Origin of the sequence: Sphingomonas sp. NPDC092440 (assembly GCF_044754985.1) — a bacterium.
Classification (GTDB): domain Bacteria; phylum Pseudomonadota; class Alphaproteobacteria; order Sphingomonadales; family Sphingomonadaceae; genus Sphingomonas.
Window position 1 is genome coordinate 228060 of the sequence record NZ_JBIVQA010000007.1, and the last position, 54897, is coordinate 282956.

General features: G+C 68.7%; 56 protein-coding genes. 33 read left to right on the top strand and 23 right to left on the bottom strand.

Features of this window, described 5'->3' with window-relative positions; genetic code table 11:
- Positions 1-19: 19 nt before the first annotated feature.
- The 4 genes from ACIQCS_RS14000 (at position 20) to ACIQCS_RS14015 (ending at position 2754) form a co-directional block, all read left to right on the top strand.
- The gene (locus ACIQCS_RS14000) at positions 20-250 is read left to right on the top strand and encodes a hypothetical protein (protein WP_280279177.1); all 231 of its coding nucleotides are present in this window, start codon (positions 20-22) and stop codon (positions 248-250) included.
- Positions 251-255: 5 nt separating this feature from the next.
- Positions 256-780 (top strand): gamma carbonic anhydrase family protein, encoded by a 525-nt coding sequence (locus tag ACIQCS_RS14005; protein ID WP_345851565.1) that lies wholly within the window; start codon positions 256-258, stop codon positions 778-780.
- 77 nt (positions 781-857) lie between these two features.
- Entirely contained in the window at positions 858-1283 is a 426-nt protein-coding gene (locus ACIQCS_RS14010; protein WP_345851564.1) for a hypothetical protein, read from the top strand.
- A 526-nt stretch (positions 1284-1809) separates the two neighbouring features.
- Positions 1810-2754: a nitronate monooxygenase family protein gene (locus tag ACIQCS_RS14015; protein WP_280279180.1), complete on the top strand. Its 945-nt coding sequence runs from the start codon at positions 1810-1812 to the stop codon at positions 2752-2754.
- Between the two features lie 51 nt (positions 2755-2805).
- On the opposite strand, the gene ACIQCS_RS14020 is transcribed toward ACIQCS_RS14015, so the two are convergent.
- The gene (locus tag ACIQCS_RS14020; protein ID WP_345851563.1) at positions 2806-3264 is read right to left on the bottom strand and encodes a DUF1465 family protein; all 459 of its coding nucleotides are present in this window, start codon (positions 3262-3264) and stop codon (positions 2806-2808) included.
- Between the two features lie 71 nt (positions 3265-3335).
- Positions 3336-3533, bottom strand: coding sequence for a YdcH family protein (locus tag ACIQCS_RS14025; protein WP_280279182.1), 198 nt, complete (start codon positions 3531-3533; stop codon positions 3336-3338).
- 179 nt (positions 3534-3712) lie between these two features.
- Between ACIQCS_RS14025 and ACIQCS_RS14030 the strand changes: the two genes are divergently transcribed.
- On the top strand, positions 3713-3865 hold the full coding sequence (locus tag ACIQCS_RS14030) for a YdcH family protein (protein WP_078103281.1): 153 nt from the start codon (positions 3713-3715) through the stop codon (positions 3863-3865).
- A 109-nt stretch (positions 3866-3974) separates the two neighbouring features.
- Here ACIQCS_RS14030 and ACIQCS_RS14035 read toward each other — a convergent pair whose 3' ends face one another.
- Positions 3975-4352, bottom strand: a complete 378-nt coding sequence (locus ACIQCS_RS14035) for a PilZ domain-containing protein (protein WP_280279183.1) — start codon at positions 4350-4352, stop codon at positions 3975-3977.
- 135 nt (positions 4353-4487) lie between these two features.
- Positions 4488-4955, bottom strand: coding sequence for an RNA polymerase-binding protein DksA (gene dksA, locus ACIQCS_RS14040; protein WP_345851560.1), 468 nt, complete (start codon positions 4953-4955; stop codon positions 4488-4490).
- Positions 4956-5371: 416 nt separating this feature from the next.
- Here dksA and ACIQCS_RS14045 point away from each other — a divergent pair, with 416 nt between their 5' ends.
- A complete protein-coding gene (locus ACIQCS_RS14045) occupies positions 5372-6313 on the top strand; it encodes a PEP-CTERM sorting domain-containing protein (protein WP_401531162.1) in 942 nt (313 codons plus the stop codon).
- 33 nt (positions 6314-6346) lie between these two features.
- Here ACIQCS_RS14045 and ACIQCS_RS14050 read toward each other — a convergent pair whose 3' ends face one another.
- Positions 6347-6790, bottom strand: coding sequence for a host attachment family protein (locus ACIQCS_RS14050; RefSeq protein ID WP_345851558.1), 444 nt, complete (start codon positions 6788-6790; stop codon positions 6347-6349).
- An 89-nt stretch (positions 6791-6879) separates the two neighbouring features.
- Between ACIQCS_RS14050 and serS the strand changes: the two genes are divergently transcribed.
- The 3 genes from serS to ACIQCS_RS14065 all read left to right on the top strand — a co-directional run bounded on the left by serS (position 6880) and on the right by ACIQCS_RS14065 (position 10392).
- The gene (gene serS / locus ACIQCS_RS14055) at positions 6880-8184 is read left to right on the top strand and encodes a serine--tRNA ligase (RefSeq protein ID WP_345851557.1); all 1305 of its coding nucleotides are present in this window, start codon (positions 6880-6882) and stop codon (positions 8182-8184) included.
- 85 nt (positions 8185-8269) lie between these two features.
- The gene (locus ACIQCS_RS14060) at positions 8270-9385 is read left to right on the top strand and encodes a peptidoglycan DD-metalloendopeptidase family protein (protein WP_345851556.1); all 1116 of its coding nucleotides are present in this window, start codon (positions 8270-8272) and stop codon (positions 9383-9385) included.
- Between the two features lie 20 nt (positions 9386-9405).
- Entirely contained in the window at positions 9406-10392 is a 987-nt protein-coding gene (locus ACIQCS_RS14065) for a potassium channel family protein (RefSeq protein ID WP_345851552.1), read from the top strand.
- A 516-nt stretch (positions 10393-10908) separates the two neighbouring features.
- On the opposite strand, the gene ACIQCS_RS14070 is transcribed toward ACIQCS_RS14065, so the two are convergent.
- On the bottom strand, positions 10909-11670 hold the full coding sequence (locus ACIQCS_RS14070; protein WP_345851551.1) for an AAC(3) family N-acetyltransferase: 762 nt from the start codon (positions 11668-11670) through the stop codon (positions 10909-10911).
- Positions 11671-11705: 35 nt separating this feature from the next.
- On the opposite strand from ACIQCS_RS14070, the gene ACIQCS_RS14075 reads away from it, so the two are divergent.
- Both ACIQCS_RS14075 and rimO read left to right on the top strand, forming a co-directional pair.
- Positions 11706-12062 (top strand): DMT family protein, encoded by a 357-nt coding sequence (locus ACIQCS_RS14075; RefSeq protein WP_345851549.1) that lies wholly within the window; start codon positions 11706-11708, stop codon positions 12060-12062.
- Positions 12063-12142: 80 nt separating this feature from the next.
- The gene (gene rimO / locus ACIQCS_RS14080; RefSeq protein ID WP_345851548.1) at positions 12143-13474 is read left to right on the top strand and encodes a 30S ribosomal protein S12 methylthiotransferase RimO; all 1332 of its coding nucleotides are present in this window, start codon (positions 12143-12145) and stop codon (positions 13472-13474) included.
- A gap of 45 nt (positions 13475-13519) precedes the next feature.
- On the opposite strand, the gene ACIQCS_RS14085 is transcribed toward rimO, so the two are convergent.
- On the bottom strand, positions 13520-13795 hold the full coding sequence (locus ACIQCS_RS14085) for a hypothetical protein (protein ID WP_345851546.1): 276 nt from the start codon (positions 13793-13795) through the stop codon (positions 13520-13522).
- 278 nt (positions 13796-14073) lie between these two features.
- Here ACIQCS_RS14085 and ACIQCS_RS14090 point away from each other — a divergent pair, with 278 nt between their 5' ends.
- A complete protein-coding gene (locus ACIQCS_RS14090) occupies positions 14074-15477 on the top strand; it encodes a serine hydrolase domain-containing protein (protein WP_345851544.1) in 1404 nt (467 codons plus the stop codon).
- Positions 15477-16385 carry a hypothetical protein gene (locus tag ACIQCS_RS14095; protein WP_345851543.1) on the top strand — a complete coding sequence of 303 codons (909 nt, stop codon included), beginning with the start codon at positions 15477-15479 and terminating at the stop codon, positions 16383-16385. Before ACIQCS_RS14090 ends, ACIQCS_RS14095 begins: the two co-directional genes overlap by 1 nt.
- Before the next feature lie 13 nt (positions 16386-16398).
- Here ACIQCS_RS14095 and ACIQCS_RS14100 read toward each other — a convergent pair whose 3' ends face one another.
- Both ACIQCS_RS14100 and ACIQCS_RS14105 read right to left on the bottom strand, forming a co-directional pair.
- Positions 16399-16605, bottom strand: coding sequence for a hypothetical protein (locus ACIQCS_RS14100; RefSeq protein WP_345851542.1), 207 nt, complete (start codon positions 16603-16605; stop codon positions 16399-16401).
- Positions 16606-16726: 121 nt separating this feature from the next.
- Positions 16727-19075, bottom strand: a complete 2349-nt coding sequence (locus tag ACIQCS_RS14105; RefSeq protein ID WP_401531206.1) for a membrane-bound PQQ-dependent dehydrogenase, glucose/quinate/shikimate family — start codon at positions 19073-19075, stop codon at positions 16727-16729.
- 261 nt (positions 19076-19336) lie between these two features.
- On the opposite strand from ACIQCS_RS14105, the gene ACIQCS_RS14110 reads away from it, so the two are divergent.
- Positions 19337-20731: a leucyl aminopeptidase family protein gene (locus tag ACIQCS_RS14110; protein WP_345851541.1), complete on the top strand. Its 1395-nt coding sequence runs from the start codon at positions 19337-19339 to the stop codon at positions 20729-20731.
- 150 nt (positions 20732-20881) lie between these two features.
- On the opposite strand, the gene ACIQCS_RS14115 is transcribed toward ACIQCS_RS14110, so the two are convergent.
- On the bottom strand, positions 20882-21922 hold the full coding sequence (locus ACIQCS_RS14115; protein WP_345851540.1) for an alpha/beta hydrolase-fold protein: 1041 nt from the start codon (positions 21920-21922) through the stop codon (positions 20882-20884).
- Between the two features lie 93 nt (positions 21923-22015).
- Here ACIQCS_RS14115 and ACIQCS_RS14120 point away from each other — a divergent pair, with 93 nt between their 5' ends.
- Entirely contained in the window at positions 22016-23419 is a 1404-nt protein-coding gene (locus ACIQCS_RS14120; RefSeq protein ID WP_401531168.1) for an MFS transporter, read from the top strand.
- On the opposite strand, the gene tpiA is transcribed toward ACIQCS_RS14120, so the two are convergent.
- Complete coding sequence (gene tpiA, locus ACIQCS_RS14125) at positions 23391-24143, bottom strand: triose-phosphate isomerase (RefSeq protein ID WP_345851538.1); 753 nt, start codon at positions 24141-24143, stop codon at positions 23391-23393. The genes ACIQCS_RS14120 and tpiA overlap by 29 nt on opposite strands.
- Before the next feature lie 121 nt (positions 24144-24264).
- On the opposite strand from tpiA, the gene ACIQCS_RS14130 reads away from it, so the two are divergent.
- Positions 24265-26199 (top strand): SurA N-terminal domain-containing protein, encoded by a 1935-nt coding sequence (locus ACIQCS_RS14130; RefSeq protein WP_345851537.1) that lies wholly within the window; start codon positions 24265-24267, stop codon positions 26197-26199.
- Positions 26200-26206: 7 nt separating this feature from the next.
- Positions 26207-27691, top strand: a complete 1485-nt coding sequence (gene trpE / locus ACIQCS_RS14135; protein ID WP_345852096.1) for an anthranilate synthase component I — start codon at positions 26207-26209, stop codon at positions 27689-27691.
- 151 nt (positions 27692-27842) lie between these two features.
- Here trpE and ACIQCS_RS14140 read toward each other — a convergent pair whose 3' ends face one another.
- Complete coding sequence (locus ACIQCS_RS14140) at positions 27843-28262, bottom strand: hypothetical protein (protein ID WP_345851536.1); 420 nt, start codon at positions 28260-28262, stop codon at positions 27843-27845.
- A gap of 114 nt (positions 28263-28376) precedes the next feature.
- Between ACIQCS_RS14140 and ACIQCS_RS14145 the strand changes: the two genes are divergently transcribed.
- The 3 genes from ACIQCS_RS14145 (at position 28377) to ACIQCS_RS14155 (ending at position 30191) form a co-directional block, all read left to right on the top strand.
- The gene (locus ACIQCS_RS14145; RefSeq protein WP_345851535.1) at positions 28377-29123 is read left to right on the top strand and encodes a phosphodiester glycosidase family protein; all 747 of its coding nucleotides are present in this window, start codon (positions 28377-28379) and stop codon (positions 29121-29123) included.
- A 55-nt stretch (positions 29124-29178) separates the two neighbouring features.
- Entirely contained in the window at positions 29179-29763 is a 585-nt protein-coding gene (locus tag ACIQCS_RS14150) for an aminodeoxychorismate/anthranilate synthase component II (protein WP_280279200.1), read from the top strand.
- A 107-nt stretch (positions 29764-29870) separates the two neighbouring features.
- The gene (locus ACIQCS_RS14155) at positions 29871-30191 is read left to right on the top strand and encodes a hypothetical protein (RefSeq protein ID WP_345851533.1); all 321 of its coding nucleotides are present in this window, start codon (positions 29871-29873) and stop codon (positions 30189-30191) included.
- A gap of 15 nt (positions 30192-30206) precedes the next feature.
- Here the strand turns inward: ACIQCS_RS14155 and ACIQCS_RS14160 are convergent, their stop codons facing one another.
- The gene (locus ACIQCS_RS14160) at positions 30207-31388 is read right to left on the bottom strand and encodes a M23 family metallopeptidase (RefSeq protein ID WP_345851532.1); all 1182 of its coding nucleotides are present in this window, start codon (positions 31386-31388) and stop codon (positions 30207-30209) included.
- A 146-nt stretch (positions 31389-31534) separates the two neighbouring features.
- On the opposite strand from ACIQCS_RS14160, the gene trpD reads away from it, so the two are divergent.
- The 7 genes from trpD (at position 31535) to lexA (ending at position 37858) form a co-directional block, all read left to right on the top strand.
- A complete protein-coding gene (gene trpD, locus ACIQCS_RS14165) occupies positions 31535-32527 on the top strand; it encodes an anthranilate phosphoribosyltransferase (protein ID WP_345851531.1) in 993 nt (330 codons plus the stop codon).
- The gene (gene trpC, locus ACIQCS_RS14170; RefSeq protein ID WP_345851530.1) at positions 32527-33315 is read left to right on the top strand and encodes an indole-3-glycerol phosphate synthase TrpC; all 789 of its coding nucleotides are present in this window, start codon (positions 32527-32529) and stop codon (positions 33313-33315) included. The genes trpD and trpC overlap by 1 nt, the downstream gene beginning before the upstream one ends.
- Positions 33316-33352: 37 nt before the next feature.
- Positions 33353-33883 carry a cyclic pyranopterin monophosphate synthase MoaC gene (moaC, locus tag ACIQCS_RS14175; RefSeq protein WP_345851529.1) on the top strand — a complete coding sequence of 177 codons (531 nt, stop codon included), beginning with the start codon at positions 33353-33355 and terminating at the stop codon, positions 33881-33883.
- Positions 33884-34089: 206 nt separating this feature from the next.
- The gene (locus ACIQCS_RS14180) at positions 34090-34743 is read left to right on the top strand and encodes a glutathione S-transferase family protein (protein WP_345851528.1); all 654 of its coding nucleotides are present in this window, start codon (positions 34090-34092) and stop codon (positions 34741-34743) included.
- A gap of 195 nt (positions 34744-34938) precedes the next feature.
- On the top strand, positions 34939-35889 hold the full coding sequence (locus ACIQCS_RS14185) for a PilZ domain-containing protein (RefSeq protein ID WP_345851526.1): 951 nt from the start codon (positions 34939-34941) through the stop codon (positions 35887-35889).
- Positions 35890-35928: 39 nt separating this feature from the next.
- Positions 35929-37113: a gephyrin-like molybdotransferase Glp gene (glp, locus tag ACIQCS_RS14190; RefSeq protein WP_345851524.1), complete on the top strand. Its 1185-nt coding sequence runs from the start codon at positions 35929-35931 to the stop codon at positions 37111-37113.
- A 58-nt stretch (positions 37114-37171) separates the two neighbouring features.
- Entirely contained in the window at positions 37172-37858 is a 687-nt protein-coding gene (gene lexA / locus ACIQCS_RS14195) for a transcriptional repressor LexA (RefSeq protein ID WP_345851523.1), read from the top strand.
- 4 nt (positions 37859-37862) lie between these two features.
- Here the strand turns inward: lexA and ACIQCS_RS14200 are convergent, their stop codons facing one another.
- Together ACIQCS_RS14200 and ACIQCS_RS14205 are read right to left on the bottom strand one after the other, a co-directional pair.
- The gene (locus tag ACIQCS_RS14200) at positions 37863-38558 is read right to left on the bottom strand and encodes an EF-hand domain-containing protein (protein ID WP_345851522.1); all 696 of its coding nucleotides are present in this window, start codon (positions 38556-38558) and stop codon (positions 37863-37865) included.
- Positions 38555-40714, bottom strand: coding sequence for a ComEC/Rec2 family competence protein (locus ACIQCS_RS14205; RefSeq protein ID WP_345851520.1), 2160 nt, complete (start codon positions 40712-40714; stop codon positions 38555-38557). Before ACIQCS_RS14205 ends, ACIQCS_RS14200 begins: the two co-directional genes overlap by 4 nt.
- 82 nt (positions 40715-40796) lie before the next feature.
- Between ACIQCS_RS14205 and gltX the strand changes: the two genes are divergently transcribed.
- The 4 genes from gltX to ACIQCS_RS14225 all read left to right on the top strand — a co-directional run bounded on the left by gltX (position 40797) and on the right by ACIQCS_RS14225 (position 44275).
- The gene (gltX, locus tag ACIQCS_RS14210; RefSeq protein ID WP_345851519.1) at positions 40797-42221 is read left to right on the top strand and encodes a glutamate--tRNA ligase; all 1425 of its coding nucleotides are present in this window, start codon (positions 40797-40799) and stop codon (positions 42219-42221) included.
- A gap of 33 nt (positions 42222-42254) precedes the next feature.
- Positions 42255-43538, top strand: a complete 1284-nt coding sequence (locus ACIQCS_RS14215) for a citrate synthase (RefSeq protein ID WP_275916622.1) — start codon at positions 42255-42257, stop codon at positions 43536-43538.
- Between the two features lie 98 nt (positions 43539-43636).
- Positions 43637-43885, top strand: a complete 249-nt coding sequence (locus ACIQCS_RS14220; RefSeq protein ID WP_345851517.1) for a hypothetical protein — start codon at positions 43637-43639, stop codon at positions 43883-43885.
- A gap of 87 nt (positions 43886-43972) precedes the next feature.
- Complete coding sequence (locus ACIQCS_RS14225; protein ID WP_345851516.1) at positions 43973-44275, top strand: hypothetical protein; 303 nt, start codon at positions 43973-43975, stop codon at positions 44273-44275.
- A 49-nt stretch (positions 44276-44324) separates the two neighbouring features.
- Here the strand turns inward: ACIQCS_RS14225 and ACIQCS_RS14230 are convergent, their stop codons facing one another.
- The 6 genes from ACIQCS_RS14230 to ACIQCS_RS14255 form a co-directional block, all read right to left on the bottom strand.
- The gene (locus tag ACIQCS_RS14230; protein WP_345851515.1) at positions 44325-45722 is read right to left on the bottom strand and encodes an ATP-binding protein; all 1398 of its coding nucleotides are present in this window, start codon (positions 45720-45722) and stop codon (positions 44325-44327) included.
- The gene (locus tag ACIQCS_RS14235) at positions 45719-46798 is read right to left on the bottom strand and encodes a hypothetical protein (RefSeq protein WP_401531177.1); all 1080 of its coding nucleotides are present in this window, start codon (positions 46796-46798) and stop codon (positions 45719-45721) included. The genes ACIQCS_RS14230 and ACIQCS_RS14235 overlap by 4 nt, the downstream gene beginning before the upstream one ends.
- Before the next feature lie 57 nt (positions 46799-46855).
- Positions 46856-47974 carry a hypothetical protein gene (locus ACIQCS_RS14240; RefSeq protein ID WP_401531179.1) on the bottom strand — a complete coding sequence of 373 codons (1119 nt, stop codon included), beginning with the start codon at positions 47972-47974 and terminating at the stop codon, positions 46856-46858.
- A gap of 295 nt (positions 47975-48269) precedes the next feature.
- Positions 48270-49466 carry a DUF1343 domain-containing protein gene (locus ACIQCS_RS14245; RefSeq protein WP_345851510.1) on the bottom strand — a complete coding sequence of 399 codons (1197 nt, stop codon included), beginning with the start codon at positions 49464-49466 and terminating at the stop codon, positions 48270-48272.
- 63 nt (positions 49467-49529) lie between these two features.
- Positions 49530-50045 carry a DOMON-like domain-containing protein gene (locus ACIQCS_RS14250; protein ID WP_345851509.1) on the bottom strand — a complete coding sequence of 172 codons (516 nt, stop codon included), beginning with the start codon at positions 50043-50045 and terminating at the stop codon, positions 49530-49532.
- Positions 50046-50086: 41 nt separating this feature from the next.
- Positions 50087-51547, bottom strand: a complete 1461-nt coding sequence (locus tag ACIQCS_RS14255; RefSeq protein ID WP_345852095.1) for an alginate export family protein — start codon at positions 51545-51547, stop codon at positions 50087-50089.
- A gap of 335 nt (positions 51548-51882) precedes the next feature.
- On the opposite strand from ACIQCS_RS14255, the gene tyrS reads away from it, so the two are divergent.
- Positions 51883-53109: a tyrosine--tRNA ligase gene (gene tyrS, locus ACIQCS_RS14260; RefSeq protein WP_345851508.1), complete on the top strand. Its 1227-nt coding sequence runs from the start codon at positions 51883-51885 to the stop codon at positions 53107-53109.
- A gap of 111 nt (positions 53110-53220) precedes the next feature.
- Positions 53221-53541: a PilZ domain-containing protein gene (locus ACIQCS_RS14265; protein ID WP_280279222.1), complete on the top strand. Its 321-nt coding sequence runs from the start codon at positions 53221-53223 to the stop codon at positions 53539-53541.
- Between the two features lie 25 nt (positions 53542-53566).
- Here the strand turns inward: ACIQCS_RS14265 and ACIQCS_RS14270 are convergent, their stop codons facing one another.
- Positions 53567-53755, bottom strand: a complete 189-nt coding sequence (locus ACIQCS_RS14270; RefSeq protein ID WP_345851505.1) for a hypothetical protein — start codon at positions 53753-53755, stop codon at positions 53567-53569.
- Between the two features lie 208 nt (positions 53756-53963).
- Complete coding sequence (locus ACIQCS_RS14275) at positions 53964-54605, bottom strand: hypothetical protein (RefSeq protein ID WP_345851504.1); 642 nt, start codon at positions 54603-54605, stop codon at positions 53964-53966.
- Between the last annotated feature and the right edge of the window lie 292 nt (positions 54606-54897).

Below are 54897 nucleotides of genomic sequence, written 5' to 3' on the forward strand. Positions count from 1 at the left end.
GGGTTCTCCGGGTGGGTTGATGACCGAGTTTCTCGTCTTCGCTTATGCGATGCTGGCCATGTTCGTGATCCAGTCGCTGCAGCGCAACAAGCGCGAGCAGCGCGCCGATTCGCAGATGGTCACCATGGTCGGCTGGGGGCTGTTCTCGCTCTCGTCGACGCTGGCGGTGCTGCTCGGCTCGGTCGCGCTCGCACTCGCGCTGGGCGCCAATATCCCCCTTCCCCCGGGCTTCGAAGCGCCGCTATTCTGAGCGGCATGCCGCTTTACGAATTCGCGGGGCATCGCCCCCAGATCGCCGAGGATGCCTGGATCGCGCCGAGCGCCGACCTGATCGGTGACGTGCGCCTGGCCGCGCTGGCCTCGATATGGTTCGGTGCGGTCATCCGTGCGGACAATACGCCGATCCTGGTGGGCGCCCGCTCGAACATCCAGGACGGGGCGATGCTCCATTCGGATCCCGGCGCGCCCTGCACCGTGGGCGAGGACGTGACCGTGGGCCATCATGCGATCCTGCACGGCTGCACGATCGGCGACCGCACGCTGATCGGCATGGGCGCGACGATCCTGAATCGCGCGGTGATCGGCGAGGATTGCCTGGTCGGCGCGGGCGCGCTGGTGACCGAGGGCAAGACCTTCCCCGCCGGCCATCTGATCGTCGGCTCGCCCGCCAAGGCGATCCGGCCGCTCGACGACATGCAGAAGGCGCTGCTCAAGGCCAGCGCCGCGCTCTACGCCGCCAAGCAGCGCGAATATGCCGCAGGGCTGAAACGGGTCGACTGATCCGCCGCCCGTCGCTCGGACAACCGTCACAATATCGCCCTAGCCCGGACCTCTTTCGAATCGGGTCGGGGGTTGCGATGGGTTTGTTCGACTGGTGGAAACGCCGCGCCAGGGCGCAGGCGCCCCTGCCCGCGCCGATCGCGCCGCCGCCCGCCGTTCCCCCACCTGAGCCCGAGTCCGAGGGCCGGTGGCAGACCGGCGTGGAAGCCGATCGCCTCTGGGTCCGCGATCCCGAAGGCGGTCGCCGGGCCGTGGCGCTCGACGCGCTCATGGCGGTCGCGATCGAGACCAGCGATAGCGGCCCGGACGAGCGCAGCGCCTGGTGGCTGTTCTACGGGCCGGACGAGGATGTCGCCTTCACCCTGCCGCTGGGCGCGCGGGGCGAAGGCTCGATGGTCGAGCGGATCGCCGCGCTGCCGGATTTCCGCCACGACATGTACGCATCGGCGATCCGCTCCACCGACATCGACACCTTCGTGATCTGGCAGCGGCCGCTGGATTAGGGTGAGAACCCGAACAAGCCGTTGAAACTCCACCCGTCATCCCCGCGCAGGCGGGGATCCAGGTAGTCCGGGATGATCGAAGCAATCACGCGCTTGCTTGCGGGAACCGGCAAGGCGAGCCTCGCGCCCCTTGCCTCTGGCCCTGGATCCCCGCCTGCGCGGGGATGACGAGGAAGGGAAACGGGAGTGACGAGGAAGGGATAGCCGGGGTCCCGCTATCTCGCCAGCGCAAGCAGCAGCGGGATCCCGGCTCAAGGCCGGGATGACGGTAGAAAATCAGATACTTGCTTGGGTTCTCAACCTAGGGTCGAGACCCGATCAAGGCTCTGATTTCGTCACTCCGCATTGCCAACGTCATCCCCGCTGTCTCGGAGATGACGAAGGAGAATATGGGTCCCCAACCCAAGCCGCACCCGGCCGAGTCGGCCCTGCCACCGAAACGATTGCGCCGCGCGCAACCATGGGTGCCGTAGCGTCGCCGGCATCGGGCTGGACGGCCATTCCGGTTTCGCTACAAAACTGGTCCATGGCACTGCCCCCCCTCTTCGATCGCCTGCGCCTTCCCGTCATCGGATCGCCGCTGTTCATCATCTCCGTGCCCGAACTGGTCATCGCCCAGTGCAAGGCGGGGATCGTCGGCTCCTTCCCGGCGCTCAACGCGCGGCCGGACACCAGGCTCGACGAATGGCTTCACCAGGTCACCGAAGAACTGGCCGCCTGGGACCGCGATCATCCGGACACGCCCGCCGCGCCCTTCGCGGTCAACCAGATCGTCCACCGCTCCAATCCGCGCCTCGAGCATGACGTGGCGGCCTGCGCCAAATGGAAGGTGCCGATCGTCATCACCTCGCTCGGCGCGCGGCCCGAGCTCAACGACGCGGTGCATGGCTGGGGCGGCATCACGCTGCATGACGTGATCGACGACCGCTTCGCCCACAAGGCGATCGAAAAGGGCGCGGACGGGCTGATCCTGGTCGCGGCGGGCGCCGGCGGCCATGCCGGGCGTCTCAGCCCCTTCGCGCTCGTCCAGGAAGTGCGCGAATGGTTCGAGGGGCCGGTGGTGCTGTCGGGCGCGATCGCCAATGGCCGCTCGGTGCTGGCCGCCCAGGCGATGGGCGCCGACCTCGCCTATATCGGCTCGCCCTTCATCGCCACCGACGAGGCCAATGCCGCCCCCGCCTACAAGCAGGGCATCGTCGACGGGACGGCGGACGACATCGTCTATTCGAACCTCTTCACCGGGGTGCACGGCAATTATCTGAAGGCGTCGATCGTCAATGCCGGGCTCGATCCGGACAATCTTCCCGAAAGCGACCCCAGCGCGATGAATTTCGGCGGGGCCAAGGCCTGGAAGGACATCTGGGGATCGGGCCAGGGCATCGGCGCGGTGCACGCGATCGAGCCCGCCACGGTGAAGATCGAGCGGATGAAGCGGGAATATGCCGCGGCCAGGGCGGCGCTCTGCGGCTGAGGCGCTGCGGTTGAGCCGGCGCCGCCCCGGCCAGGGGCGGCATGCCAAGGGTCAGAAGGCGGCCGCCAGCCGATCCATCATCGAGCGCGCCGGGCTCTCGATCGTCACCGTCTCCTCGAGCGACTCGTCGAGCCGCGCGACCCGGCGGTACAGATCGATGCTGGTGTTGATGATCGCCACCGCCTGGGGCGGCATCGCGTCGAGCAGCGCTTCCTCGGTCTCGGGCGCATCGCCCAGCCGACGCGAGGAGGAAAGCGCGTCGTGCGGCGTCAGTTCGCCGGCATCGACCGCACGCTGGGTGAGCAGCCAGGCGATGATGTGCATCAGCCGCGTCGTCACCTTGAGCGATTCGCAGGAAAAGGCGACTCGGTTCAGCGCTTCCAGCGCCTCGCGCTCGTCCCGGCCCAGCTCGTCGAAATAGGCGCGGGCCTCGTCGGCCAGCAGCATCGCCTCGACATAGAGCGTGTCGATCAGCTTGCGATGGATCGTCGTCGCGCCCTGTTTCCTCATGAAGATGACGCTGCCACAGCCCGCATGGTAACGAAATGCTTAATTTCGCAGTGATTTCGTCCCGATCCGGATCAGGCGATTATATCGGGGATCAACTGGTCCTCGAGCAGCACGATCTCGTCGCGCAGCATCAGCTTGCGCTTCTTGAGGCGCGCGATCTGAAGCTGGTCGGACGTGCCCGTGGCGAGCAGCGCGTCGATCGCCGCATCCAGGTCGCGATGCTCGGTCCGCACCGCTTCGAGCCGTCGCACAATCTCTTTCTCGTCCATCGCGAAAGCCCCCGTAGCGGGACCTCCCTGCACCAGCCCGCGAGGCTCCGCAACGGATCATCGCGCGATTTCCGCAGGCTGTCGATTAGCCGCCGGTTAGCCGCGTTTCCCCCGCGACAAAGCTGTGGAAAAGTGATCTAGTCATGCGTTCCGGCCACCCGAAGAAGGAGACTGCTTCGATGCAGAACGCGCATTTCTCGGCACTTTCGGCCAAGCACTCAGTGCTCGACCAGCGAATCGCCGCCGAATCGCAAAGGCCCCGCCCCGACCAGATGGTCCTGGCTTCCCTGAAGAAGCAGAAGCTTCGCATCAAGGAAGAAATGGCGCGCTAGCAGCGCCGCGCAACAGGGGTGTGGCCCAAGCCGCACCCCGACTGCGCGAAATCTCCAAAACCTGGTTCCGAAATCACGCGAGCCGATGGATATCCGGCTCGCGAAAGCCTCAGCGGCGCGTGAAGATCGGCTTCACGAAAGTCGGCGTCTGCGTGCCCCCGCCTACCGGCTTGCGGGCGAGCAGCGGATCGATCGGCGTGTCGAAGGCGATGCCGACGCGGCCGTCGGTCGCCCAGGCGATCCGGCCGCTGACCCAACCCACGCCGCGCACTTCCACTTCCACCGGCGCGCCCCGCTCGATCGGCTGGGTATATTCGGCCATCAGCCCGCCCTGCGAGAGATTGCGCACCCGCACCTGCTCGTCCGGGCGCCCCGCCACGCGGAACTGCGCGGCCAGCATCAGGCTGTCGCGCGAACCGTTGCGCTGGCTGGCGGCGAAATCGTCCGCCGAGAGCGCCGTGAGAGGGTCAAAGGAAAACTGGTCCATCGTGTCGCTCGAAACGCAAGGGGTTACGCGCGCAGAATAGAGCAGCAAACCTTGTCGAAACGGTAAACGAAGGCCGAAAATGTGCCCCCGCCGCCGAACGGAGGAGGCACAAAAAAGGAGGCCTTCAGCCCCCTGCTATTCGTCCCGCGATACCTTCTCGTTGCGCTCGTGGCGTTCCTGCGCCTCGACGGTCATCGTCGCGATCGGCCGCGCTTCCAGGCGGCCGAGGCTGATCGGCTCGCCGGTCACCTCGCAATAGCCATATTCGCCGTCCTCGATCCGGCGCAGCGCGGCGTCGATCTTGGAGATCAGCTTGCGCTGACGATCGCGGGTACGCAGCTCGATCGACCAGTCGGTCTCGCTCGAGGCGCGATCGGTGAGATCGGCCTCGCGCAGCGAGTCGGTCTGCAGCTGGTTGAGCGTCCCCGCGGCCTCGCGGTAGATGTCGTCCTTCCACGCGTTCAGCTTGTCGCGGAAATATTCCAGCTGGCGCGGGTTCATGAAGGGTTCGTCGTTGCTCGGCCGATAGCCGTCGTCGCCGTCATTTGCGGCGGGAGGAACGCGTTTACCCGGTTCGTCGAAGCGATCCAAAACAGTAGCCATCCCCACTCTCCACTACGGTCCTCAGTAAGGCCCGAGCCTTACGGAGACCGTTTGCCCTGCGCGGCCCTATACTTACGCGCGGCGGCGTTAACAAGCGCGCCGTCATTTTAATCCACAGGCGTAATACCCCGTAAATGGAGGGAAATTAGCGGCGGCTGAATTGGGGGCCCGTCCACCGGGAATTAACCGATAATGTTCGCGGGCCAGCGGACAGGAAACGCCCGTTCCGTGCCGAAGTAGAACATTAACCATCGCGAGACAAATCCGAGGCCCGAAAAATACGCGTAAATATGGTTAAGCGGCCTTAACGGCATTGCACTTAACAATTTGTTTTGCACTTTCCCCGCATTGAAGAGTGTGAAGCTGCTGACGGTCCCGCGGGGAGCGACACGCCAGCAACGGGAAGAGTGGGAACAATGTCGGTTCGCATGGCCTTGGCTAAACTGTGCGCCTGCACTTGCGGGGGCGCGGTGATCGGCGGCGGTGGCGTCTACGTCACCGAACGCATCCACCAGCCGCGCGTGGTGAAGCACGTCACCGTCACGAAGAAGCGCGTCGTGAAGCGCACCGTGGCGCGCCCGGTTAAGCGAGTCGTCAAGCGCACGGTCACCACCACCACCCAGGGCCAGCCCCAGGTCGTCGTCGTCACCGCGCAGGGCGCCCCCATCCCGGTGCCCCCGCCCTATGGCGAGATGCCGGTGGTTTCGTCGAGCAGCAGCGGCTCCTCCTCGGGCGTGATCGGCGGCTCGGGCGGCGGCGGCTTCATGGGCGGCTTCTTCGCCGGCGGCTTCTTCGGCGGCTCGAGCAGCTCCGGCGGCTCGAGCGGATCCAGCGGCATCAACATCGAGATCTCGTCGTCCAACTCGTCCTCGTCGGGCGGCTCGACCTCCACGTCCACCGGCGGCTCCTCGACCTCGACGGGCGGGTCCTCGACCTCCACCTCCACCGGCGGTTCGTCGACCTCGACCTCCACGGGCGGCTCCTCCACCTCCACTTCGAGCGGCCAGATCAGCTCGACCTCGACCTCATCGTCGAGCGGCGACGTCTCATCCTCTACCTCGACCAGCTCGAGCACCTCGTCGTCCAACAGCTCCTCGACCAGCTCGTCCAACTCGTCGTCGACTTCGTCCTCGTCGAGCGGCCATTGGAGCAATTCGAGCGGCTGGAGCTCGAACGGCGGGCACGGATCGAGCAGCCATGGCGGTTGCCGGCGCGACTGTGGCGGCAGCAGCTCGGGCGGTCCGGCACCGGTGCCGGCCCCGCCGATGATCCTGCTGTTCGGCGGCGCCGCGGCGGCGCTGGTCGCCCGCAAGCGCTTCATGAAGAAGAAGGCGCCGGACGACCAGCCGCAGGACTGAACCCGTCCCGGCCCGGTCGCCGCCGGCCCTACCCTATTCGGCGTTGATCAGCGCCTCCTCGATCTGCGGCACCGTGTGGCGGGTCAGGTCCTTGGCGATCTCGGCCTTCAGGCGATCGCTCACTTCCTTGTGATAATGTTTGCGGAGCTCGCCCAGCGTGCGCGGCGGCGCGACGATGATCAGCGATTCGAACTCGTTGCGCAGCGCCCGCGCCTTGAGCAGGGCCGCGGCGTCGGCCGCGAAGCGATCCTCCTCCAGCTGGTGGAAATCGGTCTCCTCATAGGCGCTGCGCCGCGCGCCGACGCTCTGGAAGGAGCGGCCGGGCGCATCGCTCGCCTGCGCGCCATTGGCCGGGTTCTCCTGCTCCTCCTTGCGCTCCACCTGCAGGTTCGGGCGCAGCCCATCGCCCTCGTTGCGCAGCATCAGCAGCTTGCGACCATCGGCGACCAGAACGATCGCATCATGGGGAACCCGCATATCCTGTCTCCTTCGTTGATCCTGCCACATTGAACGCCGCCACGCGCGCCAGGGTTGCGCCCGGGCGGGAGCCCGGTCATACGCCCGGCATGCACGACATCCGCGCCATCCGAGAGAATCCCGCTGCCTTCGACGCCGGCCTGGCGAAACGCGGACTGGAGCCGCAGGCGGCCGCGCTCGTCGCCCTGGACGAGAAGCGGCGCGCGCTGATCACCGAGGTGCAGGCCGGCCTGGCGCGCCGCAACGAAGCCTCCAAGGCGATCGGCGCGGCCAAGGCGGCGAAGGACGAAGCGGCCGCCACGGCGCTGATGGCCGAAGTGGCCGGCCTCAAGGAGCGGCTGCCCGCGATCGAGGCCGAGGAGAAGGAAGCCGGCGAGGCGCTGGAGGCCCGGCTCGCCGGCCTGCCCAACCTTCCCTATGACGACGTGCCCCAGGGCGCCGACGAGGATGACAATGCCCTGATGGCCACCGTCGGCGCGCCGACCGTCCTCGCCTTCGCGCCGAAGGAGCATGACGCGATCGGCCCGGCGCTCGGCCTGGACTTCGAGACGGGCGCCATGCTCTCCGGCGCGCGCTTCACGCTGGTGCGCGGCGCCGCCGCCAGGCTGCACCGCGCGCTCGGCCAGTTCATGCTCGATACGCTGGAGGCCCAGGGCTATGAGCAGACCGTCCCGCCGCTGCTGGTGCGCGACGAGGCGGTGTTCGGCACCGGCCAGCTGCCCAAGTTCGCCGAGGACCTGTTCCGGACCACCGACGGCCGCTGGCTGATCCCCACTGCCGAGGTCTCGCTGACCAACATCGTCCGCGAGCAGATCCTGGCCGAGGAGGAACTGCCGCTGCGCTTCACTGCGCTCACCGCCTGTTTCCGCTCGGAAGCCGGCGCCGCGGGCCGCGACACGCGCGGCTTCATCCGCCAGCATCAGTTCGAGAAGGTCGAGATGGTCTCGATCACCACGCCCGAGCAGAGCGAGGCCGAGCACGAGCGCATGACCGGATGCGCCGAGGGTATCCTGACCGCGCTCGGCCTGCCGTTCCGCCGCATGAAGCTGTGCACCGGCGACATGGGCTTCACCGCGGCGCGCACCTATGACCTGGAAGTGTGGCTGCCCGGCCAGGGCCGCTATCGCGAGATCTCGTCCTGCTCGACCTGCGGCGATTTCCAGGCGCGCCGGATGAACGCGCGCTACCGGCCGGCGGGCGAGCCGGCCGGCGGCACCGGATCCGCCAGGAACCCGACCCGCTTCGTCCACACGCTCAACGGCTCGGGCCTGGCGGTGGGCCGCACGCTCGTCGCCGTGCTGGAGAACTACCAGCAGGAAGACGGATCGGTGGCGATCCCCGAGGCGCTCAAGCCCTATCTCAAGGGGCTGGACCGGCTCGAACCGGCAAACTGAGCACCTCCGCATTCAGACGTACCTGACGCGCGCGGAAATGCGCGATATGGTATGACCGGATATGGTTAATTTGGGGGTCGGGATGATGGGGGCAAGGCCGATGGCGCCGGTGGCGCTGCTGATGCTGGCCGCCTGCATTCCGCAGACTGGCGGCGGCTATCGCGATCCGGGCTATGATCCGCCGCCCGCGCAGCGCCAGGACCGTCGCCCGCGATCCCAGCCGGAGCAGGACGGATGGGAGCGCCCCGCGCTCGGCAATGAGCAGGACGTCCGCCGCCTCCCCGCGCCGCCGCCCGCCTGGCAGGCGCGCAAGGTACAGGCGGATTCGCGGGTCGTGGCGGGCAGCAGCTACACTGTCCAGCCCGGCGACTCGCTGCGTTCGATCTCGGTGAAGACCGGCGCCGGATCGGAAGCGATCGCCCGCGCCAACAACATCCCCTCGCCCTTCGTGATCCGCGTCGGCCAGAAGCTGACGATCCCGGGCGGCCGCTATCACCTGGTCCGCGATGGTGAGACGGGCATCGCCATCGCCATCGCCTATGGGGTCGACTGGTCGCGAATCATCGCGGTCAACGATCTGGAAGAGCCGTACATCCTGCGCACCGGCCAGCGGCTGCTGATCCCGGACACCGCTTCGCCCTCCGGCCGGCCCGAGACGATCGAGCAGCGCGCCGCACGCTTCCATCTCGATCTGGACGTCGACGACATCGTCACCGGCGGCCAGCCCGCCATCGCCGAGAAGGCCAGGCCGGCCCAGCCCACCGCTTCCTCCGCGCGCGTGCTGGCGCCCACCACCCCGGTGGCGGCGCCGGCGCGGCTCGCGGGCGGCTTCCAATGGCCGCTCCGGGGCAATGTGGTCCGGCACTTCGGCCCGGGCGCGAGCGGGGAGCGCAATGACGGCATCAAGATCGCCGTGCCGCTCGATACGCCCGTGCTCGCCGCGGCGGACGGCGTGGTAGCCTATGTGGGCTCGGACATTCCGGCACTGGGCGGCCTGGTCATCCTTCGCCATGGCGATGGCTGGACGACCGTCTATGGTCATGCCGGCCAGCTGCTCGTGCAGCGCGGCCAGGCAGTGAAGAAGGGCCAGATGATCGCGCTATCCGGCAATTCGGGCTTTGCGGACCGCCCCGAGCTCCATTTCGAGATCCGTCAGGGCCGCAGTCCTGTCGATCCGCTGCCGAGGCTGCCCGCGCGCTGATGGCGCTCAGGCCGTCCTCCATGCTGAAGCGCAAGTCGGGCCTGCCCGTCTGGGCCTCGATCGGATGGCGGGTGCTGGCGGTGCTGGCCCTGCTCGCGCTGGCGGTGGGCGTCCATTGGATCGAGCGCGACGGGCTGAAGGATTCGGCCGACGGGCATGTCAGCTTCCTCGACATCCTCTATTTCACCTCGATCTCGATAACCACGACCGGCTATGGCGACATCGTGCCGGTGAGCAATTCGGCGCGGATGTTCGACGCGTTCGTCGTCACGCCGATCCGCATCTTCGTGGTGCTGCTCTTCCTCGGCACCGCCTATAATTTCGTGCTCAAGCGCACCTGGGAAAAATGGCGTATGGCAGTGATCCAGCGGACCCTTTCGGGGCACATCATCGTGGCGGGATACGGCACCACCGGCTCGGAGACCGTCGACGAGTTGATCGCGCGCGGCCGCCAGCCGGGCAGCATCGTGGTGATCGACCAGAACGAGGCCAATATCGCCCGTGCCGAGGAGCGCGGCTGCATCGTCCTGCAGGCGGACGCGACGCGCGACCAGGTGCTCAAGGACGTGCACCTCGCAAGCGCCCAATCGATGATCGTCTGCGCCGGACGCGACGATACCTCGATCCTGATCACCCTCACTGCGCGGCACCTGGCACCCAGCGTCCCGATCAGCGTGATCGTGCGCAACGAAGACAATGAGCTCCCGGCCCGGGCAGCGGGCGCGACGACGGTGGTGAACCCGGTGAGCTTCGCCGGGCTGCTGCTGGCCAGCTCGTGCCAGGGCCGCCACCTCGCCGACTATCTGACCGACCTCGCCTCGATCCACGGCACGGTCGAGCTCGCCGAGCGCGAGGTGCGGCCGGAGGAAATCGGCAAGCCGCTGTCGGCGATCGCGACCGGCCTGGGCGTGCGCATCTATCGCGGCGGAACAGCGCTCGGCCACAAGACGCCCGAAGCGCAGGCGCTGCAGGCCGGGGACACGATCCTGGAAATCGTGACGGGATAGGAAAGGGAGCCTCAGGCTCGCCGCCGTCACCCCGGCCATTCTCTAGCTCATTCCAGCCATTCTCCACCGTCATCCCCGCGCAGGCGGGGATCCAGGACCACGGGCGGATTGCGCGCGATCAAGTCCTGGGCTCCCCGGAGAGCGGCTCACCCGGTGGCATCGCTGTCCCGCGACTACCCTGGATCCCCGCCTGCGCGGGGATGACGAGAGAGGGATATGAGTCCTCAACCAAAGCCACATGCCCGCCCCCTGGCAGCCACAACTTGCAATGTAGGATTTCGCCTGCTGGGCTCACACAGCCGTGGTCGTGCCTCGGCGGCTCTTTGACCCTGTTGGAAAGATAGGATCGCGCTCGCGCAAGGATGTTACGAGATGGCTGGCATTGCCGGGAAGATAGGGAAAACAAGCCAGCGTCGAAATCGGCCCAGGGTACGACCTTCGGGACCTTTGTCGCGCGGATCCGGCGCAAGATGTAGGGAATCCGGGCCATCTTGCGACGGGCCTCATGCCGAAGCCCTAAAGGCTCTCCCGCGCCTCGTCGCACTCCTCGCAGCCTTCCTCGGCGCCGTGCAGGAACAGCAGCGGATCGGCACGGACCTTCTCGGCCGCGATCCGCACCAGATCCTCGGCGTCCATCAGCCGGGCCTCGGCATGGCCGACCCTGCCCTCGCGCAGCAGGCCCTCCGCGCTCAGCCAGGCATTCGCCAGCTCGAACTTCTCGCAGCAGCTGTCATTCTCGCCGTAATGCACCTCCGCACCACTGGCATCGATATAGTGGAAGTCGCTGCGATAGGGCGCGCCGCCGACCAGCTCGGCCAGGTGCAGCATGGTGTTGGCGTGATGGCCGACGCCGAGCAGCAGCACCTGTCCGCCGGCCTGGCGGATCCGGTCGATCGCGCTGTCCGGCGCGGCGGGCGGCAGCACGAACGGGCCGCCGGTGATCCATTCGGCCCTGGGGCCACGTGCCGAGACCGCGTCGAAATGCCCGCTGCGCAGCACCCCGGGCATGCGCCAGAACAGGTCGGCGACGATGCCCAGATCGTCGCGATTGGGCGTGGCCGCCGGATCGAAGGGCGCATCGTCGTCGCCGGTCGCCGAGGGCATGGCGAGCGTGCCCTCCGGCCCCAGCACCGCGGTGAGCGCTTCGATCAGCCCCTCGGGACCGCCCGCGATCGGCCGGACGGTGCGATAGCTCATATGGACGAGCAGCACGCCGCCTTCGCGCACGCCCAGCGCACGCAGCTGCGTGCGCAGCTTCTCTTGGGAAATAGTCTCCATCTTGACCCTGATGCCATCCCGGCCAAGGTCGCGCCATGCCCGAAATGCTTTTCGCCCGCCTTCTCCCGATTCTGCTGCTGATCGGCTCGAACGTCTTCATGACCTTCGCCTGGTACGGGCATCTGAAGTTCAAGCAGGCGCCGCTGCTGCTCGTCATCCTGGCGAGCTGGAGCATCGCGTTCGTGGAATATTGCCTGGCGGTGCCGGCCAATCGCTGGGGCAGCGCGGTCTATTCGGCGGCGCAGCTCAAGGCGATGCAGGAAGTGATCACCCTCACCGTGTTCGTCGGCTTCTCGATCCTCTATCTCGGCCAGAGGATCACGGTGAATCACCTGATCGGCTTCGCGCTGATCGCGGCGGGCGCCTGGTTCATCTTCCGCGCGCCCGGCTGACCCGGCAGCACCGGCCGAATCGCCCCCGGAAAGCATCGGCCTAGCTTTTTCGGCGAAAATCCCTATGTCGCCCGCCAATCATGGCAACCAAACTTCCCGAGGCGCCCCGCGTGGGCATGGTGTCGCTCGGCTGTCCCAAGAACCTGGTCGACAGCGAGCGGATCCTCACCAAGCTGCGCAGCGACGGCTATGCGATGTCGCCCGACTATGCCGGCGCCGACGTCGTGCTCGTCAACACCTGCGGCTTTCTGGACAGCGCCAAGGAGGAATCGCTCGAGGCGATCGGCGAGGCGATCGCCGAGAATGGCCGGGTGATCGTCACCGGCTGCATGGGCAAGGAAGCCGAGACGATCCGCGCCCGCTTCCCCAATGTGCTCGCCGTCACCGGCGCGCATCAATATGAGGAAGTGGTGGGCGCGGTGCACGAGGCGGCGCCGATGCCGCCCTCGCCCTTCGTCAACCTGGTGCCGGACGCGGGCCTGAAGCTCACGCCGCGCCACTACAGCTATCTGAAGATCTCCGAGGGCTGCAACCATCGCTGCGCCTTCTGCATCATCCCCGCGCTGCGCGGCGACCTGGTGAGCCGGCGCCCCGACGCGATCCTGCGCGAGGCGGAGAAGCTGGTGGAGGCCGGGACGAAGGAGCTGCTGGTCATCAGCCAGGACACGTCCGCCTATGGGGTCGACATCCGCAAGGAGCCGCGGATGTGGAAGGGACAGGAAGTGATCCCCCACATGACCGATCTCGCCCGCGAGCTCGGCAGGATCGCTCCCTGGGTGCGGCTGCACTATGTCTATCCCTATCCCCATGTCGACCAGGTCATCCCGCTGATGGCCGAGGGGCTGATCCTCCCCTATCTCGACATCCCGTTCCAGCATGCCAGCCCGTCGGTGCTCCGTTCGATGAAGCGCCCGGCCAATGAGGCCAAGGTGCTCGAGCGGCTACGCAACTGGCGCGCGATCGCGCCGGACCTGACGATCCGCTCGACCTTCGTCGTCGGCTTTCCCGGCGAGACCGAGGCGGATTTCCAATATCTGCTCGACTGGCTCGACGAGGCCCAGCTCGACCGGGTCGGCGCGTTCCGCTTCGAGCCGGTCGAAGGCGCCGCCGCCAACGACCTGCCCGGCGCCGTGCCCGAGGAGGTCAAGGAAGAGCGCTATGCCCGGATCATGGAGAAGACCGCGGCGATCAGCGCGGCCAAGCTCCAGGCCAGGATCGGCCGCACGCTCGAGGTGATCATCGACGAGGTCGGCGAGGAAGGCGGCGCCACCGGCCGCAGCCAGGCCGATGCGCCGGAGATCGACGGCGAAGTGTTCCTGCGCGACGCGGGGCATCTCCACCAGGGCGATATCGTGCGGGTCGAGATCGAGGACGCGGACGAGCACGACCTCTATGGCGTGCCGCTGGCCTGACGCGAGCAAGGCGGTGCCGCCGGGGCACCGCCCGCCCCCTAGAGCTCAGCGCGCCTTGGCGTTCAGCCCCATCGCCGCCTCGACGACGGTCGCGACGGCAAGGCCGCCGAAGAACGCGGTCAGGCCGGTGGTGATCAACCCCTGATCGCGCAGCATCGGCTCGAACAGGTTGACGGCGATCACGCCGCCCGCCGCGCCGAGAATGCCGTCGACCAGCCGCCACCAGGGCTCGGGATCCGGATGTGGCGGCCGCGGCCAGCGCCACCAGCCCGGCCATTTGGTGCCGCACCACCCCATCATCGCTGCAAATGCAAATAACATGGCAATTCCCCTCTCAATCGAGGTGAGTAAAATGCTTTGTATGTGCTGCAACCCCGCCGCGATCATAACAGATATCTACTTCGATTAGAACATAGTCTATTTTGCAGTACGGGGAGACGATCTCCAATATTACTAACAGGCAATTACACCGTTTCGGCGTATCCTGTGAAGAGACTTCGCCGATTCCATGCCGGGTGCGCATGCCGCGCGCGCCAAACGGAAAGATGACGGAAACGGCAGGCTGGCCTAAGCTTGCGCGACCACGTTCCGGAGGCCCCATGTTCCGACCCGTCCTCGCCGCCGCCCTTCTCATCGCCACGCCCGCCGCCGCCCAGCAGCTCTCCGCCGACGAGACCGCCAGGGTCGACACCATCGTCGCCGATGCGCTCAAATCGTCGGGCGTGCCCTCGGCCTCGGTCGCGATCGTGCGCGACGGCAAGATCGTCTTCGCCAAGGCCTATGGCGATCAAGGACCGGGCATGAAGGCGACCAGCCCGGCGGCGAAATACCAGATCGCCTCGATCTCCAAGCAGTTCACCGCAGCGGCGATCCTGCTGCTCGAGGACGAGGGCAGGCTCGGCCTCGACGACAAGGTGTCGAAATGGGTGCCGGACATCACCGGCGCCGACCGGATCAGCATCCGCCAGCTGCTCAGCCACACCGCCGGCATCCAGGACTATTGGCCGCAGGACTATGACTTCGCCGCGATGGAGAAGCCGGTGACGCCGCGGCAGATCCTCGATCGCTGGGCGAAGAAGCCGCTCGATTTCGAACCGGGCACCGCCTGGCAATATTCGAACACCGGCTATGTCGTCGCCGGCATGATCATCGAGAAGGCGTCGGGCATGAAGTTGCTCGACTATCTCCAGAAGAAGATCTTCAAGCCGCTCGGCATCGACGCGATGGATCAGGACTATGCGGTGGGCAAGGGTTTCCCCCAGGGCAACCACCGCTTCGCGCTCGGCCCCGTCCGCGCGGCCCGGCCGGCGGCGCATGGCTGGCTATGGGCGGCGGGCGAGCTGGCCATGTCGGCCAGCGACCTCGCCAAATGGGACATCGCCCGGATCGACCGCAGGATCCTGAGCCCCGAGGATTGGGCGACGCAGGAAACCGCGATCACGCTCACCAACGGCACCGATACCCATTATGGCCTCGGCGTCTCGGTAGGCAGCCGCGCGGGGGACAAGACCGTCGCGCATGGCGGCGAGGCGGTGGGCTTCCTCTCCGACAATTTCGTGATGCCCGGCAAGCGCTTCGCGGTGGTCGCCTTGGTCAATGCCGACTTCGGCGGCGCGCAGGACGCGATCACCGGCGGGATCACCGATCTCCTCTATCCCGTCCCCCGGCCCGCTCCCGTCCTCTCGGAGGACCTCTATCGCGACCAGCTCGCGCGCAAGCTGTTCGACCAGCTCCGCGCCGGCACGCTCGACCGATCGCAGCTCACCGAGGACGCCAGCTATTATTTCACCGCCCAGGCGACCGGGGACTATCACGCCAGCCTCGCCCCGCTCGGCGATCCGGCGAGCTTCACCGCGCGCGGCAAGCCGCGGCTGCGCGGCGGCTTCGTCAACCGCAACTACGACATCGTCTATGCCGATGGCCGCAAGCTGATCGCCATCACCTATGCCGAGCCGGGCAAGGAAGGGAAGTTCGAGCAGTTCCTGGTCCAGCCGAGGGACTGATGCGCCTTCCCGCCCTGGTTGCCGCCCTATTGTTCACCGCCAGCCCGCCCGACGCTGCAACGGTGCGGCCGGTCGACCCGCTGGGCGTGCAGGACGACGACTTCGCCCGGCACCGCGACCCCGCGGAATGGCGAGGGCTGAACGTCTCGGCCGTGGAATTCCGCGAAGAGCGCGCCCGCTGGCGCCTGTGGCGCATCGCCAATGCGGAGCACCCCAGGGGGCCGCTCTTCTTCGTCCCGCACGACAATGAGAATGCCGGGTTCGAGGCCGGGCTGGTGGCCGTGCGGAAATATGGCGGCGTGCTGATCGCGATCGACTCCGGCATCTCGCCCGGCGACGACGGCAAGCGGCTCAACAACGCGGTGGACTATGGCAGGCCGATCGACCCCAATCGCAATTTCGACACCGCACTCCCCGGCTATGCGCGCAACGTCCTGGCCGACCTTGCGCATGGCGCCTGGCCGATCATCGCGCTCCACACCAATGCCAAGGGCTTCGAAACGGCGGGCTCCCGCTGCAACAAGGGGGATCCGGAGGGCAGCGGGATCATCTCGATCCGCTATTGCGACGACACGCTGATCCCCAGCCCCTCGGTGTCGAAGGCCTGGCCGTTCGACGATGACGACACCGTCGCCTTCGCCACCTACCTTGCCAGGGATCCGCCCGGCGCCGCCTTTTGCCGCGACGCAATGGTCGGCGCGGATTTCAACGTCGTGCAGGAGCGCGTGGTGACCAGCGACGGCTCGCTCTCCAACTATGCCGTGCTGCACGGGCTCGCCTATCTCAATTTCGAGACGCTCGACCGGGGGCTGGATCCGGCCGAGCTCGCCCTGGCGCGCGACCGGCTGAGCTTCATGATCGACCGCGCGATCGCCCTGTGCGCGCCGGGGGTGAAGGCGCTGCGCTGAACCCCGGCGGCGATCAGCCCGGCTCCTGCCCGGGCTCTTCGTCCTGCATCCTTCTGATCTTGTCGAGGGCCGCGGCTCCGCTGGGCTTGCTGTTCATGGCAAGGTGAAGCTGGCAGCGGGGGCAGGTCACGCCGCTCCCGTCCAGGAGTTGGGTGATCTTGACCTCGATATAATGGCCGCACTGGGGGCAATTGAGTCCAGGATTGCGGGATGCGTTCACGAATGCCTCTCCTTCTTGCGCGAAGAAGCGTAGCGGCCGCCCGGAGGCCCGCAAGGCCATGCGTCTTCATCGACCGGGGAAAGGCGCTCCCGGACGATCCAGCCCGCCCGACGATCGCGAGTCACGGCAGCGCATAGGCGATCACCTCGTCGCCGATCGGCGTCTCCATGAAATGATGGCCGCCGGCATAGAGGACGAGATACTGCCTGCCGTTCGCCTCATAGGTGATCGGCGTCGCCTGGCCGCCCGCGGGCAGCACGGCCTTCCACAGCGTCCTGCCGGTCTTCAGGTCGATCGCGCGGATCAGATTGTCCGTCGCCGCCGCCACGAAGATCAGCCCGCCCGCCGTCACCACCGCGCCGCCATTGTTCGGCGTGCCGATGCTGATCGGCAGCATCGAGGGGATGCCGAACGGCCCGTTGGTGCGCGCCTCCCCAAAGGGGCGATCCCAGATCGTCTTGCCGCTGGCCATGTCGATCGCGCGGATCCCGCCATAGGGCGGCTGCTTGCAGAGCAGCCCCGTGAACGGCATCCGCCAGCCGGCATTGACGTTGATCGCATAAGGCGTGTTCGCCTGCGGATCGCCCGCACCCTCGGCACCGCCGATCCTGCCCCGCGCCTGGTCACGCGGCGCCCAGCCCAGCTTGTCGGCCTCGGCGCGCGGAACGAGGCGGACATAGTTGGGCATGTCGTTGTAATTGGCGACGATCACCCCACGCTGCGGGTCGACCGCGATGCCGCCCCAATCGGTGCCGCCATTATAGCCGGGATATTGGATGGAGTGCCGATCGGCCTCGGGCGGCGTGAAGAAGCCCTTGTAGCTCGCCCGGCGGAAGTTGATGCGGCACAGCATCTGGTCGATCGGCGACATGCCCCACATGTCGCGCTCGGTCAGGTCGGGCTTGCGCAGCGTATGCCAGAGCGAGACGCGCTGGGTGGCCGCGCGCTGCTCCGGCTCGACGCCGCCGCCCGGCACCTTCATCTCGCCCACCGGCGTGAGCGGCTGGCCGGTGCGGCGATCGAGGATGTAGATGTCGCCCTGCTTCGAAGGCAGGATCAGCGCGGGCGCGCCCTTATAGTCGACCAGGGTCGCCTGGGCACCGAAATCATAGTCCCACACATCGCCGCGCACTGCCTGGAAGCGCCATTTGGGCTTGCCGGTGGTCACGTCGAGCGCCACCAGCGACGTGGCGTAGAAATTCTCCTCCGGCCGGCGCAGCGACGAGTAATAGTCGGCCGCGGCATTGCCCATCGGGAGATAGACCAGCCCCAGCTGCTCGTCGCCGCTCGCCATCGTCCACATGTTCGGCGTGCCGCGCGCCCATTCCTGCCCGGCGGGCGGAGCGCCGTTCCAGTCCGGATGCATCATGTCCCAGGCCCAGCGCAACTGGCCGGTGACGACGTCGAAGCCCTGGATCACCCCCGACGGCGCCCAGCGATCCTGCCCGTCCAGCACCTGATGGCCGGTGACGAGCACGCCGCGAACCAGCGTCGGCGGCGAGTTGATCGAGACGAAGCCTGCCGGGACCTTGCCCATGCCCTGCTTGGCGTCGACCTGGCCGCCCGTGCCGAAATCGGCGCAGGGCCTGCCGTTCCTCGCATCGACGGCGATCAGCCGCGCGTCGAGCGTGCCCTCGATCACCCGCGTTGCGCAGGCCTGGTTCGCCGGCGCATTGGGAACCGCATAATAGACCACGCCGCGGCACGCCGCCGTATAGGGGATCGCGTCGTCCGGCACCTTGGGATCGTAGCGCCACTTCTCCATGCCGGTGGCAGCGTCGAGCGCGAGCAGGATGTTCTTGGGCGTGCAGATGTACAGGCTGTCGCCCACCTTGAGCGGCGTGTTCTCCGCGCCATAGGTCTTCCGGATCATCGCCGAGGACGGCAGGTCGCCGGTGTGGGTGAGCCAGACCTGCTTGAGCTTCGCGACGTTCGCCGGAGTGATCTGGACGAGCGGCGAATAGCGCCGGGCGCTGGTAGTGCCGCCATAAACGGGCCAGTCGGCCCCGGTCTGCTGTCCCGAGGGATCCAGCATCCCCGCGGTGCCCGGCGCGGGCAGGCCGGCGCGCACCGGATCGGGCTGGCCGGCCGCGGCGGCCCAGAAGTTGATCACGGTGAGCAGCAGCGCCACCGCGACGCCGCCCAGCGCCAGCCGCCACTTGCCCGGCGCCGGCGTCAGCGTCGGCAGCACCAGGATCACTGCGACGGCGAGTACGACCGGCGCGATCACGCGCGGCACCTGCGCCCAGGGATTGGACCCGACTTCCCACCAGGCCCAGAGGATGCTGGCGACGACGATGGCGAGATAGAGCCAGCCCCCGCCCATCCGCCCGCGGATCAGCAGCCAGCCGGACCAGAGCATCAGCGCGCCGGTGAGGAGATAGTAGAGCGAGCCGCCCAGCATCACGAGCCAGGCCCCGCCGATCGCCAGCACCAGCCCGATCAGGCCGATCACCGCGCCGACGATCATCGCGGCGATGCTGCGCCGCCGGGGCGTTTCCTCCACCGGCTCGAGATAGGGGATGCGCTCCCCTTCATAGCGCGTGTCGGTCATCGCTTGCTCCCTGTTGCCCGCGGACGGACTGGAAACCGGGGGCGCAACGATTGGGTTCCCTCGCGCACCAAAATTCATGTTCGATGCGGTCGCCCCGCCGAAAGCCGAAGTGGCGGCCCCCGGGGAAACGCAAAACCCCCCTAGCCCTCGCCGCCGCCATTACCTAGATCAACGCTCATGCCTGATCCCAACACGCTCGTTCAGCCCGACAAGGGCCAGCCCGCCCGCACCATCCACGTGATCGACGCCAAGGGGTTCGACGCGTGGCTCGCCGCCCAGCCGCCGCGCCACCGCACCGCGGCCGCCGCGCAGAAGCTGGCGCCCAGCGCCCATGCCAGCGCGATCCTGCCCGGCGACGGCGCCGAGGACTGGTCGGTGGTGAGCGTCGTCGCCAATGCCGAGCGCCTGTCGGCCTGGTGCCTGGCCAAGCTCGCCGAGACGCTTCCGGAGGGGACCTACCGCGTCGAGGGCGTCGAGCCCGGCAAGGCGATCCATGGCTGGCTGGCCGCCCAGTACAAGTTCGACGCCTATAAGAAGGACGAGAAAGCGCCGGTGGGCCCGCGCGTGCTGCTCACTTCCGAGCCCGCGCGGATCGAGGAGGCGGTGCGCATGGCCAATGCCACCTACAAGCTGCGCGACCGGATCAACACCGGTGCCAACGACATGGGCCCGGCCGATCTCGAGGCCGCCGCCGCCGAGCTGGTCAAGGCCCATGGCGGCCAGCTGACGGTGGTGAAGGGTGATGAGGTCGCGAAGGGCTATGGCCTGCTCTGGGCCGTCGGCAAGGCCGCCGGCAAGGGCCGCGAGCCGCGCCTGATCGAGATCGAATGGGGCAATCCCGAGCATCCGAAGATCGCGATCATCGGCAAGGGCGTGTGCTTCGATTCGGGCGGCCTCGACATCAAGCCGGCCGCCGGCATGCGCCTGATGAAGAAGGACATGGGCGGCGCGGCGCACGCGCTGGCCACCGCCGAGCTGATCATGGCGTCGCGCCTGCCGGTGCGGCTGCACATGCTGGTCCCCGCCGTCGAGAACTCGATCAACGGCGAGGCGACGCGCCCCGGCGACATCATGCGCTCGCGCAAGGGCATCACGGTCGAGAACAGCAACACCGACGCCGAGGGTCGCCTGATCCTCGCCGACGCGCTGACCAAGGCCGAGGAGAAGGGCCCCGAGCTGGTGATCGACTATGCGACGCTCACCGGCGCCGCCCGAGTCGCGCTGGGTGCTGACCTGCAGGCGCTGTTCGCCAATGACGACACGCTGGCGAGCGAGCTGCTGGCCGCGGCGGAGACCGAGTCGGATCCGATGTGGCGCCTGCCGCTCTACGATCCGTACAAGGAGATGCTGAAGTCGGACGTGGCCGACATGGTCAACGCCGCCGAGGCGCCGTTCGGCGGCGCGCTGACCGCCGCGCTGTTCCTCAAGGAGTTCGTCCCCGAAAAGGCGCAATGGGCGCATCTCGACATCTTCTGCTGGAACGGGAGCCACAAGCCCGGCCGCCCCAAGGGCGCCGAGGCAGTGAGCCTGCGCGCCGTGTGGAAGGTGCTGAAGGACCGCTACGGGAAATAAGTCTCGGCTTCCCCTCCCTGGAAGGGAGGGGATCGAGGGGTGGGCAAGGGCCTGGCGGTACGGATGACGTATCGCCGGGCCTTTCCGTATCGCGAGCATTCCACCCACCCCCAGCCCCTCCCGTGCAGGGAGGGGAGCAGACAGGTTGCGCTAGAACACCAGCTTCCTCGCGAAGAAGGGCAGCATCTCCGTGTAGATGCGTCCGTCCTCGCCCCAGTGCCGCTCTCCCCAACCGCCGCGATATTCCTCGGCTTCATAGGGCACGCCGAACGCATCGAGCGTGCGGGTGAAGGCCTGGAGCGAGACGATATGGTCGGGATTGGCGTCTCCCCGCCCCCAGTCGAACATGAAGCCGCGCAGGCGCCTGAGATTATCGGCATGCGCCGGCACCTGGCGCTCGAGGAAGAAGCTGGCGTTGAGCCGCTCGGTCAGCGCCGGATCCACTTCCAGCCTGCCGTCCTTCAGCCGCGCCGGCGGATCGAAGAACAGCGGCGGGCGCGCCGCATCGGGCAGATGCGCCTGGAAGATCGACGTGAAGATCAGCGAGAAGCCGTCGCCGCGCAGATCGTCGATTCCCCTGGCGCCCTGGAGCAGCTGCCAATTGGGCCGCGAGAACATCGTCTGCAGCCCCGGCCCCATGCCGATCGGATGGAGCGCATAGACCGCGCCGAAGACCTCGGGATGGCGCATCGCCAGGCGGATCGCGCCGTGCCCGCCCATGCGGTCGCCCGCGATCCCGCGCGAATCCGGCGAAGCCCGGCTACGGTAGCGCGCATCCACCCAGGCGACGAGCTCGCCGGAGAGGAAATCCTCCCAATTCCCGGTCGCCGGCGAGTTGACGTACCAGGAGCCGCCCGCCGGCGTGGTGCAGTCGACCGTCACGACGATCACGTCGCCGATCACGCCGCGCGCGATCGCCCGGTCGAACAGCGCCTGCGCCCCGTTGTTCGCCCAGGGCGCCCGATCGTCCTCGAAGAAATTGCCGAGATAATAGACCACCGGGAAGCGCTTCGCGCGGTTCGCGGCATAGCCGTCGGGCAGATAGACAGTGACGCCGCGCGCACTCGGCAATCCGGCGGCGTTGCCCCTCAGGCTGGCGGCGTCGATCCGGCCGTGATCGAGCGTGCTCGCGGCAATGGCGGGCGTGGCGACCAGGGCGAGCAGGCAGGCGAACCAGGCGAGAAGCGGCATCGAACCCTCCCGTGAACCGCGCGCATGCTATGCGGATGGCGGCACGGCACAAGCCCGCTCCACCAGGACGGTGCGATCTGCTACGAAAGCGCCATGCAGGCCAGGCATCCCAACCTCGTTCTCACCGCCTGCATCCTGGCCTCCAGCCTCGCCTTTATCGACGGATCGGTGACCAATGTGGCGCTGCCGGCGATCGGGGCGGACCTGCACGCCACGCCCGCCGAGCTGCAATGGACGATCAACGCCTATATGCTGCCGCTCTCGGCCCTGCTGCTGATCGGCGGCGCGGCGGGGGATCATTTCGGGCGACGGCTGCTGCTGGTGCTCGGCATCGGCCTGTTCACGCTCGCTTCGATTGCCTGCGCGGTGGCGGCGGACCTCACCCTGCTGCTCGCCGCCCGCGCCGCGCAGGGCATCGGCGCGGCGATCCTGCTGCCCAACAGCCTCGCCACGCTCGGCCATGCCTTTACCGGCGAGGCGCGCGGCAAGGCGATCGGCACCTGGGCCGGAGTCGGCGCGATCGCGGGCGCGGTCGGCCCGCCGCTCGGCGGCTGGCTGGTCGATGCGATCGGCTGGCGCGCGATCTTCTATGTCAACGTGCCGGTGGCGCTCGCCGCGATCTTCATCGCGATGCGCTATGTCGAGGAAAGCGCCGAGGGCGACTTGCCGCTCGACCTGCCCGGTGCCGCCGCCGCGACGCTGGCGCTGGGCGCGATCACCTGGGCGCTTACGCTCTGGTCGAGCCATCACGCGCTGGACGCGCCGGTGGCGATCGGACTCGCCACGGGCGCGCTCGCCATCGGCCTGTTCCTGTGGATCGAGCATGCGCGCGGCGACCGGGCGATGATGCCGGTGGCGATGTTCGGCTCGCGCGCCTTTGCCGGGCTCACCCTGCTCACCTTCCTGCTCTACGGCGCGCTGGGCGGGGTGCTGCTGCTGCTTCCCTATGTCCTCATCCAGGCCGGCGGCTATTCGGCGCTCCATGCCGGCTTCGCGCTGCTGCCGATGCCGCTCGGCATGGGAATCGCCAGCCGGGTGATGGGCAAGGTGACTGCGCGGGTGGGCCCCCGCTGGCCGCTGACCATCGGCCCGCTGATCGTCGCGATCGGCTTCGCGCTGCTGCTGCGGGTCGATGCGGACGCGCCCTATTGGAGCTCGGTGTTCCCCGGTGCGCTCGCCATTGCGATCGGCATGGCGAGCGTCGCCGCGCCGCTCACCACGGCAGTGCTCGCCTCGGTCGACGAGACGCATACCGGCACCGCCTCGGGCTTCAACAGCGCGATCGCCCGCACCGGCGGGCTGATCGCCACCGCGATCGCCGGCGCGGTGATCGCAGCCGCCGGCGCGGGGCTGATCAGCGCCTTCCACATGGGGGCGCTGGCCGGTGCCGCCGCGGCAACGCTCTCCGGCGTGACTGCGTATCTCACTCTTGGGGGCCGTTCGCCCTCCGCGAACAAAACCCAGGCTCTCAGGAAACCGAAGCCGCGCCCTCGATAATGGGAATGAACTTCTCGGCGGTCAGGCTCGCGCCGCCGACCAGCGCGCCGTCGACATTGTCGAGCGCCAGGATCTGCGCCGCATTGGCCCCGGTCACCGACCCGCCATAAAGGATGCGGATGCCGTCGGCCTTGGCCTCGCCGATCATCATGCGCAGCTTGGCGCGCAGGATCGCGTGCATCGAGGCGATCTCGTCCGGCGTCGGCGTCTTGCCGGTGCCGATCGCCCAGCGCGGCTCATAAGCGAGCGTCAGCCAGCTCGGATCGGCATCGTCGGGCAGCGACTTCTCGATCTGCGACTGGACAATGCGCTCGGCCCGCCCCGCCGCGCGCTCGGCCTCGAGCTCGCCGCAGCACAGGATGACCCCCAGGCCGTGCCGGTGCGCGGCGGCGGCCTTCATATAGGCATCGTGGCTGGTCTCGTGCTGGTCGCCGCGGCGTTCGCTATGGCCGACGATGGTCAGGGTGGCCCCTTCCTCCACCAGCATCGGCGCGGAGATGCAGCCGGTATGCGCGCCCTGATCGGCCTCGTGCAGGTCCTGCGCGCCGATCGGCAGGCCGCCCGCGACCTGGGCCGCGGGGTGAATCAGCGTGAACGGCACGCACAGCGCCACGTCCACCGCCGGTGCCGCCGCCGCCGCTGCCGCGATCGCCTCGACCTCCGGCAGCTGCGCGCGCAGCCCGTGCATCTTCCAGTTCCCGGCCACCAGCTTGCGGCGCATCACCCAACCTCCCGTTTTGATTATTTCACTCGCGGATAGCAGGCGCAGGCGTTCGCACAAGCTTGATGGCGGCGGATGAGCGCCCTAAAGCACCGGGAAACGCGTCTCCAACGATCGGCCCTTCATGCTCAGCTTCTTCCGCAATTTCACCAAGTCGCGCTACGGCCTGATCGCGGTGTTCCTTTTCCTCGGCCTCATCGCCATTGCCTTTGCCGCGGGCGACATCACCGGCATCCGCAACTCGGGCGGCGGCGCGACGAGCAGCACGCTGGCCACGGTGGGCGGCGAGAAGATCAGCGACACCGACGTGAAGGACCGGATCGACCGGTTCATCCGCAACCTTCAGCGCGAGGGCCAGAGCGTCACGATGGCGCAGTTCCTCGCGCAGGGCGGGCTCGACATCGCGATCGACGAGATGATCAACCAGGCCGCGCTGGTGGAATTCGCCAGGAAATCGGGCATGCAGGTCTCGAAGAAGCTGATCGACACCGAGATCGCCAGCAACCCCTCCTTCGCCGGCATCGACGGCAAGTTCAACCAGCAGGCGTTCGAGAAGCTGCTCGCCGACAACCGCCTGGCTCCGGCCTTCTTCCGCGAGAGCATGATGCGGGAGCGGTTCGGCTCCTGGCTGATCAACCGGGCGACGATCGGCACCGACATTCCGAACGGCGTGGTCGCGCCCTATGCCTCGCTGCTGCTCGAGCGCCGCGCCGGCATCGTCGGCATGGTCAACACCGCCCAGATGGATCCGGGCGCCGATCCCGACGACAAGACGCTGAACGCCTATTATGTCAGCCACCGCGCCCGCTATCTGGTGCCCCAGCGCCGCATCGTCCGCTACGCGACGGTGATGCCGGACCAGATCCGCGCCCAGCAGACGGCGACCGAAGCCGAGATCGCCGATGCCTATAAGAAGGCCGGCACCCGCTTCGCCGCGACCGAGAAGCGCGGCGTGCGCCAGCTGGTCGTGCTCGACCAGGCAACCGCCAACCGGATCGCAGGCGAAGTGAAGGGCGGCAAGGCGCTGGCCGCCGCCGCGCAGGCCGCCGGCCTCGAGCCGAGCAATTTCGAAGGCATCCAGAAGGCGGAGCTCGGCCGCCAGACCACCGCCGCGATCGCGGATGCCGCCTTCGCCGCGGCGCAGGGCGGCATCGTCGGCCCGATCAAGTCGCAGCTCGGCTGGCACATCCTGGTCGTCGAGAAGATCGAGAAGATCGCCGCCAGGTCGCTCGACCAGGCGCGCGAGGAGCTTTCGACCGAGATCACCCAGCGCAAGACCGCGCAGGCGCTGGCGGACACCCGCCAGAAGATCGAGGACGGCGTGGGCGACGGCAAGAACTTCGCCGAGCTGCTGGCCGATGCCAAGCTGACCGCACAGGTCACTCCGGCGCTCGCCGCGGGCGGCACCGATCCGGACAACGAAGCCTATAAGCCCGATCCCGCCATGGTCGCGATCCTGCGCGGCGGCTTCGCCATGGAGAATCCGGACGATGATTCGCAGATCGTGCAGGTCTCGCCCGAGGGCGGCTTCGCGATCGTGAAGCTCGACCGGATCGTCCCCGCCGCGCCGCGGCCGCTCGCCGCCATCCGCGACAAGGTGAAGGGCGACTATCTGACCGACAAGGCGCTGGAGAAGGCAAAGGCCGTCGCCACCGCGGTCGTCGCCGCGCTCAACAAGGGCGTGCCGATGGAAAAGGCCCTGGCCGATGCCGGCGCCAAGGGGCCGGCGCCCAAGCCGTTCGACTTCAAGCGCCAGGAAATCGCGCAGAAGGAGAACTTCATCAAGATGGCCTTCAGCATGCAGCCAAAGACTGCCCGCATGCTCGACGCGCCCAACCGCAGCGGCTTCTACATCGTGTATCTCGGCACGGTGGAGCCGCATGACGCGTCGGGCGATGCCATGGCGATGGCCGGCATGCGCAGCGCGCTGCAGCAGCAGATCCCGGCGGAATATGCCCGCGAGTTCATCCGCGCGATCCGCGGCGACATGAAGGTCACCCGCAACGAGGCGGCGATCGCCCGCCTGCGCGCGGACCTGACCCGCCAGGGCGTGCGCTGAGCCAGTGATCGAGGGCATCGAAGCCGCCCGCGCGGCGCTCGCCGCCGGGCGGCCGGCGCTGCTCTGGCGGCGCCAGATCGCGGACACCGAGACGCCGGTCGCCGCCGCGCTCAAGCTGATCGAGCCCGGCCGAGGCGATTTCCTGCTTGAGTCGGTCGAGGGCGGATCGGTGCGCGGGCGCCACAGCCTGATCGGCCTGGCACCCGACCTCGTCTTCCGCGCCACCGGCAACGAGGCGGCGATCAATGCCGAATGGCTGACCGACCGGCACGCCTTCCGGCCCTGCGCCGAGCCCGCGCTCGACGCCCTGCGCGGGCTTGCGGCGCGCTGCCGCGCCGAAGTGCCGCCCGAGCTGCCGCGGGCGCTTGCCTGCCTGGTCGGCTATTTCAGCTACGAGACGGTGGGCCTGGTCGAGAAGCTCCCGCGCCCGCCCGAGAACCCGATCGGCGTGCCGGACATGATGTTCGTGCGCCCCACCGTGGTGCTGGTGTTCGACCGGCTCGCCGATGCGCTGTTCCTGGTCGCCCCGGTCTGGCCGGACGGAGACGTGGACCTGGCGGCCGAGCGGATCGATGCGGTGGCGGCGCAGCTCGCCGGCGCGGCGCTCCCCGCCCCGGTCCGCGCCGAGCCCGAGGAGGTGCGGCTCACCCCGGTGCTGCGCCCGGGCCGCTATGGCGAGATGGTCGCCGCGGCGAAGGAATATATCTCTGCGGGCGACATCTTCCAGGTGGTGCTCGCCCAGCGTTTCACCACGCCCTTCGCGCTGCCGCCCTTCGAGCTCTATCGCGCGCTGCGCCGGATCAATCCCTCGCCCTTCCTCTATCATCTCGACCTGCCGGGCTTCGCGCTCACCGGATCGAGCCCGGAGATACTGGTGCGGGTGCGCGACGGCGAAGTGACGATCCGGCCGATCGCCGGCACCCGCCCCCGCGGCAAGACCGCGGCGGAGGACGAGGAGAACCGCGCCAGCCTGCTCGCCGATCCCAAGGAACGCGCCGAGCATCTGATGCTGCTCGACCTGGGCCGCAACGATGTCGGCCGGGTGGCGGAGGCGGGCAGCGTGCGGGTGACCGACAGCTACACGGTCGAGTTCTACAGCCACGTCATGCACATCGTCTCGAACGTGGTCGGCAGGCTGGCCCCGGGCAAGGACGCGCTCGATGCGCTGTTCGCCGGCTTCCCGGCGGGCACGGTGAGCGGCGCGCCCAAGGTGCGGGCCTGCGAGATCATCGCCGAGCTGGAGCCCGAGACGCGCGGCCCCTATGCCGGCGGCGTCGGCTATTTCTCGCCCGATGGATCGATGGACAGCTGCATCGTGCTCCGGACCGCGCTGGTGAAGGACGGCACGATGCACGTCCAGGCCGGCGCCGGCATCGTCGCGGACAGCGATCCGGCGTACGAGCAGCGCGAATGCGAGGCCAAGGCGGGCGCCCTGTTCGCGGCGGCGCGCGAGGCGGTCCGCCAGGCCGGCGAGGCCGGGTTCGGGCAGTGACCAATCTCCCTCTCCCCTTGTGGGAGAGGGAGGGAGCCGACGAAGTCGGCGGAAGGGTGAGGGGGAGTGAGCCTCCGTCCCCCTCATCCTTCCCACTCGCTTCGCGAGCGGGCCTCTTCCTTCTCCCACAAGGGGAGAAGGAGTTTTACAATCAAGGCACCTGCGCGGCCTTGGCCTTCTGGTCGAGCCGCTCCTGATACCATTGGCGGATCATCTGGCGGGTGCAGCCGGTCTGGCCACCCATGCCCACCGGCGAGCAGCTGTTGGGCAGCCCGGCGCGGTTCACTTCCTCCACCGTCTCCACTCGGTTGGTCCAGGCCTGCGAAGCCGCGTCCTGCTTGGGCTGGTTCCGGAACTGCTTGGGGATGCGATAGGGCGATTCGCCGGCATTGGCGCACACGACGATCTCTTCCTCGCTCTGCGGCTTCGGGCATTCCTCCTGCCCGTAGAGCAGGATGCTGCGCACCCGCTTGGGCGGGCCGCTGCTCTCGGTATCCTGCGACTGCTTGCTGTCCTGCGCCATGGCGGGCCCCGCGAGCAACGCGGCGGCAACGAGCAAACGAACGATCATGAACACTCCTTCCGGCGCAACAACGCCCCACGCGGCCCGGCGTGCCGCCTCACTGTGGCAAGCCCAAGGCACGCGGCGCCTTGCCTCCGCGTCTTTTGCCCCTAAGTGGCAGGGATGATCCGGCCGATCGCCCCTGCCGGCGCCCTCCTGCTGCTCGCCGCCTGCACCTCCAGCGGAGGCATCGACGCGGCGTGCCGCGACATCCGCTTCGAAGGCACGCGCTTCACCGTGTGCCGCGCCGACCCGCAGAAGCACGAGCTGATGCTGGTCGACAAGGGCAAGGACGGCCGCCCGATGCGCGACTTCACCGGGCTCGAGCCGCGGCTGGGCCCGCGCTACCCGCGCATCGCCTTTGCGATGAACGCCGGCATGTTCGACGCGTCCGGCCTGCCGATCGGCTATTATGTCGAGGACGGTGCCGAACAGAAGCCGCTCAACCGGCGGCCCGGGCCCGGCAATTTCCACATGCAGCCGAACGGGGTGTTCTGGGGCGATACCAAGGGCTGGCACGTCGCCACCACCGACGATTTCGCGCGGAACAAGCCCGATCACGTCCGTTTCGCCACCCAGTCCGGGCCGATGCTGCTGATCGACGGCCGGCTCCATCCCAAGCTGGCCGAGAACGGCACCTCGCTCCAGGTGCGCAACGCGGTCGGCGTGGGCCTGAACGGCAGCGCCTGGTTCGCGATCAGCAACGAGCCGGTGTCGTTCGGCCGCTTCGCCCGCCTGTTCCGCGACAGGCTCGCCGCGCCCGATGCCCTTTATCTCGACGGCGCCGTCTCGCGCCTGTGGGACCCGGTGGCGGACCGCATGGACGGCGGCGCCCCGATCGGGCCGATCGTGGTGGCGCTGGAGCGTTGACCCGCGACCGTCACCCCGCTTTCGCGGGAAGGACGAAGGCGCTAGGGGCATTCCCATGATCCTCGTCATCGACAATTACGACAGCTTCACCTGGAACCTGGTCCATTATCTGATGGAGCTGGGCACCGATGTGCAGGTGGTGCGCAACGACGCGCTCACCGCGCGGGATGCCGTCGCCAGCAATGCCCAGGCCTTTCTGATCTCGCCGGGGCCCTGCACGCCCAACGAAGCGGGGATCAGCCTCGATCTCGTCGCCGCCTGTGCCGATCTCGGCAAGCCGCTGCTCGGCGTTTGCCTGGGCCATCAGGCGATCGGCCAGCATTTCGGCGGATCGGTGGTGCGCGGCGGGCTGATGCACGGCAAGACCAGCCCGGTGAACCATGACGGCACCGGCCTGTTCGAAGGCCTGCCCTCGCCATTCACCGCGACGCGCTACCACTCGCTGATCGTCACCGACATTCCGGAGGACCTGGTGGTCAACGCCACTGCCGACGACGCGCATGTGATGGGCTTCCGGCACAAGTCGCTGCCGATCCACGGCGTGCAATTCCATCCGGAGAGCATCGCCACCGAGCATGGCCATGCAATGCTGGCGAATTTCCTGCGGATCGCCGGGATCGAGGCGCGCGCGATCGCCTGACGCGCGGATAATTTGCGACAAATTCGGTCATCCGGCGACATAGACGCGCGACGTTCGCCGGCGATTTTCTCCAGCCTGGCCCGATTCCGGGCGGGAAGGAGAACGCAATGAACCACAAGCTGCAGCTGGTCAGCGCGACGCTCGCGGGTGTGTTGGTCACGGTGGCGGCGGGCGGCATCGCCTCCGCCAGCATGGGTCACGGCCGCAATGGGGACCTGGGCCGGTTCGCCAGCGCCGATACCGATGGCGACGGCACGATCACCCGCGCCGAATGGATCGCGGCGGCCAATGCCCGCTTCGACAAGCTCGACGTCAGAAAGGATGGCAAGCTCACCCCCGACGAGCTGCCGGCGCACCGCGGCTGGCACCGTGGCGGGTGCGGCCAGGACGGCGGCAGCGGGGACGCTCCCCCCGGCAACGCAAGCTGATACCCGCGCCGCCGCTCATGGAAACGCCACGACGCTGCCGTCGAGCGGCAGTTCGTCGCGGCGCATGCGCACGCCGGGCGCCCGCACGGAAACCGGCACCGCCGAGTCGAAGCTGTCCTCGATCCTTGCCTCGCCGAGCAGCGTGAACCGGTCGATGACAAAGGGAAGCCCCTCCGATCGCTCGAAAGTGGGCCGGTCGCTGACATGGAAATGGAGATGCGGGGCGCCCGCGCTTCCGGTCTGGCCGAGGCGGCCGATCACCATGCCGCGGCGCACGCGCTGGCCGGGCCGCACCCGCACGCTGCCGGCCTGCAGGTGCGCGTAATGCGCGTAGACGCCCGGCGCGATCCGCAGGACGACGAAATTCCCGTATAGGGTCCGCGCGGTGAGGTCGTCCGGCGCCTGCTGGGGCGCCAGCGGCGTGCCGTTCGGAATGCCGTCCCGCGCATCGACCACCACGCCGTCGCGCACCGCGAGCACGTCGCGGCCATAGCCGATCCAGTCCGCATCCATGGTCGCCGCCGGCGAGGCATGGGCGCCGCGGATCGAATGGTTGCCTTCGTCCAGCCCGAACCAGTCGATGGCGTAGCGCTGCGGGATGCTCAGCATGCCGTCGATCGCGACCATGCTGCCCCAGTGATGCGACAGGTGATTGCCCGGCCCCTCCACCGCCAGCCAGCGCCCGCCGCGCAGGGGCGGCCCGATCCGCACCGGCACCGCCGCGCTCACCGGGGCCCGCACATCGTCGGCGCGCTGGATCGCGCCCTTGTCGGCGCGGAAGCTGAGCTGGTGCCGCAGGGTCGCGGGACGCGCGCCGGGCGGCAGGGCGAGCCAGAGGAAGAATGTCCGGCTCGCCCCGTCGGCGATCGGAATGCCGTCCTGCGGCGCTTCGTCCGCCGCCCGCGCGCCGAGCCGCGCCCGCAGTGCTGCGCCTTCCAGCGTCGCCAGCGGCGTCCGGGCATCGCCTGCGAAGATCGCCAGGCGCGTCAGCCGGAGCGGCGCGTCACCCGCATAATGGCTGGTCACCTGCAATTCATAGGCGAGGTGCCGCCTGCCGTCGCTGCCGGTGACCGGGCGCGGCGCCGCGCGGATCCGCGCCTCCATCTGCGCCTGATGGACCGGCTCGCCCCGATCCTGCCCCACCGGCACCGCGATCGACAGCAGCAGGGCCAGCCCCTGCACCAGATGGGAGACCATATCGACGCCACGCCCCGAGGTTGCGCTTCTTCAAGACGCCGCCGCCGCGGTCCGGTCAAGTCGCTTCCACGCCCCCAGCCGGGCTTCACGCCGCCTCCAGCAGGATTTGCTCGACTTCGCCCCGCCCAAGGGCCGATAGAGCCCGCGTGACGCCCTTTGCCTTCCTTCCCGATCCGGCGACGCCGCTCGCCCGCGAATCCGCCGCCCAGGCCTTTGCCGACATTCTCGACGGCAAGGTGCCCGAGCCCGAGATCGAACGCTTCCTGATCGACCTGTCGGTGCGCGGCGAGACCAGCATCGAGATCGCCGAGGCGGCACGGGCGATGCGCGCCCGGCTGATCCCGATCACCGCCCCGGCGGGCGCGATCGACGTGTGCGGCACCGGCGGCGACGGGCACCACACGCTCAACGTCTCCACCGCCGTCAGCCTGGTCGTCGCCGCGGCGGGCGTGCCGGTCGCCAAGCATGGCAACCGCGCGGCCTCGTCCAAATCGGGCGCCGCCGATACGCTGGAGGCGCTCGGCCTCGATCTCGACCGCGCCGGCGCCCGGGCCGAGGAATCGCTCCATGAGCTCGGCATCGCCTTCCTGTTCGCCCAGGCGCACCATCCCTCGCTGGCGCGGATCGGGCCGCTACGCCGCCGCATCGCCCGCCGCACCATCTTCAACCTGATGGGCCCGCTGGCCAATCCGGCCCATGTCCGCCGCCAGCTGATCGGCATCGCCCGCCCGGATTACGCGCCGATCTATGCCGAGGCGCTCCAGCAGCTCGGCGTGGATTCCGCCGCGATCGTCTCGGGCGAGGAAGGGCTGGACGAGCTCTCGACCGAGCATCCCAGCATCGTGGTGAGCATCGGCAGCTCGGGCCTGCCGGCGCGGATCGCCCCCGAGGACGCCGGCCTGCCCCGCCACCCCCTGGCGGCCATTCGCGGCGGCGGCCCGGAGTATAACGCCCTCGCCCTGCGCCGCCTGCTCCAGGGGGAGCCCGGCCCCTATCGCGACGCCGTCCTCCTCAACGCCGCCGCCGCGCTCGTGATCGCCGGCCAGGCGGGCGACTTGCGCGAGGGCGTCGAGGAAGCCGCCGAAGTGATCGACAAGGGCCTTGCCAAGGCGCTGCTCGACTGCTGGATCGCCTTTTGATGTCCACGATCCTCGACAAGATCATCGCCACCAAGCACGACGAGATCGCCGCGCGCCGCCGCGCCGCCTCCGTTGCCGACCTGCACGGCCTCGCCCTCACCCGCACGCCGCCGCGCGGCTTCAGGGCCGCGCTCGACGCCAGGGCCGCAGCGGGCGGCTATGGCCTGATCGCCGAGATCAAGAAGGCCAGCCCCTCCAAGGGGCTGATCCGCGCCGATTTCGATCCGCCCGCCCATGCCCGCGCCTATCAGGCGGGCGGCGCCGCCTGCCTGTCGGTGCTGACCGATCTCGAATATTTCCAGGGGCATGAGGAATATCTGATCGCCGCGCGCGCCGCCTGCGACCTGCCGGTGATCCGCAAGGACTTCATGGTCGATCCCTGGCAGGCGCTCGAATCGCGCGCGATCGGTGCCGATGCGATCCTGATCATCGTCGCCGCGCTCGAGGATGCGCAGATGGCCGAGATCGAGGATGCGGCGCTGGGCCTCGGCATGGATGTGCTGGTCGAGGTGCACGATGCCGCCGAGCTCGAACGGGCGCTTCGGCTCCGCTCGCGCCTGATCGGCGTGAACAACCGCAATCTCAAGACCTTCGAGGTCGATGTCCAGAAAACCTACGAACTCGTCGCCCATGCGCCGGCCGACTGCACCTTCGTCGCCGAGAGCGGCCTGAACGGCCGCGCCGACCTGGACGCGATGGCCGCGCACGGCATCCGCTGCTTCCTGATCGGCGAGTCGCTGATGCGCCAGGACGATGTGGAAGCCGCGACCCGGGCGCTGGTGGGCTAATCTCCCCTTCCGCTTGCGGGAGGGGTCGGGGGAGGGCATGTCCGATACCGTGAGCGAGTCCGACAGCCCCTCCCCCTCCCCCGCCCCCTCCCGCAAGCGGAAGGGGAAGCTCACTCACCTCGACGAAACCGGCGCGGCGCGCATGGTCGACGTTGCCGGCAAGGCCGTCACCGCGCGCGAGGCCATCGCCACCGGGCGCATCGCGATGTCGGCGGAGGCCGCCGCCGCGATCCGCGCCGGGGCAGTGAAGAAGGGCGACGTGCTCGCCACTGCCCGCATCGCCGGGATCATGGCCGCCAAGCGCACTGCCGAGTTGATCCCGCTCTGCCATCCGCTGCCGCTCACTCGGGTCGCGGTCGAGCTGGTGCCGGACGAGACCGGCGTGACGGTCACCGCCACCGCCGCCACCGAAGCGCAGACCGGTGTCGAGATGGAAGCGCTCACCGCCGTCTCCACCGCGCTGCTCACGCTCTACGACATGGCCAAGGCGCTCGACCGGGCAATGGTGATCGGCGAGATTCGGCTGCTTGCCAAGAAGGGCGGCAAATCGGGCGACTGGAGCGCCTGAGCGCCCGTCCCCCTTGCGCTCCCCTCCCTGGAAGGAAGGGGGCTGGGGGTGGGTAGCGTCCAGCCGACAGGCCGCCTTCTCTTGCCGTATCGCGCAATCCACCCACCCCTGGCCCCTCCCTTCCAGGGGGATGGCTGAAGAGAAAATGCGTGACAGCCGCGTTGAATCGAAATAGTTAGGCAAAATACTAACTATCAGAGGATGCCATGTCGCTTCAGCTCTTCGGCCACCCCTTCTCGTCCTACACCTGGAAGGCGCTGATCCCGCTCTACGAGAACGATACTCCCTTCACGTTCCGCAACCTGGAGGATGCCGGGGCCAATGCCGAGCTGGAGGCGCGCTGGCCGCTCAAGCTCTTCCCGGTCCTGGTCGAGGGCGACCGCACGGTGCTCGAGGCGACGGCGATCATCGAATATCTCCACGTCCATCACCCCGGCCCGGTGCCGATGATCCCCGCCGATGCCGATATCGCGGTGCAGGCCCGGATGCTCGACCGGGTCTTCGACAATTATGTGATGGGCACGATGCAGAGGCCGGTGCTCGACGCGCTGCTGCCCGAGGAGCGGCGCGATCCCATCGGCCTCGACGAGGCGATGGCGCGGCTCGACAAGGTCTATGCCTGGCTCGATGCCCATCTGGCCGGGCGGGCCTGGGCAGTGGGAGACAGCTTCACTCTGGCCGATTGCGCCGCCGCGCCTTCGCTCTTCTATGCCGATTGGGTGCGCCCGATCCCCGAGGCGCTGGCCAATCTGCGCGCCTATCGCGCCCGCCTGCTCGCCCGCCCCTCGGTTGTCCGCTGCGTGGAGGATGCCCGGCCCTATCGCGCCTATTTCCCGCTGGGGGCGCCGGATCGGGATTAGGCTGGAGCCTCCATCCTTCCCGTCATCCCCGTGCAGGCGGGGATGACGGGGGATCATGAGGCTTCGCCTGCCCCCGGCCAGCAGCGCCGATGCCGCCCGGCGCGCGCATTAGGAATTCCGCAACCCTGCGGATTAACCCCGCCTTCAGATCCTGGGTCGCACTATCCGCCTGGGCCGGGGCGGGAAAAATCATTTATGCGACAAGGACTTGCGTCCTCCACTATTTTCAGCCTGTCGGCCGAGCCGCCGGGCACCCAGCTTCTTGCCGAGCCGGGCGAGCATGCAGCGTTCGATTCGGCCTTCCTCGCCGGCGAGACCGGCCGCCTCGTCTGTGCGATCCGCAAGCTCAGCGCGGTCGGTGCCATGCTCCAGCTCGACGACGAAGTGGTGGAGGAAGAAGGGCTCCGGCTGGAGCTCGCCAACGGCCAGTCGCTGCCCGGCCGCATCGCCTGGACCGAGCAGGGCTCGGCGGGCTTCCTGTTCGACTTGCCGATCGACGTGATCGGCACGCTCGCCCGCAATCTTGCCGCCCTTCCCGCCGAGCGCCGCTCCGTGCCGCGCGTCGAGCTGCACCAGACGATCTGCGTGCGCCGCGGCAACCAGGTCGAGTTCACGCGCAGCCGCAACCTCTCCCAGGGCGGCTGCGGCTTCGAGACCGACATCGCGCTCCAGCTCGGCGACCTGGTGCAGATCAATTTCGACGGCTTGCGCCCGCTCGACGGCGCAGTGAAATGGTCGCAGGGCAATCTCGCCGGCGTCGCCTTTGACGAGGACCTGCCCTGGCAGGTGCTGATGCCGTGGCTGCGCCAGGTGCAGCAGACTCCGTCGCATCACACCCGCATGGCGATGGTGCACGAGCCCGTCGGCCTGATCCCGGACAAGCAGGCGATCCGCCTCGATACGCCGGCGCGCGTGCGCGAAGGCGTGCGCTGGTGGAACGTCAAGCTGCGCGCGATCACGCCCCAGCTCGTCGAGTTCGAGACGCGCGCACCCTTCGCGACCGGCGCCCAGCTGTGGATCTCGCTGCCGAACATCGGCGGCGGCCCGGCCGCGGTGATCGAAACCGACGACCGCCACCGTTTCCTCTGCGAGTTCCGCCTGCCGCTGAAGCAGCACGATCTGGGGCGGATCGCCGGCCGGTCCTGAAGGCTGGCGCGGCGCGCGGTGCTGGCCTAGGCCGGATCCATGCCCGCGCTCCTCCCCGTCGCCGAAGCCCAGCGCCGCCTGCTGGCGCTCGCCGCGCCGGTGGCGGAGGAGGCCTGCCCCCTTGCCGAGGCGGCGGGGCGATGGGCGGCCAGGGACCTGGCGGCATTGCGCACCCAGCCCGCCGCCGATCTCTCCTCGATGGATGGCTATGCGATTCGCTTCACCGACCTGCCCGGCCCCTGGGAAGTGATCGGCGAGAGTGCCGCCGGCCATGGCTTTGGCGGCGGGATCGGCGCCGGCCAGGCACTGCGCATCTTCACCGGCGCCCCGCTCCCGCCCGGCGCCGACACCGTGCTGGTGCAGGAGGAAGCCGCGCGCGACGGCAGCCGCCTCGCCCTCGCCGGCGACGGCCCGCCGCATCCGGGCAGCAGCGTTCGTCCGCGCGGGCTCGATTTCACCAGGGGCGACCTGCTGATCCGCGCCGGGGAAGCGATCTCCCCCGCCCGGCTCGCGCTCGCCGCGATCGCCGGCCATGCCGCCCTGCCCGTCCGCCGCAAGGTGCGCGTCGCGCTACTTTCGACCGGCGACGAGCTGGTGCCGCCCGGTGCCCCGCTCGGCCCCGACCAGATCCCCGAGACCAACCGCCTGCTCCTCGCCGCGCTGCTTGCCGGCCTGCCGGTGGAGCTGATCGACCTCGGCATCCTGCCCGATCGCCGGGACGTGCTCGAAGCCGCGTTCCGCGCGCTCGATTGCGACCTGCTCGTCACCACCGGCGGCGCCTCGGTCGGCGATCACGACCTGGTTCGCCCCGCGCTCGAGGCGGCCGGTGCCGCGATCGATTTCTGGAAAGTGGCGCTGCGCCCCGGCAAGCCGATGATGGCCGGCCGGCTGGGCGATGCCGCGGTGCTCGGCCTGCCGGGCAATCCCGTCTCGGCCTTCGTCACCGCGACGCTGTTCGTCCGCCCGCTGATCGCACATCTCGCCGGTGCCGCCGACCCGCTGCCGCGTACCCGCACCGTCCCCCTGGGCGAGCCCCTGCCCGCCACCGGCGCCCGCGCCGACTATCTCCGCGCCGAGCTGATCGGCGGCCGCGCCCATGCCGCGACGATCCAGGACTCCTCGATGCTGCGCACGCTGGCGCGCGCCACCTGCCTGATCGTCCGCCCGGCGGGGGCCCCGGAGGCGAAAACCGGCGACTCGGCGGAAATCCTCGACATCGCTTGACAAGCAGGCGGAACATTGCAAAAACGTTCCCAGTCTGTTCCAGACCGGGAGAAACTGGATGCTCACGCGCAAGCAGCACGAGCTCATCTGCTTCATTGCCGATCGGCTTGCCGAGACTGGCGTGTCGCCTTCGTTCGAGGAAATGAAGGAGGCGCTCGACCTCAAGTCGAAGTCGGGCGTCCATCGGCTGATCTCGGCGCTGGAAGAGCGCGAGTTCATCCGCCGCCTGCCCAACCGGGCCCGCGCGCTCGAAGTGCTGCGCATGCCGGAACGGGGCGAGGCGAAGAAGCCCGCAAGCCCGAAGAACACGGCCCCCGTGGCGTCAACTTCGTCAACTTCCGCGACACCTCCGGCCCCCGCCAACGACGTGGTCGAGATCCCGCTGCACGGCCGCATCGCCGCCGGCACGCCGATCGAGGCGCTGCAGGATTCGACCATGCTGCCGGTGCCCGCCGCCCTGCTCGGCGCGGGCGAGCATTATGCGCTCGAAGTGGCGGGCGATTCGATGGTCGAGGCCGGCATCCTCGATGGCGATTTCGCGCTGATCCGCCGCACCGAGACGGCCCGCGAGGGCGAGATCGTGGTGGCGCTGATCGACGAGAACGAGGCGACGCTGAAATATTTCCGCAAGGAAGGCGGGATGATCCGGCTCGACCCGGCCAATCGCGACTATAATCCGCAGCGCTACCGCCCCGACCAGGTCCGCGTGCAGGGCCGCCTCGCCGGGCTGCTCCGCCGCTACTGACGGCTCAGGCCAGGAACTCGGCCCAGGCGACCCTGCCGTCGCCATTGCGGTCGAGTTCCTGAAAGGGCGCCAGATCGGGCTGCTCGCCGCGAAAGCGGAACAGGCTCCAGGCCGCCGCATATTCGCCCGGCATCAGCATGCCGTCATGGTCGGCGTCGAGCAGGTCGAATCCTGCCCGGAACATCCGCAATCGTTGCGCCGCATATTCGGCGAAGCTCACCTTGCCGTCCTTGTTCGCGTCGGCCCTGGCAAGGTCGAAGTCTCGCGCCGAGAGGATGAAGGGCCGAATGCCGCGCACCTCCGGCATCGCGGCACGGCGCAGCGGCAGCGCCAGCACCCGATGGGGCGCGCAATCGATACCCGGAGCCTGCGGGCGAGGACCAAATTCGTCGGGGGTCAGCAGCCCGTCATGATTGCGGTCGATCGCGGCGAAGGCCGGCCGCAGGTCCGGTGCGGTTGACATCGCACCGGGAATGGCGAGCGCCAGCGCCGCGAGCATCGCGGCCGCGGCGATGGGCCGGGACCAGCGGCGCAGGGCCGGCACCGCCCTCGCCTCGCGGGAAAGGCGCGCCTCGACGAAGCCCCGCACCACGTCGCTCGCGGTGCGCCCTTCGGCACGGCACTGCGCCATGAAGGCGCGCTTCACCGCATGGGGCAGCCGCACTTCGATCGTATCGCTCTTCTTGGGAGGCCGGATCATGAAGGGAAGAGAAGCGCGATCCGGGCCGAAAGCGAGGAATTTCGTGTCCCGACAGCAGGAATTGCACCCGGCACATGAAATGGCTGGACCCTGGGCGGATCGAGCCAGGGATGGCGGCCGGCCCCGCGCACCATGGTCACGCGCCCGCCGGCAAAGGCGATCGCCACCCCGCCGGTCTTGGCCAGTGCCGGCCGGTCGAGCTTGAGCCAGCGCGGGGCGCAGGCGGCCGGCAGGCGCCGGTCGCTGATCATCACGTCGACGCTGCGGCACAGCGCCGTGAATTCGGCCCAGGGCAAGGCATAGCCGCTCCGTGTCGCCGCCACGCGCCAGACGCGGCCACCGGCCCGATGCTCGATCATGCACAGGTCCAGGCTGCACCGCGCGCCCGGCTGATCGGCAAGCGCGACCGGCTCGGCATCCGATCCGCCCGTCTCGGCCAGCATGTCGCGGGTATAGTCGCCCGCCCGGTCGCGCAGCAGGGCCATGCTGCCATCGGGCATGCGGATCGCGAGATGCCGCCCGTCGCCGGTGACGATCAGGTCGGGCGCGGGCGTGGCGAGCATCCAGGCCAGGCCGATCGCCAGCGGCGCCGCGCCCGCCCAGCGCGCGCCGGTACGCCACAGCGCCAGCCACAGGCCGCCCGCCGCCATCAGCGCGAAGGCGCCCTGCGGCATGGCCGGCAGCGCCGCCACCGCGCCCGGTGCCGCGGCAGTCGTCCTCGCCAGCCAGAGCAGCAGGTCGAGCGTCCGCGCGGTGAGCCACCAGGCGGGATCGCCGAGCCCGGCCAGGTCGAGCAGCAGCGCCAGCGCCTCGATCGGCATGATCACGAAAGTGGTGAGCGGGATGGCGACGATGTTGGCGAGCGCGCCGTAAAGGCCGGCCTGGTGGAAATGGAACAGCCCGATCGGCATCAGCGCCAGCTCGACCACGACGCCGGTGAGCAGCAGCGCGCCGGCCCCGCGCAGCAGCGCCATGCCCCGGCTCTCCTCGCGCTTGCCGAACCAGCGGTGCATGCGCGGGCTCTCGTGCAGCGCGACGATCGCAGTGACCGCCGCGAAGCTCAGCTGGAAGCTGGCTCCCGCCAGCACTTCGGGCCAGAGCAGCAGCACGAGCAGCGCGCCCGCCGCGACGAGCCGCAGCGTGATCGCCTCGCGCCCCAGGCTGAGCGCCAGCAGCACGAGCAGCGCGGCGACACAGGAGCGGATCGTCGGCACCTCGGCACCGGTGAGCCAGGTATAGCCGATCGCCGCCAGCGCGCCTGCGCCGGCCGCGATCAGCGGCAGCCGCCAGCGCAGCGCCAGCGTGGGGCTGAGGGCGAGCAGCTTGAGCACCAGCAGCATCGCCGCCGCAGTCACTGCCGTCACGTGCAACCCGCTCACCGAAAGCAGGTGCGCGAGGCCCGAGCGCTGCATCGCCTCGACATCCGCCTCGGCGATCGCGCCTTCGTCGCCCGTGGCAAGCGCGGAAGCGATGCCGCCGCCGCTGCCGGGGATGCGCGACTGGATATGCGCCGAGAGCGCGGCACGCAGGCCTCCGCCCGATGCTTCGGCCGGCGTCACCACCGTCACCGGGGCAAAGCCCTTGCCCGTCGCCCCCAGGCCGCTGAACCAGGCGGCGCGGGCAAAGTCATACCCGCCCGGCACCGATGCGCCGGCGGGCGGCATCAGCCGCGCCCGCAACCGCACCACCGCGCCGCGCGCCACCCCTTGGGGCACATCCTTCGCCGCCAGGTTCACGCGCACTCGGGGCGGCAGATCGCGCCGCTCCGGCAACAGGGTCACCCGCAGCAGCGCCCGTGCCGGCAGGGGTTCGATCGCGGCCACCCGGCCGGTGATCTCCACCACCGCAGGCCGCGCCAGCACCGGCGCCGCGACGCGCTCCGCCCGCCACCAGACCAGCGCGCACCCGGCCGCCAGGGCGAGCCCGCCGAGCAGCAGCGCCCGCCCCAGCCGCCCCGGCAGTGCCAGGCCGAGCAGCGCCACCGCACCCGCCGCGAGCAGGAAGGCGATCCAGCGCGTCAGGTCGGGAAGCAGGAACCAGGCGGTGATCCCGCCACCCAGCGCTACCGGCAGCCAGAGCGGCAGCTGCGCGCGTTCCGCCTCAAGCCAGCGCTCGATCGCCTCCCCGGTCTGGCGAAACAGCGCCGCGCCCCCCATTTGAAGGGAGGAAAACCCCGTGCTAGGGGCGCCCATGGCGGCTGAATGGGCCATCGAAAATCTAGTCTGGGAGCAAGCGCGGTTGGGCGCAACATCTGATACGGGTGCGAAACGGGTCGTCACGCGGTTCGCGCCGTCGCCTACGGGTTTCCTCCACATCGGCGGTGCGCGCACTGCCTTGTTCAACCTGCTGTTCGCCCGCCACCATGGCGGCAAGTTCCTGCTGCGCATCGAGGATACCGATCGCGCGCGCTCGACCGAGCCGGCGATCGCCGCGATCCTCGACGGGATGCGCTGGCTGAACCTCGATTGGGACGGCGAAGAGGTCTATCAGTTCGCCCGCGCCGAGCGGCATGCCGAAGTCGCGCGCGCGATGCTCGCGGGCGGCCATGCCTATAAATGCTTCGCCACGGCCGAGGAGCTGGAAGCGATGCGCGCCGAGCAGAAGGCGAACAAGCAGCCGCTGCGCTATGACGGCCGCTGGCGCGACCGCGACCCCGCGGAGGGCGGCAACGCACCCTATGTCATCCGCCTGAAGGCGCCGCGCGAAGGCGCGGTGACGATCGAGGATCATGTCCAGGGGCCGGTCACGGTCAACAACAGCGAGCTGGACGATCTCGTCCTGCTCCGCTCGGACGGCACGCCGACCTATATGCTCGCGGTGGTGGTCGACGATCACGACATGGGCGTGACGCACGTGATCCGCGGCGACGATCACCTGAACAACGCCTTCCGCCAGCTGCCGATCTATCGCGCCATGGCGTGGGAAGAGCCCGAATACGCGCACATCCCGCTGATCTTCAATCCCGACGGCACCAAGATGTCGAAGCGCAAGAACGCCGTGGCGGTCGACGAATATCGCGACCAGCTCGGCATCCTGCCCGAGGCGCTGGGCAATTATCTGCTCCGCCTCGGCTGGGGGCATGGCGACGACGAGATCATCAGCCGCGAGCAGGCGATCCAATGGTTCGAGCTGTCCGGCGTCGGCAAGTCGCCTTCCCGCTTCGACCTCAAGAAGCTGGAGAATCTCAACGGCCATTACATCCGCGCGACGGACGATGATCGCCTCGCCGGTCTGGTGGCCTCGCGAATCGGTTTCGAACTTTCGGAATCGCAGCGGGATCTTCTGCGCCGCAGCATGGCCGCGCTGAAGCCGCGCGCCGCGAATCTCCTCGAATTGGCGGAAGGCGCCGCCTTCCTGTTTCGCACTCGCCCACTGGAATTGGACGACGGTGCCCAGGCTCTGCTAGAGGGCGACGCGCGGGCGCTGCTGGCCCAGCTCCACGCCGCGCTTGACGGCGTGGAAAGCTGGGATACGGAAGCGCTCGAAGCGGCGGTACGCACCGTTGCGGAAGATGCGGGTGTCAAGCTCGGTGCGGCCGCGCAGCCTTTGCGCGCGGCGCTCACCGGGCGCCGGACGTCCCCGGGCATCTTCGACGTCCTGGCTCTGCTGGGGCGCGAGGAAAGCCTGGCCCGTATCGCTGATCAGATGACCGTGCCGGCCTGATTCCAGGTCCGGCCCAAATATAGGACGACGTTTATGAGCGATACCGCGAAGCTGCAGGTTCCGGGGAAGGATGTCGAGTATCCGGTCCTGTCGGGCAGCGTCGGACCGGACGTCATCGACATCCGCAAGCTCTATGGCCAGACCGGCATGTTCACCTACGACCCCGGCTTCACGTCGACGGCGTCGTGCGAATCGGGCCTGACCTATATCGATGGCGACGAGGGCGTGCTGCTCCACCGCGGCTATCCGATCGGCCAGCTCGCCGAACAGTCGAGCTTCATGGAGGTCAGCTACCTCCTGCTGAACGGCGAGCTCCCCTCGCAGGACGAGCTCGACAAGTTCAGCCACACGATCACGCGCCACACCATGCTGCACGAGCAGCTGGCGACCTTCTATCGCGGTTTCCGCCGCGACGCGCACCCGATGGCGGTGATGTGCGGCGTGGTCGGCGCGCTCTCGGCCTTCTATCACGATTCGACCGACATCACCGATCCGCAGCAGCGCATGATCGCGTCGCACCGCCTGATCGCCAAGATGCCGACGATCGCGGCGATGGCCTATAAGTACAGCGTCGGCCAGCCGTTCCTCTATCCGCAGAACGACCTGAGCTACACCGGCAACTTCCTGCGCATGACCTTCGGCGTGCCGGCCGAGCCCTATGAAGTGAACCCGGTCGTCGAGAAGGCGCTGGATCGCATCTTCATCCTCCACGCCGATCACGAGCAGAACGCCTCGACCTCGACCGTGCGCCTCGCCGGCTCGTCGGGCGCCAATCCCTTCGCCTGCATCGCGGCGGGCATCGCCTGCCTGTGGGGCCCGGCGCATGGCGGCGCCAACGAGGCGGCGCTCAACATGCTGCGCGAGATCGGCCGCCCGGAGCGCATCCCCGAATATATCGCCCGCGCCAAGGACAAGAACGATCCGTTCCGCCTGATGGGCTTCGGCCACCGCGTCTACAAGAACTACGATCCGCGCGCGACCGTGATGCAGAAGACGGTGCGCGAGGTGTTCGACGCGCTCAAGGTCAACGATCCGGTGTTCGAAGTGGCGCTGCAGCTCGAGGAAATGGCGCTCAACGACCCGTATTTCATCGAGAAGAAGCTGTTCCCGAACGTGGACTTCTATTCGGGCGTGATCCTCTCGGCGATCGGCTTCCCGACCACCATGTTCACTGCGCTGTTCGCGCTGGCCCGCACCGTGGGCTGGGTGGCGCAGTGGAACGAGATGATCTCGGACCCCGAGCAGAAGATCGGCCGTCCGCGCCAGCTCTACACCGGCCCCGTGCAGCGCGATTACGTGCCCGTCGGCCAGCGCTGAGGCACCTTTCCCGATATTGGCTTGAAAACGCCGTCCCTGCCTTCGCGGGGGCGGCGTTTTCGGTTAACCATCCGCGACCTTCGCTTCGGAGTCGTGGAATGCGCCAGAACATCCTGATCCTCGCCGGCATCCTCGGCATCATCGCGGGCCTGGTGTTCCTGCTCCAGGGCCTCGGCATTCTCCATCTGCCCGCCGACAGCCCGATGATCGGCAGCCGGACCTGGGCGATCCGCGGCGGCATCATCGCCGTGCTGAGCGCGATCCTGGTCGGCGGCGTCCGCCTCGTCCCCACCAGCGCCGAACGCAGGGCCGCCCGCCGGGCCGAGCGCGAGGAGCGCCAACCTTAACCGCAGCATACCAACGGGTTCAGCAAAGCGACTCAATCGCTTCTCTATCGTTCTGCCCATGCGGGAAGAGAGGAATGGAGAACCGAAATGTATCTTGCCAAGCTGATTGCCGCGGCCGCGCTCGCCACCGTCGGCGTCGCCAGCGCCGCCACTCCGGCTGTTGCCGCACCGGTGCCCACCACCAGCGTGATCGCGCTGGCGGCCGTCGCGCCCGCGGCGCAGGACTGGCGCTATCGCGATCGTGATCGCCGCCACTGGGACCGCGACCGCCGCCATTGGGATCGCGGCCGCCATCGCGGCTGGGATCGCGGCCGCTATCATCGCGGCAATCGCTATTGCCGCACCGAATGGCGCCATCACCGCCGCGTGACGGTCTGCTATCGCCGCTGAGCGGGCCTGAGGAGGCCGCTGGGGCGTCCGCCGGGATCCGGCGGGCGCCCTATTGCCGGATCGGCATGCTGAACACGAAGCGGGCGCCCTGCCCGGGCGCGCTGTCCACCACCAGGTCACCGCCCATCGCGCGGGCGAGCCGGCGGGCGATATAGAGGCCCAGCCCCGATCCGCCCGGCTCGCTCGGATCGACGCGGCCGAACTTCTCGAAGATCTTCTCCTGATCGGCCTGGGCGATGCCCTTGCCCTGATCGGCGACGATCACATGGCCGCGCGCCTCGTCGCGCTCCAGCCGGATCCACACCATCCCGCCCTGCGGCGAATAGCGCACCGCGTTGCCGATCAGGTTGACCAGCACCTGCAGCGCGCGGCGGAACTCGCCCCGCACCGGAATGCTCTCGTCCATCGCCGGCCGGTCGATCCGCACCTCGGCCTGGGCGGCGCGCACCGCCAGCAGCCCGGCGGCACGGCGCGCGACATCGGCCAGGTCGATCTCCTCGTCCGCCGTGCCGAAATCGTCGCGTTCGATCGCCTGCAGGTCGACCAGGTCGTCGACCAGCCCGAGCAGGTGCCGGCCGGCATTGGCGATGTCGCTCGCATATTCGGCATAATCGGGCTTGAGCGGCCCTTCGGTCTGCGCGCTGATCGAGTCGGCATTGGCGATGATCTTGCCGAGCGGCCCGCGCAGCGCCCGGTCGAGCCGCTGGCTGAACGAATCGGGGAAGCCGCCAAAGGGCACCGCGGCGGCGGGCACCGGCGCATCCACCTTGGGCGCGGCCGGCATCGCCTGGTCGAGCATGTGCGCCGCCCCGACAAAGCCGGCGAAGCGGCCGCCCGGATCGGCGCGCGGCGTGGCGGCCAGGCGCACCATCCGGCCGGTGCCGCGCAGCTCGGCCTTCTGCCCGTCGAACCGGCCCTGGGCCGCCACCGCGGAAAGGATCGGCAATTCGCCGGCCTCGTCCTGCTCGAGCCGGAACAGCCGGGTGAGCGGCTGGCCCAGCATCATCGAGCTGTCGAACCCGTAGCGCGCGCCCGCCTCGATCGAGAGGAAAGTGATGCGCAGCGACGCGTCGGTCTCCCACAGCCAGTCGGCCGCCGAGCGGAAGAAATCGCCGTCGCGCTCGGGCTCGCCCGCCGGCGCGCGCCAGCCCGGCCGCAGCCGCCAGCCGCTGACCTCAAGGCGCACGCCGCCCTGCTCCGGCTCGGCCCGCACCCACAATTCCAGATCGTCCTCGCCGTCCGCCGCGATGACGTTGCGCGAGATGGCGATGCCCAGCCGCTGCGAGAGCCGCGCCAGGGTGGCGATCTGGGGCACCGCGAGCGGCGCGCCGATCATGCCGCCGGCACGCATGTTGAGCTCGAACAGCCGGGCCTCGGCATCGATCAGCCGCCCCTCGGCGTCCAGCCGGGCGATCGACAGCGGCAGCGAGGGATCGATCACGTTCATTTCGCCCCTCCCCGCTGCAAGGCGATCCGGGCCGCGCGATAATCGGGATCGAGGCGAAGCGGCGCCAGCGCGTTGCGCGCCTCGGCCGGTGCGATCGCCGCGATGGAATCGAGCGTGTCGGCGAATTTCTCCAGGTCGCGCCGCGGATCCGCCTCGCTCAACGCATAGCCGATCTGGGCGACGCCCTCCCGGCCGATCTCGAGTGCGCGCAGCGCCAGCCACAGCCGTTCGGCGGCGGGATCGAGCACCAGATCGCGGGCGAGCGCATAGGGCACACCCATCGCATGGGCGAGCAGCGCGATGAACAGCACGACCCGCCGGTCGCCCAGCAACTCGACGAGCATGCCCGAAAGCTCACCCGGCTGGGCATCGATCGCCGCAGCGAAGCGCATCGCGGCGGCCTCGAGCCGATCGCCCTCGTCATAGGCGGCAAGGCTGCGCTGCGCCGCTTCGCAAAGCGCCCGGTCGAGCGCCTCGTTGATGCCCTCCACGCCTTCGCGGAGTGCGGCGGCCGTCCACCACACCAGCTTGTGATGCAGTTCGGCGGGAAGCTCGGTCTGGAATTGTCCCACTTCGGGACTCGTCCTGCGACGGCTTTCGGCGATCAGCACCGCCATGGCGCTGGCGGCAACCACCCGGTCCGGGTGCTGGACGAATCGGTTGATCAGGCTGGGCCGCTCGGGATCGTCCGGCGCGCTCATCGGCAGCGCCGTGCCCAGCATCTCCTGGCGCACCCGGGAAATCAGCTCGGCCATCAGCTCGCCATCGCGCAGCAGGCCCGAGGACCATAGCCGGGCGAGCACGGCGGTGCCCGGCTGGATCAGCGCGCCGACCAGCTCGGCCTCGCCGCGCCCGGTGAGCAGGCGCACGGCATGCTCGCGAATCTCTCCCTCCACCGTCTCCACGAGCCCGCGGAGCAGCGCGGCCAGGCCTGCGCGGCTGTGCTCGTCGAGCCGTGCCTCCTCGGGCAGGAAGAAATCTTCGACCGCGATCATCAGTCCCTTATAGGCGCGCAGCTCCGCAGCCGCCGCACGTGCGAGCAGCTCCCGGGCGCCGACGGCCGAACCATCGCGCATGTCGACGGGATTATCCGACATCGACCTCAAGCTAGCGGAAATGTCCTTAAGACGAGACTAAGCTTTTTCGCGTGCGCCCTCAACCGCCGCGGCGAGCGTGGCGAAGGAATATATCGCAACCGCAGCAAGGCCGATCGTGGCGAATCCGGCCAGCGCGAACGGCGTCAGGATGAGCAGGTGCGCCGAGGGGCTGGACCACCAGCGCCTCGGCCGGGAGGGCGCCCGCTCGACGAGCAACTGGGCGACCATGGCCACCAGGGCGAGCACGGGCGGCGTGGTGCTGGCCGTGGCGGCGAACTCGCCCCAGCCGATGAGCAGCGCGATCAGGGCAAACAGCGCGAAGATCGCCCATTCGAGCAGGCGCGCCCGCTTGTCCTCGCCGCGCAGCACCGCCATCGCCGCGCCGGTGGCGAGAGTCGCAGTGCCGGCCAGCGCGGCGACGGTGCCCGCGCCCGGCCAGCGCATCGCGGTGAGGACCAGCGCCAGCGCGGCGATCGCGCCGCCGGCGACGCTCAGCGTCCAGCCCGGAACGTTGCGGCCCACCAGCTCGGGCAGCGCGATCCGCGCGGCGCGGGTGAACACCCAGCGATCCGCCCAGTTGGTGCGGCGCTCGGTGAGCGCGGCGAGCACGCCGGTGTTGCGCGCCGCCAGCCCCTCGACGCTGCGCTCCACCGCATGGCCGCTCTTGAGCCAGCCCGTAGCGAGCGGCACATGCTCGGCGCCCGATTGGGCGGCGACGCGCAGCAGCGCCGACTGGAAGTCGTAATCCTCGGGCATCTGCGCGATCTGGGCGAGCTGCTCCACGGTGATCCGGGCGACGCCGGCCCAGCTGTCGCGCATGTCGAGCCGCTCGATCGCCGCGGGCGAGGCCGGATCGTCGGTGACGAGCAGCGCCTCGCCGCCAACCGTCGCCATCTTGTCCATCACCGGATCGGTGGTGACCAGCCCATCGGCCATCACCAGCACCTGCGCGCCGGGCGCGATCTTCTCGGCGGCTTCCTCGGCCGATCGGACGATCTCGATCCGGGGATGGCGCTTGGCGGCGCGGTTGACCGCGGTGAGCAGGGCCGGCGTCATCTTGCCCACCGCGACGAGCACCTGCTCGGCCCCGGCGCCGAACAGCAGCCGCGCCTGATATTCGAGCAGGGTCATCCCGCCAAAGGGCAGTGTTGCCATCAGCGTCCCCGGGCGGCCCTCGGCCTCCTCGACTGCGAATATGAGCCCCGCCAACATTATGCGGTGGTTAGGCGGTTCGCCCGCGAGAGGCAATTCCTCCCCGAGCTTGTCTCGGGGAGGGGGACCATTCGCAAGGCGAATGGTGGAGGGGAGTTTGAGGTTGAACCTGCCCCGCACATTCAAGGATCGTCCGGGGGGATCCGACCTCGAACGCGAGCACCGGCACGTTGCGCCGGCCCCTCCACCCCGACGCTGCGCGTCGCGGTCCCCCTCCCCCAGCAAGCTGGGGGAGGAATTAATAAATCAGATGCGGCGCCCGCGCCTCTTCCCAGGCCGCCTCGTCCGGCGCGGTGCGCGCGTCGAGGTCGCCAGGCTCCGCTCCCGCATCGTCGACCCATTCGCGCAGGTCCGGGCCGCCGTTGATCACGTCGATCGCCAGCTTGTCGAACACATATTCATAGGGGAAGTCGCGCCACAGCGGGTAATCGCCGTAAAGCCTGCGGATCGCCTTGAAGCCCAGCGCCTGGAGGCGCCAGGGCCGGAACGCGGCGTGATCATAGCTCGGCCCCTCGGCATGGATGAACACGCCCGAGCAGAGCTGGCCGACATGCTTGTGGAAAGTGGGCTGGAACCAGAGATCGCGCAGCGTGCAGCCGGTGAGCCAGGCGGGTGCCAGCGCGCGCATCTCGGCGATCACGGCCTTCGCATCGATATCGGGCGCGCCGAACAGCTCGAGCGGGCGCGTGGTGCCGCGCCCTTCGGAAAGCAGCGTTCCTTCCAGCATCACCGTGCCCGCATAGGCGCGCGCCATGTTGACGTTGGCGGCATTGGGGCTCGGGTTGATCCAGGGCCGCTCGGCCGGCCAGCCGAAGCCGGGCGCCGCGTCGGGCTGCCAGCCCGCCATCGCGATCACGCGATAGTCGAGGTCCAGCTTGAACTGCGCGATGAACCAATGCCCCATCTCGCCCAGCGTCATGCCGTGGCGCATCGGCATCGGCCCGGCGCCGACGAAGCTCTCCCAGCCGGGCAGCAGCGTCGTGCCCTCCACCGGCCGGCCGGCGGGGTTGGGCCGGTCGAGCACCCACACGCTCTTGCCGTGCGCCGCCGCCGCCTCGAGCACATAGAGCAGGGTCGTCACGAAGGTGTAGATGCGGCAGCCGACGTCCTGCAGATCGACCAGCAGCACGTCGAACGTGCCCATCGACTGGCCCGTCGGCCGCCGGACCTCGCCATAGAGGCTGAACACCGGCATGCCATAGGTGGGATCGGTGAAGTCGGGCGACTCCATCATATTGTCCTGCAGGTCGCCGCGCACGCCGTGCTGCGGGCCGAACACCGCCGAGACGTCGAGCCCGGCGGCGACCAGCGCGTCCAGCGAATGGGTCAGGTCCGCGGTCACCGAGGCGGGATGCGCGAGCAGCGCCACGCGCTTGCCCTGGAGGGGGCGACGAAGCTCAGGGTCGGCGAGCAGCCGGTCGATGCCGAATTTCATGGCGCAGCAGGTGCCGGGAGTTCGACGGCGACGCAAGCCGGATCGTCGCGCGCAACCGGCGGGTCATCCCGCCGGCACTTCGATCGCGAAGCCGCCGGGCGCATGGAAATCGGGCGCGCCCGGCCCGTGCGCGACGGACCAATAGGATTTGGCGCCGTCCGCTTCCTCGATCACTGCGGTGATGGCGACATGCCAGACGCCCTCCGGCAGCCCGCCCAGGTCGACCTGCACGCGGATGCCGTCCGCCAGCGGCTCGATCACCGGCGCGGCGAGCAGCTGGTCGCGCATGCCCTCGCGATACCCGTCGAACCGGTATGCCGCCCATTGGGTGGAGGGCGAGAAATTATACTCGAAATAGCCCTCGCCATCCGCCGGCCGCACGAACAGCTCGAAACAGGTGTGCCGCCATAGCCCGTCGGTCCGCTCCGGCAGGGCGGGCGCCGGCAGCTGCGGCATCCTTCCCGTCACGCGATAGGCAAGCACGCTCGGGCCGCGCCGGATATCGGCGGAAACCTCGACGCGCGCCACCGCATGCGGCGGATGTTCGGGATGCGGGACCAGCGGGATGTGCAGCGCCATGCCCCTGCCCTAGCCCAGTTCGCGCGGCCGGCGAAACCGGTTCAGAAGCGGAAGCTGACCCAGCCGGACAGGAAATCGGAGCTGCGATACCCTGCCCTGGTAAGCGACGGGCCCGCCGCCAGATGCTCGTACCGGCCGGTGACGGAGAGGCGCGGCGAGATCGTCCACACCAGCTGCGCCCGGCTCACATCGGCGATCTTGCGATCCGCGATCTTCTGGGTGCCGGCAAAGGGCTGGCCATTGGCGCGGTACACCGCGTCGCGCGCATCGTCGCGCCAGGCCAGCTCATATTCCGCCGTCAGCCGCACCCCCTTCACGGGCGAGAAGGCCAGTGTCGGCGCCACCGTGATCAGGTTCGAAGGCGTCAGGAACAGCTGATAGCTGTAATAGATGTTGTTGCCGAACGGCGCATAGGCGTTGCGCAGCTTGCCGTCGCCATAGCCGCCGCCGCCGCTGGCATAATCGGCATGAAAGCCGATGCGCGGCGCCGTGGCGGATTTGCCGAGGCGATAGCTCTGGGCGAAGAATGCCTGCCACGCATCGATGTCCTGGCCGATATAGCGGCCCCATTGGTGGTTGACCGACCAGTCGATCGCCACGCGCCCGACATCGCCCCACAACCGCGCGCCCGCATAATAGCGCCGCGCCGGCCCCACCCGGCCGCCCCAGGCGCCCACATCGTTGCGCCGGCGCCAGAGAAAGGGATCGAAGTAAAGCTTCGAGCCGCCCAGCCAGGCCTTGGGCAGCGCCACGCCAAACGTCACGCCCGAGAAGCGGCGCGCCGGATCGTTGACGTCGTCGTCGGGCCCGAGATCGCCATAGGCAGTGGGCCGCAGATCGAACATATCGACCCGCAGCCAGCTGCTCCGCGCCCAGGCCCGGATGCCGTTCAGCGTATAGCGGATCGTGTTGTTGTCGCGCTGCGAGACCAGCAGGTTGGGCCCGTCGGTGAATTCCTGCCGTCCATAGCGCGCGCCGATCGCCACCCCGCCCAGCTCGGCGGTCGCCTCGGCGAAATATTGCTGGAAGACGAGGTCGTTGCGCAGCGAGGCCGCCGGCACGCCCAGCTCCCGCCCCGAAATGCCGCCATGCGCGACTTCCCCGTACAGGCGCAGATGCGGCCCCAGATGGAGATCGGCCCCGGCCACCAGCCGGTTGATGTCCTGCCGCTGGTGCGGGGCCTCGCGCAGGCCGGGATTGCTCGTCAGATTGACGCGCAGCCGCGCCTCGCCCGACAGCGTCAGATAGATGTCGCCATCCTTGTCGAGCGGCAGGAATTTGAGCCGGTCGAGCGGATCGTCGCGCCGCGCCGGATCGCGCATCGCCCGCCAGTCCTCGGCCCAGCGCGACAGGCTGTAGCCACCGACCACCGCCCCGTCGCCCGATGCCCCCGCGGGATAGCTCCCGCTCCCCGCCTTCTCCTGCGATGCCGGGGCCGGGGCCGGGGCCGGGGCCGGAGCCTCGCGGACGGCCTGCGCCGCCGCGCCGCCGGTCAGCAGCATGGCAAGCGGCACGGTGCCGCCGGCAAGGGCGCGCAGCGCTATGGGCACGGAATCGAATCCTCTCTCGGATACTCGGCCGGTTTCGTGTCGGACGATGTTGATGTCCGGCCATTGTACAGCCACGCGCCCAAACGTGCCGCCTGGCAATGAATCCGAAATAATTCACATTTTCACAGATACTTATCCATATCCCCCATCCAGCGGGAGGCTCAAAACATGTGGAAATGGGGACACACCCTCCCGCAGCCATGCGGAATTCCGCACATCGTACATGCCCGACCCATGTTCGCGCCGGGGATGACGCGCCCGCGCGCCTCGGCTATGCGGCCCGCATCATGACCGAATTCAAGTCCGATCTGCTCCGCCTGCTCTCCACGCGTGGTTACATCCACCAGGTCACCGACCCGGAGGCGCTCGACGAACTCGCCACGAAGCAGATCGTCCCCGGCTATATCGGCTTCGACCCCACCGCGCCGTCGCTGCACGTCGGCAGCCTCGTCCAGATCATGCTGCTGCGCCGCCTCCAGCAGGCCGGCCACAAGCCGATCGTCCTCATGGGCGGCGGCACCGGCAAGATCGGCGACCCCTCGTTCAAGGACGAGGCCCGCAAGCTGATGACCGACGAGGTGATCCGCGCCAACATCGCCTCGATCAAGACTGTGTTCGAGAAGTTCCTCACCTTCGGGGACGGCCCCGGCGACGCAGTGATGGTCGACAATGCCGACTGGCTCGACAAGCTCGAATATATCCCGTTCCTGCGCGACATCGGCCGGCATTTCTCGGTCAACCGGATGCTGAGCTTCGATTCGGTGAAGCTGCGCCTCGATCGCGAGCAGTCGCTCTCGTTCCTCGAGTTCAACTACATGATCCTCCAGGGCTATGACTTTCTGGAGCTGTCGCGCCGCGCCGCCTGCCGCCTGCAGATGGGCGGATCGGACCAGTGGGGCAATATCGTCAACGGCATCGAGCTGGCGCGCCGGGTCGACGGCACCGAGGTGTACGGCGTCACCACGCCGCTGATCACCACCGCCGATGGCGGCAAGATGGGCAAGACCATGTCGGGCGCGGTGTGGCTGAACGAGGACCAGCTCTCGGCATTCGACTATTGGCAGTTCTGGCGCAACACCGACGATCGCGACGTCGGCCGCTTCCTCCGCCTGTTCACCGACCTGCCGCTGGACGAGATCGCCCGGCTGGAGGCACTGGAAGGCGCCGGGATCAACGAGGCCAAGAAGATCCTCGCCAACGAGGCGACGGCCATGTGCCGCGGCCGCGCCGCCGCCGAGGAAGCCGCCGAGACGGCCCGCAAGGTGTTCGAGGAAGGCTCCGCCGGCGGCGCGCTGCCCACCCATGCGGTGGCGGGCGGCAGCATCGCCGTGGTCGACGGGCTGATCGCGCTCGGCCTCTGCCCCTCCAAGGGGGAAGCCCGCCGCAAGATCGCCGAGGGCGCGATCCGCATCGACGATCAGGTGGTGAGCGATCCCGCACTCGAGATCGCGGTGGCCGCGCCGGTCAAGCTCAGCTTCGGCCGGAAGAAGCACGGGATGCTCGTGCCCGCATGACATTCCTCCGACAGGCCTGATAAGTCGCTGTTAAGCGTCTTCGTTGCAACGGGATTCACGCGGTAACGGTATCAACCGCAGACGTACCTCAAGCGTTTCGTGAGGCCGTGCGTGAATTTTGGATCGAACCTGGCTTATTCGGAGATCCGGCGGGAGGGGCGCGAGGACGTCTATTACCGCGCGCGCGCCTTCGGCCCCGACGCGAAGCAGCTGAACTTCATCATCGTCAACATCTCGCCGCACGGCCTGATGGCGCGGTGCGACGATCCGTTCGAGACGGGCGCGCGCATCCGCGTGGTGCTGCCGCATGCCGGCACCGTGGTGGCCGATGTGCGCTGGGCGCTGGGCGGCCGGATCGGCTGCCAGTTCGAGCGCGCGATCGATCTCGCCAGCTATTACGAGCTGATCTCGACCATGGTGAAGGCGAAATAGGCCCCGGGACGGAGGGGGCCGCCCGCTATTTCAACTGGCGCCAGACGCGATCCGCGGCCCTGCCGAGCACCACCGGCACGGCGACGGCCAGCAGGAGGATCACCCAATGGGGCGCATCCAGGCGCATCGCCGCCAGGGCCCCTTCGTAAACGCCGCCCACCAGGCCGATCGCGACCACCAGCAGCACCGCCGCCAACCACCATGACCTTTGCATAAAGGCCTCTCTTCCTGCGCCAGGTGGCGACCATAGCATGGATGCGGGGCCTGGGCATCCGTTGATGCCGTGGCCGTGGGAGCTCCGCCTTGCCCGATCGCTCCGCCGGCGGCTTCCAAAGACGCTGAAGGCCGAACGGCCGCGCACGCCCGGCAGGCGTTTCGCGCGATGGCCTGCCCGGATCGATCCCGGCAGGCCATCGGGTTGATCAGACCGGAGGATCGCTGCAGCAGCGCTGGCCCGGACACCTGGCCTCATCGCTGCAGCATATGGGGCCGGCGGAACAGCACCGTATCGTCGAGCAGGGGCTGCAACATATATTGATTACCTGGCCCTTCTTCTTGGCGGACAGGAAGGAGACCGGCTTCTTCATGGCCGCCTTCCACTCGGAAATGCGCTTTTCCGAGCAGGCATTCTTTCCCCATGACGTGACGTTCGTGGCCAAAGTATCCACGACCTCCACATTGTACGTCAAAACTACATTGCCGTACTTCGGGAGATTGTAACTCATATCGACGCTTCGCCCGATCGTGGCGAAGACATTGGGTACGGCGACAAGCTCCCACCGGCCGTTGCTGGAGAAGTAAAGCTCGGTGGTGACATTGATCGACGAGGTCTTGATCCCGCCATCGGTTCCGGTCGATGTTCGCAGCGAATATTCGCCGTTGGTTGCCGTCATGATCGCCGAAGCGCCGGGGGTCATGATGAGGTTGGGCTTCCCGATGATCTTGCCGCCGCGCTCGATCTGCAGCGAGACCTTGTAATATTTGGGCGAATTCTGGGTTGAGGCGCCTGCCGTCGTCAGGACGCAGGCAGAAAAAAGCAAAAGGATTTTCGCCAGGAAGGACACAACACCTCCATGCTTAGAACGTGGATTTCGCCGACCGACGGAATGCACCGCGGACCGCACGATTCGAATATAGTTTTCATTAGTAATATTTCCGGGTCATGACACGAGATCCGCGCACCATCGATCACTCAAGTCACCGGCTCTCGAGCTCATTACAACTCTACGTGAAAACAACGAGATAGATTACTATCCAGCCAGGTTGGGATACGCATGTTCCCGTCCCGCTATTCTACCCGCCGCCGCCCCGCAGGCAGGAGCAAGGGCGACGAGGCTGGGCTTGCCCCCCGATACC

What these genes read in the sequence shown, in the direction of transcription:
- ACIQCS_RS14010 (WP_345851564.1), top strand. Translation starts at nt 858, where the DNA reads ATGGGTTTGTTCGACTGGTGGAAACGCCGCGCCAGGGCGCAGGCGCCC.
- lexA (WP_345851523.1), top strand. Translation starts at nt 37,172, where the DNA reads ATGCTCACGCGCAAGCAGCACGAGCTCATCTGCTTCATTGCCGATCGG.
- ACIQCS_RS14025 (WP_280279182.1), bottom strand. Translation starts at nt 3,533, where the DNA reads ATGGACGAGAAAGAGATTGTGCGACGGCTCGAAGCGGTGCGGACCGAG.
- ACIQCS_RS14235 (WP_401531177.1), bottom strand. Translation starts at nt 46,798, where the DNA reads ATGCGCGATGGTTCGGCCGTCGGCGCCCGGGAGCTGCTCGCACGTGCG.
- ACIQCS_RS14145 (WP_345851535.1), top strand. Translation starts at nt 28,377, where the DNA reads ATGATCCGGCCGATCGCCCCTGCCGGCGCCCTCCTGCTGCTCGCCGCC.
- ACIQCS_RS14245 (WP_345851510.1), bottom strand. Translation starts at nt 49,466, where the DNA reads ATGAAATTCGGCATCGACCGGCTGCTCGCCGACCCTGAGCTTCGTCGC.
- ACIQCS_RS14255 (WP_345852095.1), bottom strand. Translation starts at nt 51,547, where the DNA reads ATGCTGCTGACCGGCGGCGCGGCGGCGCAGGCCGTCCGCGAGGCTCCG.
- ACIQCS_RS14070 (WP_345851551.1), bottom strand. Translation starts at nt 11,670, where the DNA reads ATGGAGACTATTTCCCAAGAGAAGCTGCGCACGCAGCTGCGTGCGCTG.
- ACIQCS_RS14005 (WP_345851565.1), top strand. Translation starts at nt 256, where the DNA reads ATGCCGCTTTACGAATTCGCGGGGCATCGCCCCCAGATCGCCGAGGAT.
- ACIQCS_RS14110 (WP_345851541.1), top strand. Translation starts at nt 19,337, where the DNA reads ATGCCTGATCCCAACACGCTCGTTCAGCCCGACAAGGGCCAGCCCGCC.
- serS (WP_345851557.1), top strand. Translation starts at nt 6,880, where the DNA reads ATGCACGACATCCGCGCCATCCGAGAGAATCCCGCTGCCTTCGACGCC.
- ACIQCS_RS14120 (WP_401531168.1), top strand. Translation starts at nt 22,016, where the DNA reads ATGCAGGCCAGGCATCCCAACCTCGTTCTCACCGCCTGCATCCTGGCC.
- ACIQCS_RS14220 (WP_345851517.1), top strand. Translation starts at nt 43,637, where the DNA reads ATGCGCCAGAACATCCTGATCCTCGCCGGCATCCTCGGCATCATCGCG.
- ACIQCS_RS14200 (WP_345851522.1), bottom strand. Translation starts at nt 38,558, where the DNA reads ATGATCCGGCCTCCCAAGAAGAGCGATACGATCGAAGTGCGGCTGCCC.
- ACIQCS_RS14095 (WP_345851543.1), top strand. Translation starts at nt 15,477, where the DNA reads ATGCGCCTTCCCGCCCTGGTTGCCGCCCTATTGTTCACCGCCAGCCCG.
- ACIQCS_RS14130 (WP_345851537.1), top strand. Translation starts at nt 24,265, where the DNA reads ATGCTCAGCTTCTTCCGCAATTTCACCAAGTCGCGCTACGGCCTGATC.
- ACIQCS_RS14215 (WP_275916622.1), top strand. Translation starts at nt 42,255, where the DNA reads ATGAGCGATACCGCGAAGCTGCAGGTTCCGGGGAAGGATGTCGAGTAT.
- ACIQCS_RS14045 (WP_401531162.1), top strand. Translation starts at nt 5,372, where the DNA reads ATGTCGGTTCGCATGGCCTTGGCTAAACTGTGCGCCTGCACTTGCGGG.
- ACIQCS_RS14115 (WP_345851540.1), bottom strand. Translation starts at nt 21,922, where the DNA reads ATGCCGCTTCTCGCCTGGTTCGCCTGCCTGCTCGCCCTGGTCGCCACG.
- ACIQCS_RS14270 (WP_345851505.1), bottom strand. Translation starts at nt 53,755, where the DNA reads ATGCAAAGGTCATGGTGGTTGGCGGCGGTGCTGCTGGTGGTCGCGATC.
- ACIQCS_RS14150 (WP_280279200.1), top strand. Translation starts at nt 29,179, where the DNA reads ATGATCCTCGTCATCGACAATTACGACAGCTTCACCTGGAACCTGGTC.
- ACIQCS_RS14185 (WP_345851526.1), top strand. Translation starts at nt 34,939, where the DNA reads ATGCGACAAGGACTTGCGTCCTCCACTATTTTCAGCCTGTCGGCCGAG.
- ACIQCS_RS14225 (WP_345851516.1), top strand. Translation starts at nt 43,973, where the DNA reads ATGTATCTTGCCAAGCTGATTGCCGCGGCCGCGCTCGCCACCGTCGGC.
- dksA (WP_345851560.1), bottom strand. Translation starts at nt 4,955, where the DNA reads ATGGCTACTGTTTTGGATCGCTTCGACGAACCGGGTAAACGCGTTCCT.
- ACIQCS_RS14105 (WP_401531206.1), bottom strand. Translation starts at nt 19,075, where the DNA reads ATGATCGTCGGCGCGGTGATCGGCCTGATCGGGCTGGTGCTGGCGATC.
- moaC (WP_345851529.1), top strand. Translation starts at nt 33,353, where the DNA reads ATGTCCGATACCGTGAGCGAGTCCGACAGCCCCTCCCCCTCCCCCGCC.
- ACIQCS_RS14140 (WP_345851536.1), bottom strand. Translation starts at nt 28,262, where the DNA reads ATGATCGTTCGTTTGCTCGTTGCCGCCGCGTTGCTCGCGGGGCCCGCC.
- ACIQCS_RS14230 (WP_345851515.1), bottom strand. Translation starts at nt 45,722, where the DNA reads ATGAACGTGATCGATCCCTCGCTGCCGCTGTCGATCGCCCGGCTGGAC.
- ACIQCS_RS14060 (WP_345851556.1), top strand. Translation starts at nt 8,270, where the DNA reads ATGGGGGCAAGGCCGATGGCGCCGGTGGCGCTGCTGATGCTGGCCGCC.
- ACIQCS_RS14030 (WP_078103281.1), top strand. Translation starts at nt 3,713, where the DNA reads ATGCAGAACGCGCATTTCTCGGCACTTTCGGCCAAGCACTCAGTGCTC.
- ACIQCS_RS14085 (WP_345851546.1), bottom strand. Translation starts at nt 13,795, where the DNA reads ATGTTATTTGCATTTGCAGCGATGATGGGGTGGTGCGGCACCAAATGG.
- ACIQCS_RS14205 (WP_345851520.1), bottom strand. Translation starts at nt 40,714, where the DNA reads ATGGGGGGCGCGGCGCTGTTTCGCCAGACCGGGGAGGCGATCGAGCGC.
- ACIQCS_RS14050 (WP_345851558.1), bottom strand. Translation starts at nt 6,790, where the DNA reads ATGCGGGTTCCCCATGATGCGATCGTTCTGGTCGCCGATGGTCGCAAG.
- tyrS (WP_345851508.1), top strand. Translation starts at nt 51,883, where the DNA reads ATGACCGAATTCAAGTCCGATCTGCTCCGCCTGCTCTCCACGCGTGGT.
- rimO (WP_345851548.1), top strand. Translation starts at nt 12,143, where the DNA reads ATGGCAACCAAACTTCCCGAGGCGCCCCGCGTGGGCATGGTGTCGCTC.
- ACIQCS_RS14155 (WP_345851533.1), top strand. Translation starts at nt 29,871, where the DNA reads ATGAACCACAAGCTGCAGCTGGTCAGCGCGACGCTCGCGGGTGTGTTG.
- ACIQCS_RS14065 (WP_345851552.1), top strand. Translation starts at nt 9,406, where the DNA reads ATGCTGAAGCGCAAGTCGGGCCTGCCCGTCTGGGCCTCGATCGGATGG.
- trpC (WP_345851530.1), top strand. Translation starts at nt 32,527, where the DNA reads ATGTCCACGATCCTCGACAAGATCATCGCCACCAAGCACGACGAGATC.
- ACIQCS_RS14160 (WP_345851532.1), bottom strand. Translation starts at nt 31,388, where the DNA reads ATGGTCTCCCATCTGGTGCAGGGGCTGGCCCTGCTGCTGTCGATCGCG.
- glp (WP_345851524.1), top strand. Translation starts at nt 35,929, where the DNA reads ATGCCCGCGCTCCTCCCCGTCGCCGAAGCCCAGCGCCGCCTGCTGGCG.
- ACIQCS_RS14015 (WP_280279180.1), top strand. Translation starts at nt 1,810, where the DNA reads ATGGCACTGCCCCCCCTCTTCGATCGCCTGCGCCTTCCCGTCATCGGA.
- ACIQCS_RS14180 (WP_345851528.1), top strand. Translation starts at nt 34,090, where the DNA reads ATGTCGCTTCAGCTCTTCGGCCACCCCTTCTCGTCCTACACCTGGAAG.
- ACIQCS_RS14240 (WP_401531179.1), bottom strand. Translation starts at nt 47,974, where the DNA reads ATGGCAACACTGCCCTTTGGCGGGATGACCCTGCTCGAATATCAGGCG.
- ACIQCS_RS14000 (WP_280279177.1), top strand. Translation starts at nt 20, where the DNA reads ATGACCGAGTTTCTCGTCTTCGCTTATGCGATGCTGGCCATGTTCGTG.
- ACIQCS_RS14075 (WP_345851549.1), top strand. Translation starts at nt 11,706, where the DNA reads ATGCCCGAAATGCTTTTCGCCCGCCTTCTCCCGATTCTGCTGCTGATC.
- ACIQCS_RS14020 (WP_345851563.1), bottom strand. Translation starts at nt 3,264, where the DNA reads ATGAGGAAACAGGGCGCGACGACGATCCATCGCAAGCTGATCGACACG.
- ACIQCS_RS14250 (WP_345851509.1), bottom strand. Translation starts at nt 50,045, where the DNA reads ATGGCGCTGCACATCCCGCTGGTCCCGCATCCCGAACATCCGCCGCAT.
- ACIQCS_RS14090 (WP_345851544.1), top strand. Translation starts at nt 14,074, where the DNA reads ATGTTCCGACCCGTCCTCGCCGCCGCCCTTCTCATCGCCACGCCCGCC.
- ACIQCS_RS14035 (WP_280279183.1), bottom strand. Translation starts at nt 4,352, where the DNA reads ATGGACCAGTTTTCCTTTGACCCTCTCACGGCGCTCTCGGCGGACGAT.